Consider the following 55802-nt stretch of genomic DNA (forward strand, 5'->3'; position numbering starts at 1 on the left):
CCCCGATCTTCGACCTGGTCGACTACGGCATCGTCGGCGACCTCTTCGACGTCGTCCCGCAGCTCACCGAGGAGGTCAAGTCCCGCAAGGGCTGACCGCACATCTTTCGGGCAGGGGCCGCGTGGTGATCTTCACTGCGCGGCCCCTGCCCGTTGTGGCGGACCATTGACGCAGATCACGGGCTCCCGTTAACTTCATTCAACAGAATGTTGATTCCGTGAAGCGGAAAACACGGACACAGGGATCTGCGGAGGGTGTGGGAATGGGTCAGCAGGAGAAGGTGGCGACGAGCCTCGCCGGCGCGGTCAGCGAGGGCATCAGCGCCTCCCTGGCGACGGTGGACGCGGAGCTCGCCCGCCGGTACCCGGGAGACCCTGGCACCCGCCAGCCCGTCCACACCGTCTACGTCCCCGGCGACGTCTTCGCCGCCGACACCGTCCGCACCTGGGGTGACGCCGCCTTGGCGGCGCTCGACGAGCACGCCCCCGACGCCGCCGGCTTCGCCCGCGTCCTCGGCCTGAGCGACGAACTGGCCGAGCCGGTGTACACGCGTGTACGGGCCAAGCTGGAGCGCGAGCCGATCGAGGACCTGCGCGTCGACTTCGAGGACGGCTACGGGGGCCGGGACGAGGACGCCGACGCCGCACGCGCCGCCCGGCTGATCTCGGAGGCGTACGCGAAGGGCGCCGCCGCGCCGTACATGGGCATCCGCATGAAGTGCATGGAGGCCGCCGTGCGCGACCGGGGCATCCGCACCCTCGACATCTTCCTCACCGGCCTGATGGAGGCCGGCGGCCTGCCCGACGGGCTCGTCCTCACCCTGCCCAAGGTCACGTACACCGAGCAGGTGTCCGCGATGGTGCGGCTCGTCGAGGAGTTCGAGAAGGCCCGCGGCCTGGAGAGCGGCCGCATCGGCTTCGAGATCCAGATCGAGACCAGCCAGTCCATCCTCGGCCCCGACGGCACCGCCACCGTCGCGCGCATGATCGACGCCGCCGAGGGACGGGCCACCGGCCTGCACTACGGCACCTTCGACTACAGCGCCTGTCTCGGCGTCAGCGCCGCCCACCAGGCCAGCGACCACCCCGCGGCCGACCACGCCAAGGCCGTCATGCAGGTCGCCGCGGCCGGGACCGGCGTACGGGTGTCCGACGGCTCCACCAACGTCCTGCCCGTCGGCTCCACCGAAAAGGTCCACGACGCCTGGCGCCTGCACTACGGCCTCACCCGCCGCGCCCTCGCCCGCGCGTACTACCAGGGCTGGGACATGCACCCCGGCCACCTGCCCACCCGCTACGCCGCCGTCTTCGCCTTCTACCGCGAGGGCTTCGAGCAGGCCGCGGCGCGACTGTCCGCCTACGCCACCCACGCGGGCGGCGACGTCATGGACGAGCCCGCCACCGCCAAGGCCCTCAGCTCCTACCTGCTGCGCGGCATCGACTGCGGCGCCCTCGACACCGCGGAAGTCGCCCGGCTGACCGGTCTCACGCGCGCCGACCTCGACGGCTTCGCGGCGCCCCGGCGCGGGGAGTTGACGGCCACAGCCGAGTAACACCCTGCACCGGGCCCACCGCTGCCCCCTCGGGCTGTGTGCCGTCACTGTCGCATCTCCCGGGCCCCCCCGAGCCGTGACGCTGGATCAGGCCGGGGGGAATCTCCCCGGAGCCGCGCGGGATCAGGACGGTGTCCAGCGTCACGTGCGCCGGCTCCTCATTCACTCCGTCCAGCCTGCGGAACAGCCGCTCCGCCGCCGTACGGCCCAGGGCGGCCGCGTCCTGGGCTATGACCGTGATGCCGAGCAGGTCGGCGAGTTCGATGTCGTCGAAGCCGACCAGCGCGACCGGCTCCTCGCGTCCGGCGAGGAGCCGGACGACCGTCACCGTGACCCGGTTGTTGCCCGCGAAGATGGCGGTGACCGGCTCGGGGTCCTCCAGAATCGACGTCACCGCGTCCCGGACCCGCTCCGGCGCCGTGGAGCCCAGCGAGACCCAGGAGTCGTCGACCTCCAGACCCGCGTCCTCCATCGCCGCGCGATAGCCGCGCAGTCGCTCCACCGCGGTGTGGATGCGCGGCTGGTCGCCGATGAAGGCGATACGCCGGTGGCCGTGTGCTATCAGATGCGCCACGCCCGCGCGTGCTCCGCCGAAGCTGTCGGACATCACCGTGTCCGCCTTGATCCGGCCGGCCGGACGGTCGACGAACACCGTGGCCACGCCCGCCTTGATCTCCGGCTCCAGGTAGCGGTGGTCGTGACCCGCGGGGATCACGATGAGCCCGTCCACCCGGCGCGCGCACAGTGCGAGCGCCAACTCCTGCTCGCGGTCGGGGTCCTCGGCGCTGGAGCCGTTGATCAGCAGGGCGCCGTGCGCCCGGGCCACCTCCTCCACGGCCCGGCTGAGCGGCCCGTAGAACGGGTCGGCGAGGTCCTCCAGCACCAGGCCGATGGACGCGGTGCGGCCCTTCCGCAGCACCCGCGCACTGTCGTTGCGGCGGAAGCCCAGCGACTCGATGGCCTCCTGCACCCGCCGCTCGGTGTCGGGCGTGACGCCCGGTTCGCCGTTGACCACCCGCGAGACGGTCTTGAGACCCACTCCCGCGCGCGCTGCGACGTCCTTCATCGTCGGCCGATTTCCGTAGCGGGGCTCGGGGCCTCGAGGGCTTCCCGGCGGCTGCGGGGGACGAGTCGTATCGGCCACGGTGAGCTTTCTGTCCGACGGCAGGCGGTCGCGTTCGATGGTATGGGATGGTGTGGCGTCGGGCATAGGCCCTGGACAACGTTGTCAGGGCAATGGAGACTGTTGTCGAATCCGCAGGTCCGACAGTCTCCCCGGGGGATCGCACACCGATGCATACCAGCCTCGTCGCCGCTCTCGACATCGGCGGTACCAAGATCGCCGGCGCATTGGTCGACGGGGGTGGCGCTCTCCTGCTGCGTACGCAGCGCCCCACGCCGGCCCGGGAGAGCGGTGACGCGGTGATGCGCGCGGTGGAGGGCGTCCTCGCCGAGCTGACGGCGTCGCCGCTGTGGGCGGACGTACGGGCGGTCGGCATCGGCAGCGCGGGGCCGGTGGACCGCTCGGCCGGTACGGTCAGCCCGGTCAACGTCCCCGGCTGGCGCGACTTCCCGCTGGTCGAGCGGGTGTCACGGGCCGTCGGCGGTCTGCCCGTCGAGCTCGTCGGCGACGGCGTCGCGATGACGGCGGCCGAGCACTGGCTGGGCGCGGCCCGGGGATACGACAACGCGCTGTGCATGGTCGTCTCGACCGGCGTCGGCGGCGGTCTGGTGCTCAACGGCCGTCTGCACGCGGGTCCCACGGGCAACGCCGGACACATCGGCCACATCAGTGTCGATCTGGACGGCGACGCCTGCCCGTGCGGGGCGCGCGGCTGTGTGGAGCGGATAGCCAGCGGCCCCAACATCGCGCGCCGGGCCGTGGCGAACGGCTGGCGTCCCGGTGCCGACGGCGAGGCGACGGCCGCCGCCGTGGCCGAGGCGGCGCGCGCCGGCGACCCGGTCGCGACCGCCTCGTTCGAGCGCGCCGCCCAGGCACTCGCCGCCGGTATCGCCGCCACCGCGACGCTGGTGGAGATCGACATCGCCGTGATCGGCGGCGGTGTCGCGGGCGCGGGGGACGTGCTCTTCACGCCGCTGCGCCGTGCCCTGCGCGGCTACGCGACGCTCTCGTTCGTGCAGTGCCTGACGGTGGCGCCGGCGCGGATGGGCACGGACGCCGGTCTCGTGGGCGCGGCGGCGGCGGCGCTCACCCTCGGGCGGGCGGCGGACTGGGTGACGCACTCGGGCGCGGCCGGCCCCGTGTAGCTGGGCGCCCCTGTCCGGCACGACTTCTCGGGCGTGCCGACCGCCGGGCCCCGGACGACCCAAAGCCGTCACTGCCGTCGGCCCCCGGCACCCCCCGGCCGGGGGCCCCGGGGGTGCAACGCCCCCCGGGACGCTCACCAGGCGCGGTCTCCGTGCTGCTGCTGGGGGACGACCACAAGGAACGCGTCCGACTCCAGGTCCATCACCACCTCGGCCGCCAGCCCCTCGTCCCGGCGGTGCCGGGCATACTCCTCGGCGGCCCAGCTGCCCCGCGGATCTCCTGCGGGGAACTTCTCCAAAACAGTGCGGCGCATCGCGCACCCCCTTGTCTCTTCCGCTCCAACGACGGTCCTCGACAGGTGTCACGGGCAACGGCCCGGCCACAGTTCCGTCCTCGATCAGCCAACCCGTTCCGGCCGGGGGTTTCCGTGGCAGGGTGATGCGGGCAAGCCACTGTGGGCAACGGAAGAGGGGGACCCGTGATCGTCTGGATCAACGGTGCGTTCGGAGCGGGCAAGAGGACTGCCGCACGCGAACTGATCGATCTGATCCCCAACAGCACCCTGTTCGACCCCGAGCTCGTCGGCGCCGGCCTGCGGTACGTGCTGCCGCAGAAGCGTCTCGACGATGTCGCCGACTTCCAGGACCTTCCCATCTGTCGGCGGCTCGTCGTGGACACCGCGGCCGCGCTCCTCGCCGAGCTGGGCGGGGTGCTGGTCGTGCCGATGACCCTGCTGCGTCAGGAGTACCGCGACGAGGTGTTCGGCGGGCTCGCCGCCCGGCGCATCCCCGTCCACCATGTGCTGCTGAGCCCGGATGAAACGATCCTGCGCGCACGGACAGCGGGCCGGCCCGCGCCCGACGCCCCGGACGGCGACCAGCGGGTCAGGCAGTGGGCGTACGACCGCATCGAGCCCTATCGCGCAGCGCTCGGCTGGATCACCGCCGACGCGCACGTGATCGACACCAGCCGTATCGACCCGCACGAAACGGCCCGCCGCATCGCCGCGGCCGTACGTTCCGGAGCCGCGGCCGCCTGCGAGATCGTCCAGACGCCCGAACCCACCGCGGAGACCGTCGCCGCGGGCGTGCTCCTCTTCGACGACGAGGACCGGGTGCTGCTCGTCGACCCGACCTACAAGCCCGGATGGGAGTTCCCCGGCGGAGTCGTCGAGCGGGGAGAGCCGCCGGCACGGGCGGGGATGCGGGAGGTCGCCGAGGAACTCGGCCTCGAACTGGCCGATGTCCCACGGCTGCTCGTCGTCGACTGGGAGGCCCCGCGGGCGCCGCGCTTCGGCGGCCTGCGGCTCCTGTTCGACGGCGGCCGGCTCCCGGACGGCGACGCGCGACGCATACGCCTGCCCGGACCGGAGCTGCGCGACTGGCGGTTCGTGGGCGAACAGGAGGCCGCACACCTGCTGCCGCCCGCGCGCTACGAACGGCTGCGCTGGGCGCTGCGCGCCCGTGAACGCGGCACCGTGCTCAATCTAGAGGCCGGCATCCCCGTCGGCTGACGCCCCCGCCGCGTCCAGCAGCGCCGCGGTGGCGTTCTCGGTCAGCGGGTCGCCATGGCCGAAGCAGACCGTCGACGGCGCGAGCGAGGCCAGCCGGCGCATCGACACCTGTGCCGTCGCCCGGTCCACGTTGAACACCCCGAGCATCACCTGCCCGACCCCCGCCACGCAGTCACCCGTGAACAGCACCCCGTGATGCGGCAGATGGATGCCGATCGAGCCGTCGGTGTGACCGGGGGAGTGGACCACGCGCGCACCGCCGCCGAAGTCCAGTACGTCGCCGTCCTCCAGCTCCCGGTCCACCCGGGTCGGCGGCGCGGGCGGTACCGTGAGCCCGTGCTCGTACAGCGGGACCTCCCAGTCCAGCAGTACGGGCTCGGGCACGGGCGCCTCGCCCCGTACGACCGGGGCGTCGAGGCGGTGCGCCAGCACCTCGGCCCCGTACCGCGCGGCCAGTTCGCCGGCCGCCCCCACGTGGTCGCGGTGGCAGTGCGTCAGAACGATCCGCCGCAGGGCCGCCGGATCGAGCCCCGCCGCCCGTATCGCCTCCTCGATCAGCGGCGCGGCGTCCCGGTGGCCCGCGTCGACGAGCGTCAGCTCGTCGCCGTCGCGCCACAGGTAGGCCTGGCCGATCGGGAAGCGGAACATGTGCAGCTGCGGCAGTACCGGGATGAAGTCCATACGGCGAACGTACGCACAGGAGCACGCCCGCCGCCCGGAACTACGCTGCCGGCGATCTTCGCCGAGCGCGGAATCGCCTCCCCGCCCGGCAGGCGGTCAACCCAGCTTCGACTCGGCGTAGTTCACCAGGAACAGCGCCTCGGCGACCGACAGCCGCTCCAGTTCCTCGGGGGACACGCTCTCGTTCACCGCGTGGATCTGCGCCTCCGGCTCGCTGAGCCCGATCAGCAGGATCTCCGCCTTCGGATACAGCGCGGCGAGCGTGTTGCACAGCGGGATGGAGCCGCCCATCCCGGACGCCTGCATCTCCTCGCCCGGGTACGCCACGCGCATCGCCTCGGCCATCGACGTGTACGCGGGGCTGGTCACGTCCGCCTGGAACGGCTGGCCCTGGCCCACCTGCTCCAGCGTCACGCGCGCGTTCCACGGAGTGTGCTTCTCGATGTGCGCGAACAGCAGCTGCGTCGCCTCCGCGGCGTCCTGGCCGGGCGGCACCCGCAGGCTGATCTGCGCCCGCGCGCTCGCCGGGATGGACGGCGTGGCGCCCGCGACGGGGTGGCAGTCGATGCCGATCACGGTGACGGCGGGGCGGGCCCAGATCCGGTCCGCGACCGTGCCGTTGCCGGGCAGGCCGACACCGTCGAGGACCTTCGCGTCCTTGCGGAACTCCTCCTCCGGGTACTGCAGTCCCTCCCACTCGGCCTGCGCGGGAAGGCCGTCGATCACCGTCGACCCGTCCTCGGCGCGCAGCGAGTCCAGGACGCGGATCAGCGCGGCCAGTGCGTCGGGCGCGGCCCCGCCGAACTGGCCCGAGTGCAGGTTGCCTTCAAGTGTGTCGACCTGGACGCGGACCATGGTCATTCCGCGCAGCGTCGCCGTCACGGTCGGCAGGCCCACCCGGAAGTTCCCGGTGTCGCCGATCACGATCGCGTCGGCCGCGAGCAGGTCCGGGTGCTCCTCCGCGTACCGCTCGAGGCCGCCCGTGCCCTGTTCCTCCGAACCCTCCACGACGACCTTCACCGAGACCGGGACGCCGCCGTTCGCCTTGAGGGCGCGCAGCGCGAGCAGGTGCATGATGAATCCGCCCTTGCAGTCGGCCGCACCGCGCCCGTACCAGCGGCCGTTGCGCTCGGTCAGCTCGAACGGCGGGCTCATCCAGGCGGCTTCGTCCAGCTTCGGCTGCACGTCGTAGTGCGCGTACAGGAGGACGGTCGGCGCACCCTCCGGGCCGGGCAGCAGCCCGTACACCGACTGCGATCCGTCCGGGGTGTCGAGGAGTGCGACGTCCTGAAACCCCTCCGCGCGCAACGCGTCCGCCACCCAGCCCGCCGCCGCCTCGCACTCGCTGCGCGGCGCCACCGCCTCGTCCGCCACCGACTGGAAGGCCACCAGCTCGGTGAGCTCCGCCTTGGCACGGGGCATCAGCGAGGCGACGGTCTCGGCGATCGGATTCGCGGTCATGGGCACGCTCCTTGTGGGTGCGACGTTGTGCGCTGTGTGTACGGCGAATGTGTGGTCGATCCTCCCACAGGGGGCGGAAGCGGTCTGCGCCGTAGGATGCGGTCGAGAGCACGGGCCATGGGTCGGATCGGGAGCAGAAGTACATCGTGAGCAGCGAGAACGATGCCACCGGAGCAGAGGCGGCACAGGAGCTTGGCCAGGGTCCCGCGTGGGACGTCGTCGTGGTCGGCGCAGGACCCGCCGGAGCCTCGGCGGCGCACGCGGCGGCGGTGAGCGGTCGCAGGGTGCTGCTCCTGGAGAAGGCCGAACTGCCCCGCTACAAGACCTGCGGCGGCGGCATCATCGGCCCCTCGCGCGACAGCCTCCCACCCGGCTTCGAACTGCCCCTGCGCGACAAGGTGCACGCCGTCACCTTCTCGCTGAACGGGAAGCTGGCCCGCACGCGCCGCTCCAAGCGGATGCTCTTCGGTCTGATCAACCGTCCGGAGTTCGACGCCGGTCTGGTCGAGCAGGCGGAGAAGGCGGGCGCGGTCGTGCGCACGGGCGTCACCGTCTCCCGTGTGGAGCAGCACGGTCCCGCCGTCCCCGACCGGCGCACGGTCGCCGTCGTGCTGTCGGACGGCGAGACGGTGCTGGCCCGCGCGGTCGTCGGGGCCGACGGCAGTGCCAGCCGGATAGGCGCTCACGTGGGTGTGAAGCTCGACCAGGTGGACCTCGGCCTGGAGGCGGAGATCCCGGTGCCGGACACGGTCGCGGAGGACTGGGCGGGCCGGGTGCTCATCGACTGGGGCCCGATGCCCGGCAGTTACGGCTGGGTGTTCCCGAAGGGCCGGACGCTGACGGTCGGCGTGATCTCGGCGCGCGGCGAGGGCGCCGCGACCAAGCGGTATCTGGAGGACTTCATCGCACGGCTGGGGCTGGCGGGCTTCGAGCCCGCCGTCTCCTCCGGGCACTTGACGCGCTGCCGCAGCGACGACTCGCCGCTGTCGCGCGGCCGGGTGCTCGTGTGCGGGGACGCGGCGGGACTCCTGGAGCCGTGGACCAGGGAGGGCATCTCCTTCGCCCTCCGGTCCGGGCGGCTCGCGGGGGAGTGGGCGGTGCGGATCGCCGAGGCGCACGACGCCGTGGACGCCCGCAGGCAGGCGCTCAACTACGCGTTCGCCATCAAGGCGGGGCTGGGTGTGGAGATGGCGGTCGGCCGGCGGATGCTCGCCGTCTTCGAACGCAGGCCCGGTCTGCTGCACGCGGCGATCACCGGGTTCCGGCCCGCCTGGACCGCCTTCACCGACATCACGCGCGGGGCGACGACGCTCGCGGGGCTGGTGCGGACGCACTCGCTGGCGCGGCGCGCGCTGGACGTGCTGGACAAGCGCGCGTAGGTGGCATCCGGTCCGGTCGCGCGGCTTCGCGCGGCCGGGTTCGCGTGCGGCGGGGGGAGCCGGGTTTCGCGCGCGGCGGGGGCGGGGCGGCCGGCCGGCGCGGGTGCGGGCTCTCGGCTCGGCGACCAGGCGCCGCGCGCCCGTGAGACGCCGCCGCGTCGGCGGTCACTTCGTGACCGTGATGCGGAAGACGGGGTGCTTGGGGGCGGCGGCGAGGAGTTCCTCGTCCGTGGAGTCCGCGTCGACGTCCCCGAAGAAGCGGCCGACCTCCCAGCCCCAGCGCTTGAGGTACGAGCGGAGCAGGGCGGGCTTCTCCGCGTCGGGGAGTTCCACGGCGGTGAACTGCTGGGTTCTGCGGCCGACCTGGAGGCGGCCGCCGCCGGCCGCGCGCAGGTTGCGGACCCACTGCGAGTGGCCACGGGCGGAGATCAGGTACGGGCCGCCGTCGTAGGGGAGCGGGTTGACCGGTATGCGCCGCCATTCACCGGTGGTGCGGCCGCGCACGGAGAGCTCCGCGGTGCCCAGGAGGCTGATGCCGCGGCGGGCGAGCCATCCGACGGCGTTGTTGAGGACCGTGTCGAAGCGGTTGGGCTTGATGTAGTGGGCCGGGGTGTGGTGCGGCATGGCCGTGGTCTCGCTCTCTGTCCTGGTCGTTCGCCTTTTCGAGAGCACTGCTCTCGCTTGAGAGCAGTGTGCACGGACTCATACTCCGAAGCAAGAGCAGTGCTCTCTCTTGTGATGAGTGATCTCGTTCATGGTCAGTGCTCCGAAGCGTGACAGACTGTCTCGTATGACGACCGTCCGAGGGGCCAGGGAACGGGCCCGCAGCGAGATCACCGCGGCGATCAAGGAAGAGGCACGCAGGCAGCTCGCGGCGGAGGGAGCGGCGAAGCTCTCCCTGCGCGCCGTCGCCCGCGAGCTGGGCATGGTGTCCTCCGCGCTCTACCGCTATTTCCCGAGCCGGGACGACCTGCTGACCGCGCTCATCGTCGATGCGTACGACGCGGTGGGGGCGGCCGCGGAGGCCGCGGCCGCGGCGCGCGGTCCGGCGCCCGCCGCACACGCCGGGCGGGCGGGCGCCGTGGCCGGGCCCCCCGACGGACCGGGCCCTGACACCGCCACAGCCGCCGGGCACGCGCCCGCCGCCGCTGCCCGCACCGGCGCGTCGGGCCCCGAGGCCACCGCGGTCGCAGGTGTGCTCAGCGGCGGCGACGGCGTCGCCGCCGGGGCGGCCGGTGGCAACGCCGGCGTACGCGATCGCGCCACCGTGGCGCCGGGGCGGGAGTTCGCGCGGTGGGGCGACGTGTGCCGGGGCGTGCGGGACTGGGCGCTCGCGCATCCGCACGAGTACGCCCTGATCTACGGCTCGCCCGTCCCGGGCTACACCGCGCCCCCGGACACGATCGCCCCGGCCTCGCGCGTCGGCGCCCTGTTCATCTCGATCGTCCGCGAAGCCCATCGCACCGAGGGGCTGGCGGTCCCGCCGCTCGGCGGAGGGGTGGGCACCGAGGCCGAACGCATCGCCGCCGCCTTTGCCCCCGACCTGCCGCCGTCCGTCGTCGCCGCGCTCATCGCCGCCTGGGCGCAGCTGTTCGGGCTGATCTCCTTCGAGCTGTTCGGGCAGTTCGAGCGGGTCGTCGAGGACCGCGACGTGTTCTTCGCGCACGCCGCCGCGCGGCTCGCCGCCGAGGTCGGCCTGCGCCCGGGGCCGGCCGCCGGCACACCGTGACCGCCCGGCGGCAGGGCCGGGACTGAAGCGCCACCCGCCCCGTTCGGGATGCGCGGCGCCGTCCCGCGGGGTGTCGATGGAGATGCGGCTCGGAAAAAGGACCGGGTCCTGACACGCCACCCGCCCCGGTTCGCGGGCGCGCGGCGCCGGTCCCACGAGTGCCGATGGCGATGCGGCTCTCCGCAGCGCCACCTGGTGGACGCCCGAGCCGCTGCGCCGGCTGCCGCGCGCCGCGGCTCGCGGACGACCCGCACCCGGTCCGTACTGCACAGGGAGTACGCGTGACCGCCACGCCGGGGTGACGTCCCCGTCCCGTGCCCGGGTCTAGCGTGGCCGGTATGGACGAGCAGCGCGCCCGCGGGTGCGGTGGTCCGCCCTGGGCACGGGGCGGACCACCGCTGATGCGTCAGTGGGAGGAACGACGGCGCCGGGCCCGTGTTCCCTGGGTGTCGACCGTGGCGCTGGCCGTCTTCGTCATGGCCGGCACCGGCTTCGCCGCCGAGGGACAGCCCGAGCGGGAACCGGTCGACGCCTTCGCACGCGTCCTGCTCCTGCTCGGCCCCGCGCTGCTCCTGCTGCGCATCCGGTACCCGGTCGTCGCGGTCTCCGGCGTGTGCGCGGCCGCCTTCGTGTACTTCGCGGCTGGCTACCCCTACGGCCCGGTCTTCCTCACCATCGCCGTCGGCTGCTTCTCCGCGATCGTCGCCGGGCACCGCCGCGCCGCCTGGTGGTCCATCGGTCTGCTGTGGGCCGGCCACCTGCTGATTGCGCACTGGCTCTACCGCTATCTGCCCCCGGGAGGCGACGACGCCGCCCCCTGGGGCCAGGAGGTCTTCGTCACCGCCTGGGTCGTGGCCGTCGTCGCCGCGTCCGAACTGGTCCGCGTACGGCGCGAGGTCTGGGCCCGGGAGCGCGCCGAACGGGCGGCCGCAGAGAAGCGCCGCGCCGACGAGGAGCGGCTGCGCATCGCCCGCGAACTCCACGACGTCCTCGCGCACTCCCTCTCCGTCATCAACGTCCAGGCGGGCGTGGGCCTGGCCCTCCTCGACTCCGACCCCGAGCAGGCGCGGACCGCGCTGACCACCATCAAGGCCGCGAGCAAGGAGGCCCTCGGCGAGGTGCGCCAGGTGCTGGACACCCTGCGCACCCCCGGCGACGCCCCCCGCGCGCCGGCCCCGGGCCTGGCTCGCCTGCCCGAACTCGTCGAGCAGGCGGCGAGCGCCGGACTCACCGTCGACGTCGACACGGCGGGCACCCTGCCCGCGCTCCCGCCCGGCGCGGAGCTTGCCGCCTTCCGGATCGTGCAGGAAGCGCTGACGAACGTCGTCCGGCACTCGGGTTCGCGTACCGCCCGGGTGCGCATCGCCTACGCCGCGGGCCGGCTCGACCTGCGGATCGACGACGACGGGCCCGCCACCGGCTCCGACGCCGGGGGCAGCGGCAACGGACTGGCGGGCATGCGGGAGCGGGCCGCCGCCCTGGGGGGCACCATCGAGGCGGGTCCGCGGCCGGACGGCGGCTTCCGGGTCCGCGCCGAACTGCCCGCGCAGCCCAAGGAGACGACGTGATCCGCGTACTGCTCGCCGACGACCAGATGCTGGTGCGGGCCGGATTCCGGGCGCTGCTCGACGCCCAGCGGGACATCGAGGTCGCCGGGGAGGCGTCGGACGGCGAGGAGGCCGTGCGCCTGGTGGGCGAACTGCTCCCGGACGTGGTCCTGATGGACATCCGTATGCCGTTGCTCGACGGTCTCGCCGCGACGCGCCGGATCACCGATGACGAGCGCCTGAGGGACGTCAGGGTGGTCATGCTCACCACCTTCGAGCTGGACGAGTACGTCTTCGAGGCGATCCGTTCCGGGGCCTCCGGTTTCCTCGTGAAGGACACGGAACCGGAGGAACTGCTGCGCGCCGTAAGGGCGGTGGTGGAGGGCGACGCGCTGCTGTCGCCGGGCGTCACCCGGCGGCTGATCGCGGAGTTCGCCGCCCGGTCCAGGGCTCCGGCGAAGGCCGAGGGACTCGACGAGCTCACGGAGCGCGAGCGGGAGGTGATGGCGCTGGTCGGCATGGGGCTGTCCAACGAGGAGATCGCGCGCCGCCTGGTCGTCAGCCCGCTCACCGCCAAGACGCATGTGAGCCGGACGATGGTGAAGCTGGGCGCCCGTGATCGGGCCCAACTGGTCGTGTTCGCCTACGAGTCGGGCCTCGTGCGGCCCGGCTGGCTGGGCTGAACCGGGAGCCGTGAAGCGGCCGGCGGCCAGGTGCCCGCCGGCCGCGTCCCCCGTGGCGGTGTAGCTGTCAGTCGCCCACCTTCACCGGCTCCGGCTCCACAGCCGGAACGGACGTGGCGACGAGAACCGACTCCCCGGTGGCGCGTCGCGCACGCAGTCCGGTGAGGGTGATCAGCAGTCCGACGGCCGCGATCGCCGTGACGACCACCAGGCCAGGCCGGAAGCTGTCCAGCACCTCCTGCGCGGAGCGGCCGGTCTCGCCGCCCGCGGTGATCACGGCGGTGACGACGGCCAGGAAAATGGCGCCGCCGACCTGGATCGAGGTGTTCAGCAGACCGGACACCATGCCCTGCTCGTGGTCCTCGACACCGTTGGTGGCCTGGATGTTGAGCGACGGGAAGACCAGTGCGCACGCCGCGCCGAGCAGCAGCATCGACGGCAGGATCACGGAGGCGTACGTGGGCGTCAGGTCGATCTGGAGGAAGAGCGCGTACGCGACGACCAGCAGCGAGAACCCGGTGGCGATCACGCGAGGCGTCCCGAAGCGGTCCACGACCGAGCCGATCTTCGTCGCGGACAGCGCGACCAGCGCGCCCGCGGGCAGGAACGCGAGGGCGGTCTGCAGGGCCGACCAGCCGAGCAGCGACTGCATGTACTGGGTCACCAGGAACTGGAAGCCCACGTAGGAACCGAAGAAGAACGCCGCGCCGAGGTTCGCCCGGATCTGGTTGCCGGAGCGCAGCACGCCCAGCCGGATGAGCGGGTGCGCGCTGCGGCGCTCGATGGTGACGAACGCGGCGAGCAGGACGGCGGTGGCGGTGAAGGAGAGCAGCGTCTGCGCGGAGGCCCAGCCCACTTCGGGCGCCTGGACGACGGTGAAGACGAGCAGCAGCATCGACAGCGTGCCGGTGACCGCGCCGGGCAGGTCGTAGCCCTTGCCGGAGTGCTCGCGGCTGCTGCGCGGGATCAGCCTGATCCCGGCGACGAGCGCGATCAGCGCGATGGGCGCGGGCAGCAGCATGGTCAGCCGCCAGCTCACCTCGGTCAGCAGTCCGGAGAGCACGAGGCCCATGGAGAAGCCGGTGGCGGCGCAGGTGGTGTAGATCGACAGCGCGCGGTTGCGCTGCGGGCCTTCCTTGAAGGTCGTGGTGATGATCGACAGGCCGGCCGGAGCAGTGAAGGCGGCGCTGAGGCCCTTGATGAAGCGGCTGGCGATCAGCAGCGGGCCGGAGTCGACGAGGCCGCCGAGCAGGGACGCCAGCGCGAAGACGGCGAGGGCGACGAGGAAGACGCGGCGGCGTCCGAGGAGGTCGGCGGCGCGGCCGCCGAGGAGCAGCAGTCCGCCGTAGCCGAGGATGTAGCCGCTGACGATCCACTGCAGGGTCGAGGTGGACAGGTGGAGATCGGTGGCGATCGAGGGCAGCGCGACACCGACCATCGAGACATCGAGGGCGTCGAGGAACATCGCGGCGCAGAGCACGAGCAGGGTGCCCCACAGGCGCGGGCTCCAGCGGTCCTGCGATGGGGGGACGTTGATCGGAGAGGTCATGCGCAGCACGCTACATGCACATGCATTGACTGCAAGTGCATTTAATTCCGGTGCAACAAAGTGCGTCATTTCTGCTAACGTGCGGTCATGGCTGCGACGAAATCCGAGCGCGTGCTCGTGAAGGAGTGGCGGGACGTCCTCGCGCTGCACGCGCGCACGATGTGCGAGCTCGATCGTGAGCTGCACAGGTTCGGGCTGGGCGCCAGCGATTTCGAAGTGCTGGACGTGCTGGCCGAGTTGGGCGGCGATGACGGGGCGCCGGGCGAGTGCTCGTCCCGTGTCCAGGAGCTGGCCGGCCGCGTGCACCTCAGCCAGAGCGCGCTCTCGCGCCTGATCGCCCGTCTGGAGAAGGACGGACTGGTGACCCGGGGCATGTGCCCCGAGGACCGCCGCGGGGTGCGGGTGGCGCTCACCCAGGAGGGCCGCGCGCGCCATGCCGAGGTGAAGCCGCTGCAGCGCGCGGTGCTGTCGCGCATGCTGCCGGACGCGACGGACTGAGTTCTGTCGCGCCCTGGCTCCGAGGCACGGTGACCGCGGTTTCCCCGCCGGCGCAGGCGCGTGTGACAGGGCGGAGGGCACGTGTCCCCGCCGACGGACCGGCGTTAACCCAACGGGACGGGGCTCCGGGGTGGTCGGGGGACGGGCCCCGACCGGCGGTCGCGCCTACTGTCAGGTGATACCCGAGGTCTCGCGTCACAGGCGGGCGAGTGCCGCATCGCCGGTGACGGACACGGCGTCCAGGGGCAGCCTGTTCCAGAGCGTCAGGTAGAGCCGCTCCGCCGACCCGCTCAGCTCGCAGTCGCACGGACCCTCGCCGCCGCGTGCGCGCCGGCTCCTGCGACAGCCGCACGGTCCACACGTCGCCCGTGTCCGTGGCCGCGACGCGCAGCACCTTGGGGGTCGCGGTACGCACCCCGCTCTTGCGCCGTGCGTGGAACGCCGCCAGCAGCTCGTCGATCCCGTCCACCGCGAACTCCGCGGCGACCGGCCCGGGTTTCCCGTCCGACGCCGACTCGGCATCCGCCCGGTGCACCGCCGTCTCATGGGCCTGGCGCCGCGCCCAGAAGGCCGGCGGCGAGGGCGCGGGCAGGAACGACCAGCACGCGAGGTCGGCCGGTGCCTCGCTCAGCGCCGCCACCAGCAGCCCGTGCCCCTCGCGGAACCATGCGAGCAGTGCGTCGCCGCCGAGATCGGGCTCCCCGGCGTCCGGGCGGTACGCGGTGTGTCCCTCGGTGACGAACGACATCGCCCAGCGGTGCACCGTGCCCGTGTGCCGCAGCAGGTCCCGCATCCGCCAGCCCGGGCACGTCGGCACGAGCGCCCCGGGGCCGGCCGCATCGGCGGCCGCCGCGAGCAACTGCCCCTCACGCACCAGGGACTTGATCAGCGCCGAGGTCTCCATGGCGCAGATTCTGCCGGCGCGACGGGACCCGCTCCAGGGCGCCCAGCCTCGGAACGCCGAGCGCCGCCACCGGGCGTCAGGCCCCGTGTGGGCGCGCGGTCTGCGGCCCGTCGCGCAGCAGTCGGACGAACAGGCCCAGCGCGCAGGCCTGTACGAGCACCGCGACGACCAGCGCCGGGTAGAGGAACGCGGCGGACTCCGCCACGCCCTCCCCGAACACAGTGCCCAGCGCCATGAGCGCGAAAATCGTCGGCGCGGTCAGCAGGAACAGCCATATGCCGGCCATCGACGCGTCCTCGTGGTGCACGAACAACGTGTCGACGGCCACGAAGAGGGCCGCTGCGGCGACCAGCGCCAGATAGATCCTGGACGCGAGGTTGCCGAAGGTCAGTTGTGCGAGCGAGGTCAGTCGAGCGTGCATGGCCGTCTCCCCTGGTGGTCGTCGTCCTTCCATGCTGCGCCGGACCGGGTGCCCGCACCTGAGTACGGCTACTCAGCCGCCGTGGGGGAGACGGCCCGATCCTGTGAGCGCCCGGCGGCCCGACCGCGCCGCGCGACCTCCGTACCCGGCGCCGAGGCGTGACGTGCGCCGTACGCGATCAGCGCGGCTCCTGCGGCCAGTGCCGCCACCGTCGTCAGCGCGACGGGCAGCGAGAACCAGTCGGCGAGGAAGCCGATCACGGGCGGGCCCAGCAGCATGCCGCCGTAACCGAGCGTGGACGCGGCCGCGACCCCGCTGGGCCCGGCCAGCGCGCCCGCCCTGCCGACGGCCACGGGGAAGATGTTCGCCAGGCCCAGACCGGCGACGGTGAAGCCCAGCAGCGCGAGCCACACGTTCGGCGCGAGCGCGCCGAGCAGCATCCCGGCCGCGGCGGTTGCGCCGCCGGCGACGAGCGTACGGGTCTGGCCGAGCCGCTCCAGCAGCAGCGTGCCGGTGAGGCGGCCTGCGGTCATGGCGAGGGCGAACAGCGAGTAACCGGCGGCGGCCACGCCCGGATGCGCGTGCAGATCCTGCTCCAGGTGCAGCGCGCTCCAGTCGGCCATCGCACCCTCGCCGTACGCGGTGCACAGCGCGATCACGCCGAAGAGGACCACCAGGTTGCGGGTGCGCCCCGTCAGGCGCGCAGGTGCGGTCCCGGGCGCGGGGCCGTCGGAGTTCGGCGCCGGGTGCGTCAGGAGCACGGGTCCGGCGGCGGCGGTGACCAGCAGGCCGAGCCCGGTGAGCGCGAGCAGGTGCGCGGTCGGGGACAGGCCGCCGGCGACGAGACCGCCGAGTCCCGCGCCGAGCATGCCGCCGAGGCTGAACGCCGCGTGGAAGCCGGGCATGACGGGCCGGCGCAGGGCCGTGACCAGATCGACGGCCGCGCTGTTCATGGCGACGTTGATCCCGCCGTACGCGGCGCCGAAGACGAGCAGCACCAGACCGAGGGTGAGCGCGGAGTGCGTCAGCGGAGGCAGCGCCATGCTCAGCGAGAGCAGCACGGCGCTGCCCACGGTCACGGCGTGGCTGCCGAAGCGGCGGCACAGCCGGCCGGTGAGCGTCATGGTGACCACGGCGCCGGCGGAGACGCCGAGGAGGGCGAGGCCGAGATCGCTCGCGGAGGAACCGGTCTGTTCCTTGATCGCGGGAATACGGACGACCCAGCCGGCGAAGAGGAAGCCGTCGAGGGCGAAGAAGACGGTGAGGGCGGTGCGGAGGCGGGACAGGGAGAGCGGGGCGGTGTTTCCGCCGGGTCCCCCTGAAGCGGCCGTCCGGAGTTTGTTTAGAAGCGGCACAAACTCAGGATAGGGCCTGGGGCCCGTTGCGTACAAGGCGGCTGCTGCCCGTCCGGATCATGGGACACTCACCTGCATGAACGGCAAGGCGACGAGCAACCGGACGAGAATCGAAAGAGGCCGCAGCGCCCTCGGCCCGGCACTGGAACTGGTGCACACCGGGCGGGCGCCCACGCGTGCCGTACTCACCGCCGAGCTCGGCGTCACCCGCGCCACCGCCGGAGCCGTCGCCGCCGAACTCGAAGCGCTCGGCCTCATCCGGGTCGACTCGCGGCCCGGAGCCGCCGCCGGATCCCAGGGCCGCCCCTCGCACCGCCTCGCCGTCGACGACACCGGCCCGGTCGTCCTCGCCGCCCAGGTCCACGCCGACGGATTCCGTGCCGCGCTCGTCGGCCTCGGCGGCCGCACGGTCGCCACAGCGCCCGGCTGCGTCACCGTCCAGGCGGATCCGGCGCAGGTGCTCGGTGAGGTCGTCGAGGCGGGCGCGGCGCTGCTGCGCGAGAGCGGCCGACGCTGTGTCGGCGCGGGGCTCGCCGTGCCCTCCGCGGTCGCCGAACCCGAGGGCACCGCCCTCAACCCCCTGCACCTGGCCTGGCCGGCCGGTGCTCCCGTACGCGACATCTTCGCCGAACGCGTCGCCGCGGCGGGCATCCGGGGGCCCGCCTTCACCGGCAACGATGTCAACCTCGCGGCACTCGCCGAGCACCGCCACGGCGCCGGCCGCGGCGCCCAGCACCTGCTGTGCGTCGCCACCGGACACCGCGGAGTCGGAGGCGCGCTGGTGCTCGACGGCCGCCTGCACACGGGCAGTTCGGGGCTCGCTCTGGAGGTCGGTCACCTCACCGTCAACCCGGAGGGCCGCCCCTGCCACTGCGGCAGCCGTGGCTGCCTCGACGTCGAGGCCGACCCCCTCGCCTTCCTGACCGCCACGGGCCGCGACCTGGGCCCCGAGGTCTCGCTGCTCCAGCAGTCCAGGGACCTGCTGCGCGGGGAGTACGACGACCCGGCCGTCCGCAGGGCGGCGGAGGAACTCATCGACCGCCTCGGCCTCGGCCTCGCCGGACTGGTCAACATCCTCAATCCGGACCGGATCATCCTCGGCGGCCTCCACCGCGAACTCCTGGAGGCGGACCCGGAGCGCCTGCGCGCGGTCGTGGCGGACCGCAGCCTGTGGGGCCGCAGCGGGGGCGTCCCGATCCTGCCGTGCACCCTCGACCACAACTCTCTGGTGGGCGCCGCGGAGCTGGCCTGGCAGCCCGTCCTCGACGACCCGCTGGCGGCGCTCGCCTGACGCACCGACGGGCGGGACGGCGGCCACCCGTCCGGAGGACGGCCCGGCGATCCGCGCCGTGCTTGCGGGTAGTCGACGACACATGACCCACAAGCCCTCCGGGCCGCACCGCGCGCACCGGTTCGAGCACCTGCACCGCAGAGTGCTCGAATCACCCGTCGGGCTCGGCTGGAACCGCGGCCGGGAGATGGAGCTCATGCACCGCGCCATGGGCTTCGCCGCACTCGGTTTCGTCACCCTCGTGCCGCTGCTCGTCGTCGTCGCGGCCGCCGACCCCGTCAGCGCCGAGGGCTTCGCCCGGTGGCTCGGCGAGGGGCTCGGCGTCTCGCCGGGGTCCCAGCGGCAGGTCGAGCAGCTCTTCGGTATGCCCGGACAGGCGCTCCAGCGCACCACCGCGTTCGGTCTCGCCGCGCTCGCCGTCTTCGGGCTCACCTTCGGGTCCGCCGTACAGACGGGCTACGAGAAGGTGTGGGACCTGCCCACAGCCCGCTGGCACACCATGTGGCGCCACGTGGTGTGGCTGGCGCTGCTGATCCTCTTCCTCGTGGTGTTCATCAATCTCCCGGAGCCGGACTCGGTCATGGCCACCGTGTTCACCATGATCGCCGACCTGCTGGGCACGGTCGTGTTCTTCTGGGTGTCCCAGCGCCTCCTGCTCGGCGGCCGGGTCCGCTGGCGCGCCCTGCTGCCCGGTGCGGTGGCCACCGCCGTGTCCATGCTCGGGCTGCGGGTCTTCTCGCAGCTCGTCTTCTCGCCGCTGATCGCCTCGAACGCCGTCACCTACGGCCCGTTCGGCACCGTCCTCGTGATCCAGTCGTGGCTCGTCGGCGTCGGTGTGGTGGTCTACGGCGGGGCGCTCGCGGGTCGCCTGGTCCACGAGGAGCTGACCCGGCGCAGGCTGCTCCGCGCGGTCGAGCACGACGACTTGTAGCCCACCGTCCCGCTACCGGGCCGGCCGCGCACGAGAGTCACCAGTGGCGTCCCCGGCCCAGGGAGCCGCGCTCGGGCGACGAGACGTGCAGGACCTCGTAACGGTCGCCGGGCGCCGCGGGCGAGTCGTGGTCCCACAGGGTCACGTACATCAGCTCCCATCGGTACGGGTCGACGCCGAGCGCCGCGCAGACGGCGCCCTCGCGCCGCGCGAGCCGTTGCGTCTCGGCAGCGGCCTCCTCGACGAGCGGGCCGGGCCGGATCCCCAGCGGAAGCCGCTGCCTGCGCCGGACGGCGGTGCGCGCCCCGGCCGCCGCCGAGGGCCCGTCGTGGTACGCGGCCCCCGTCCAGTGCTGCACCTCCGGGCGGCCGAAGTCGTCGACGATGCCCTGGAAACCGGGCCCCCACAGAAAGCCGTTCATGCCCTCGGGCGCGGTCCACAGGTACAGCGGCGCGTACTGGTTCACGGGCGAGCCGGCGGCGCGTTCGCGCATCAGGTACGCCTTGAGGCCGAGGCCGGGGAAGCCGTCCAGCAGATGGCCGCGGCGCGCCACGCGGTCGCGGATGATCCCCATGTCGTAGTCGGCGGGCAGGGTGATCTCGTACTGCATCGCATGCACGGTCGGGTCAACTCCTATGGGCGGACGAGGGCGCGAGGAGGGCGAGCAGGCCGCGGACACCCGCGTCGAATGCGGCCGTCGAGCCGGAGGCGCGAGCCAGCACGTAGCCGCCCTGCACGGTCGCGACGATCGTCGCCGCGACCTCGGACGGGGCCGGCGCGGCACTCAGCTCTCCGCTCTCCCGGCCCTCGTCGACGACGGCGGCGAGCCTGCCCCGCAGCCATGCGAGCGTCTCGTCCACCGGTGCCCGCAACGCGTCGCTGGCGACGACGTCCGGATCCATCGTCAGCCGGCCGACCGGGCATCCGCGCAACACGTCGCGCTCGCGCAGCAGGTACGCGGCGATGCGCTCGTGCGCGGTGCCGGGACCGCCGAGCACCGCCTCGGCCGCGGCCCGCATGTCGTCGGCCGTGCGCCGGATCGCGGCCAGCGCCAGGTCGGGCTTGCCGGAGAAGTGGTGGTACATGCTGCCCTGGCCCGCGCCGGCCTGCTGCTGGATCGCCTTCGGGCTGGTGCCCACATAGCCGCGCTCCCACAGCAGTTCGCGGGTCGCCTCGATCAATCGTTCCGAGGTGCTCATGGAGGCAGTGTACATACCAGTAGGTACAGAACGTCGTCCCCAGTCCCGAGCTGCCCCGAGCAGCCGCCCTCGCCAGACGTACTCCCCGGGAGGTACGCGCGGAGCCGCCGGCCGTACGACGATTCGGCCCCCGTCCGGCGGGAGCCTCGGAAGCGTCACGGAACCACCGAACGAGCGTCACCGAGGAGCTGAACCGAGATGAACACTCTCGCCTACGACGGGCCCGGCCCGTGGGTCCTCTTCTTCCCGCTGATCTGGGCGGCCGTCATCCTCGGGGTCGTCACCGTCCTGCGCCGCACCGGCGTCTGGCGCCCCCGGCGCGCCCCCTGGCAGGGCAGCCGGCCCCCGATCGCAGAGAGCTCCCCCATCGCCGTGCTCGGCCGCCGCTTCGCTGCGGGCGAGATGGACGAGGAGGAGTACTGGCGACGGCTGTCCGTCCTGGACGAGCAGTTCGGCCGCACCACCGAGGACGGTGCGGCATGACCCCGCACCAGAACGGGGCCCTGACCACCGGGCCCCGCCCCGCCGCCCGGTCGTCGACACCGTGAAGGTCTACGGCAGCGGGGGCACCGACGTCGCCCGCCCCGCCCGGTCAGCCCGCCCCGCCCGGTCAACCGGCAACGGCCGACCGGGCGGTGGCAGTTGCGGCATCGGCCTTCGCCTCGGGCACCTCGGAGAACGGGCCGGTGGTCGTGGCCCCGTACACCGCCGGGTACTCGGGCAGCGTGATCGCGGGGCAGGTCGCGGGCAGGGTGAACCAGACGACCTTGCCCGCCTCGCCGCGCGGCCGTACGCCCCAGCTCTCACTGACGGCGGCCACCAGCGCGAGGCCGCGGCCGTGGGTCTCGGAGAAGTCCGCGTCGTGGACGGTCGGCAGACGCGGATCGTGGTCGTGGACGGAGACCGTGAGCCGGTCGAGCAGCAGCTCGACGTCCACGGTGCACGTCTTGTCCGGCTGGGCGTGCCGGTGCACATTGGTCAGCAACTCGGTGACGCCGAGCGCTGCCTGGTCGATCAGGGGATCGAGATGCCAGTAGCGCAGTTGCGCCGAGATGATTCTGCGGACCTGACCGATCCGCGACGGCAGGGCCTGGAGCTCCACCGTGCAGTGCCTGCTGGGCTGGCTGATCACGGCTGCGACTCCCCGAAATAGGTCCGGAAGAAGACGAGACAAGAGATCCAGCAGTCGGCCGCCTGCTGAACATACCGGCGGGGCTGGATCTCAGCGTGACCGCCAGTTAACCCTCAGTGATGTGGAACCAGCGTGAACCATGACCTGGGGGGCCGCAACTCGCGGCACTCCCGTGCCTGTTCTCAACTCCTGTTGCCGCCCGCCCCGCGCAACGCCTCCAGGAAGCGCCCGGCGAGAGCCTTTCCGTCGGGCCGCCGACTGCGCTGACCCATGGTCAGGCGATACCGCTTCCCGTTCAGCGTCGCCACCGTGCTGTCGTCACCGGCGAACCAGGGCCGGCCCGCGGTGACGGCGCGTACGGGCGCGCTCTCGATCACGCGGCCGTAGCTCGTCATCAGCGCCAGCCGGCCGTCCTTGATCAGCACTTGCCCGGCCCGCGTCAGTGAACGCGGCCAGCGCTCGATCCGCACGCCAGTCGCGCTGAAATCCGGCTCCGCGGTTGCCATCGTGTCCGCCCCCTTCGCAGCTACTCCTGTGGGAAGTCTGCACACTTGGGCCGCCGTGCACCAGTGCGCCTGGTCCAAGCCTTGCACAAGTGCCTCCTATGGATCCCCAAAGCGAATATTTGCCCAGGTGAGGGGCTTACTGTTGCGGGTGGGCACACATCGTGGACCAGTGGCGGGCGAGGCGAGGACGGCACTCATGAGCACGCGTGAGAATCCAGTGGCGGGCGAGGCGGGCGACGTACCCGCCGAACGGGTGAGACCGGATGCGGACCCGGCTCCGCCCACGGCCGGGGCGGTCGCGACCGTCGACGTGGACCGCACCGACCCCGCGTACCGGACCTGGCTGAAAGAGGCCGTGCGCAAGGTGCAGGCCGACGCCAACCGCTCCGCCGACACCCACCTGCTGCGCTTCCCGCTGCCCGAGAAATGGGGCATCGACCTCTACCTCAAGGACGAGTCCACGCACCCGACGGGCAGCCTCAAGCACCGCCTGGCCCGCTCGCTGTTCCTGTACGGCCTGTGCAACGGCTGGATCCGGCCCGGCAAGCCCGTCATCGAGGCGTCCAGCGGCTCGACCGCCGTCTCGGAGGCGTACTTCTCGAAGCTGATCGGCGTCCCCTTCATCGCCGTGATGCCGCGCACCACGAGCCCCGAGAAGATCCGGCTGATCGAGTTCCACGGCGGGCAGTGCCACTTCGTCGACGACTCGCGCCGGATGTACGAGGAGTCCGCCGCGCTCGCGGAGCGGACCGGCGGCCACTACATGGACCAGTTCACCTACGCGGAACGGGCCACCGACTGGCGGGGCAACAACAACATCGCCGAGTCGATCTACCAGCAGCTGCGGCTCGAACGCTATCCGGAGCCCGCCTGGATCGTGGCCACCGCCGGCACGGGAGGCACGTCGGCGACCATCGCCCGCTACGTGCACTACATGCAGTACGACACCCGCATCTGCGTCCCCGACCCGGAGAACTCCTGCTTCTTCGACGGCTGGACCCACGGCGACCCGGAGGCGAGCAGCGACTGCGGCTCGCGCATCGAGGGCATCGGAAGGCCCCGCATGGAGCCGAGCTTCGTCCCCGGCGCCATCGACCGCATGATGAAGGTGCCCGACGCGGCGAGTGTCGCCGCCGTACGCGCCCTGGAGACGGCCATCGGCCGCAAGGCGGGCGGATCGACGGGTACCGGCCTGTGGAGCGCGCTCAAGATCGTCGCCGAGATGGTGGGCAGGGGCGAGAAGGGCAGCGTCGTCACCCTGATCTGCGACCCGGGCGATCGCTACCTCGACAAGTACTACTCCGACGAATGGCTGGCCGGGCAGGGCCTGGACATCCGGCCGTACGCGGTCGCGATCGAGTCGTTCCTGAGCACCGGCGCCTGGCCCTGCTGAACGCCGCTCGGAGCTGGTCCTCCGGGGTACGGGCGCGGCCGCGCCCGTCAGGGCGTGCCGGGTCCGGCCAGCCGGCGGTCCAGATTGCGCACCGCGTCCCTGAAGGCACGCCCCAGCCCTGCTCTGCCCAGCAGCAGCGCGAGGCGCAGCGGAGCCGGTCCGTCGGCGGCGAAGGTCCACTGGATGCGTGATCCCGTCGCCGTCGGTGTGATCCGCCACTCCTCCAAAAGGGCGCGCAGGCCCGGGGCGTTGGTCTGCTCGACGCGGTACGCGTAGCGGGTGTCCGGTTCCTTGGCCAGGATGCGCTCGGTGAACACCGTGCCGCCCTTGAGCCTGACCTCGCGGCCCGCGCCGCCCTCCGTCGACCGGGCCGCTGTCACGGCCGTGAACCACTCGGGCAGGTGCTCCACGTCCTCGGCCAGCGTGGCGTACACGGCGGACGGCACGGCCGACACGGGGGCCGAGAACACCAGGCGTATCGGTGCGTTCTCCACGAACTCCAGCTCGACCGGGCGCAGTTGGCGTGCCATGGTGCGGACCTCCAGTGGCGGCGAAGGGTGTGGGGACCGCACACCCTAGCGGCGGGGGCGAAGGATGTCCGCCCCTACGGCTTTCGCCGCGAGCACCCGTCCCGCCCTGCGCCTCGCGTGCGGTCGACGCGCCCCGCTTGCACCGCGAGCACCCGTCCCGCCCTGCGCCTCGCGACCCCGACCAGGGCACGACGCAACGCGACATCGATCCGCCCTGGTTCAGCCCGCCGTACAAAGCCCCGTGACCACGAGGGTGAAGACCGCCTTCACGTCCGCTGGACTGCGAAAACGCCGAGCGAGTTCGACGTGCGGTCGACGCCGGAACGCGGATTCGCCCGAAGCCCGGGCAGACCGCTACCCGACCGTTGCTCCACATGACAGCCACCGCGATGGACATCACCGCGCAGCTGATCCGGGATCTGCTGCGCGAGCAGCACCCCGACCTGGCGGATCGCCCCTTGAAGCTCGGAGCGCGTGGCCGGGACAACCAAGTGTGGCGGCTCGGCGACGACCTCACCGTCCGGTTGCCCTGGGCGACGCAGTCTGCGGACGCGCTGCAGACGCCGCCGCCGCACCCGACTGGGCAGGCCCAAGACTCTGGCTCCATGGCGACCTGCACCCGGCCGACATCCTGACCACGAACGGCACCTTCTGCGGTGTGATCGACTTCGGCGACCTCTTCGCCGGCGGCCCGGCCTTCGACCTCGCCGCCGCCTGGATCCTGCTGCCGGACGGCGCCGCCGACCTCTTCCACGAGACCTACCGGCCAAGCCCGGACGCCGCGACCCTGCGCCGCGCTCGCGGCTGGGCGGTGCTGCGTGCCCTCAGCGGCATCCACATCGGAGACGCCGGCGTCCACGGCCGCCCCGGAGGCAAGTCCACCTGGGGCCGACCCGCCCACGCCGCACTGCAACGCCTCACCGCATCGGTCCACCAGTGATCAAGCACCCCGGCGCGGGGCACGGTGAACCACGGGCCGGACAGGCGCGCGGGGCACGTGACTCGCACCGTGACTGCGAACGTTCTGCGGCCGTTGGCAGAAGGACCACCGGGCAGTCCGAGACCCGCGCTGGACAACGCGGGTGACTACCGCAGCCTCGGCGGCGTGCCGATCGCTCGTAGCACGCTTCGTCCACCTCTTCCCGTTACCGTCCCACGTGTTCCCTACTCTCTCGGGGTGTGTGATGCGCCGACTCGCTGTGGGTGTGGCCTTGCTGTCCTCCCTGGTCTCCGGGCCCTGGCTCGCGGGACAGGCCGACTCCGCCCTGGGCGCACCGGAAGCCCGGGCCACCGGCCGCGGCACGAACATCCTGATCGTGGGGACAGACAGCCGTGCCGGCCTGTCTGCTGCCGAGAAGCGGCGCCTCCACGTCGGCGGCGAGGGCTGCGACTGCACTGACGTGATGATGCTCGTGCACCTTTCCGAGGACCGTCGTCGCGCAAGCATCGTCTCCATCCCCAGGGACAGTTACGTCGAGTACGCCACACCGGAAGGTGCCACCACTCCGGCCCACCGGGGCAAGATCAACGGCGCCTTCAAGATCGGCCGGGGTCCCCTCGCCGTACGCACCGTCGAGAAGGCCACCGGGCTGCGCATCGACCACTACCTCGAGACCGGCTTCACCGGCTTCGAACAGGCCGTCAACAACCTGGGCGGAGCGACCGTCTGCACGGACAAGCCGCTCAAGGACGAGAACTCCGGCCTCGACATCACCGCGGGAGGCCATCTCATCGACGGAAACGGAGCACTGCGCTACGCCCGGGCCCGGCACATCGACCGACCAGGAGACCTCGGCCGGGTCCGCCGCCAGCAGCGACTGCTCGCCGGCATGCTGGCGGACCTGACGGCCAAAGGGGCGCTGACCGGCCCCGCGAGCGCCGCGAGCACGGCTCACACGCTGCTCAAGTCCGTACGCACGGACGAGCGCACGAGTCTGGACGATCTTGTCCGCATCGGCTGGTCCCTGGGGCGGCTGTCGGCGGACCGGACGGAGTTCGCCACCGTGCCGATCTCCCACTTCGACCACCGGGTGCCCGGCGTCGGCTCCACGCTCCTCTGGCACGACGTCCGCTCCGAGGCCCTGTGGGACGCCCTGCGCGCCGACCGCCCCATCACCGGCGACACCCGCATCCTGCCCGTGCCGGAAACACGCGCCGAGACCGATCCCGCCCGAATCGCGGTACGTGTCGACGACGCCACCGTGGCCAAGGCTCTTCGGCGCAGCAAGTTCGTCGTGACGGACACCTCGGCGTCGGCTCCGGCGGTACGACCCGCAGGCCCCGCCGTCATCACCTACCCCGTCCGGCGTGAAGCGGACGCGGCCACACTGGCCGCGGCCCTGCCCGGGGCGCACCTGCGGGCAACCTCGCGGGCCGATGCCTTCTTCGACGTCGCCGTCGGTTCCGAGCCCGTCGCGGTCAGAACCGTCACCTACGACCGCAACGTCGCGGACGGCGCCCCCGTCACAGCGGACCGTCTACGCTGCTCCAACGTGACCAGGGCGTATCGACCCCACCGCTGAGGGCCGACGCCGAGGAACCGCTGGGCCTGTCGAACAGACCCCGGCCTCATCCTCAGGTGGGGTTCCGCACCATGAGGCAGCGGTTGCGGCGCCGCGATCGTGCGGCGGTTCGCGTCAGCCGGCGCACGAGGCCCCGCCGACCCGCGCCGGCGTCGGGCCGCTCACCGGAACAGGCAGCGGCTGCCGGATCGGCCCTGAAGTGGTACGAAAGAGACCGTCGGAAGCACACGTGGTGCCCTGCGGTCGAATGTCGGAGGTGCCGTCCGTGGAACCCATCGACTGGCTGCTGACGGCCAGGGAGCGCGGCAATCCCGCAACCCGCTTGGATCGTAGGCGCCCCGACGGGACGGCGTGGTCGGTCGGCAATGAAGTTCGCCCCTTGGTCCACGGTGCGACGTACTTCGCCGAGCTGCTCGCCGCCGTCCGCGCTCTGCGGGCCGGAGACCTGCTGCTGTTCACCGACTGGCGCGGCGACCCCGACGAGCGGCTGGCCGGCCCCGGGACCGAGATCGGTGCCGTGCTGCGCGAGGCGGCCGGGCGCAAAGTGGTCGTCAAGGGTCTGGTGTGGCGCTCCCACCTGGACAGTCTCCAGTTCAGCGAGGAGGAGAACCGCCACCTCGGCGAGGAGGTACGGGCGGGAGGCGGCGAGTATCTGCTGGACATGCGAGTCCGTCCCGGCGGCACACACCACCAGAAGTGCGTCGTCCTGCGCCATCCCGGGCGCCCCGAACTGGACGTCGCGTACATCGGTGGCATCGACCTGTCGCACAACCGCAACGACGACATCGACCACGGCGGCGACGACCGCTCCCAGCCCATCGCCGCAGCGTACGGACCGCATCCGCCCTGGCACGACATCCAGCTCGCGATCCGGGGCCCCGCGGTCGGCGACATCGAGACCGTCTTCCGGGAACGCTGGACGGATCCGGCGCCCCTCACCCGCAGCCCGCTGTCCCGGCTGCGCGAAATGCTGCACCGGGAGGACATCCACGCGAACCCACTGCCCCCTCAGCTGCCCGATCCCGCGCCGTGCGGCACACACTCGGTGCAGGTGCTGCGCACGTACCCCAACCGGCTGCTGCGAGGCTACGACTTCGCCCCCGACGGCGAGCGCAGCGTCGCGCGTGCCTATCTGAAGGCACTGCGGCGGGCCCGGGCACTCATCTATCTGGAGGACCAGTACCTGTGGTCCCCGCAGGTGGTGGAGCACTTCGCCCGGGCGCTCCGAGCGAATCCAGGACTACGCCTCATCGCCGTCATCCCCTCCGTCCCCGAACAGGACGGCCCGCTCACGCTGCCGATGAACCTGATCGGCCGCATCACCGCCCTGGAGACACTGCGACGGGCGGGCGAGGGGCGGGTCGCGGTATACGGGCTGGAGAACCATGCCGGGACACCGGTGTACGTGCACGCCAAGGTGTGCGTGGTCGACGACGTGTGGGCCGCGGTGGGCTCCGACAACATCAACCTGCGCTCTTGGACGCACGATTCCGAACTCAGCTGCGCCGTTCTGGACGAGACGACGGACCCCCGGGAACCGCAGGACCCCGCCGGCCTCGGCGACGGCGCGCGCCCCTTCGCCAGGAACCTCCGGCTGACGCTCGCGCGCGAGCACCTGGACCAGGAGGCGCCAGGAGACCCGCAGGCCCCCGACGTCCTGTGCGATCCGGTGGGTGCCTTCGACGCCTTCGCGTCGGCGGCGGCCGCGCTGGACTCCTGGCACGAAAGGGGCCGGTCCGGTCCGAGGCCGCCCGGACGTCTGCGCACCTACCGGCCACCGGAGCTTTCGCGGGTGAAGCGGCTTCTCGCGATGCCGCTGTACCGCGTGATCATCGATCCGGACGGCCGCCCGCTTCGGCTGCGGCTGCGCAAGACGTTCTGAGAAGCCGGTGGCGCCGCCTTTCCCCTTCTCGCTGTAGTCCAAGAAGGGCTTCCGGCTGGCCGAGTTGAAGCCGCATGTCCTCACGCAGGTGCCGGACGGACGCCGGTGATTCTCCTGGGCTCACCCACGTCCGGGAAGGACAGACTCCACGCTGTTCGCCCGCACCCTCTCGTTCCCCTGATGCCTGTGCGTCCCGGGATGCCGCAGCGGGGCCCAGCGCTGGACGTCTCCCGTTGCGCTCGCCCAGGGCGTGGGACGCTCACGTGGCGGGTTCACCACCAAGCTGCACGTGGCTGTCGGGCAGGGCCAAAAGCCCATGTCGATCGTGGTGACGGCCGGGCAGCGCGGCGACTCGCCGCAATTCGAGCCCGTGCTGGAGAATGCCCGCCCACCCCGCATCGGACTGGGCCGGCCACGCGTCCGCCCCGATCGAGTACGCGCCGATCGGGCGTACTCCTCCCGCAAGAACCGCGCCTACCTGCGCCGCCGTGGAATCCGCTGCACCATCCCATACAAGGCTGACCAGGCCCGCAACCGCAGGAAGCTCGGCTCCCGTGGCGGCCGACCGCCGCGTTTCGATGCGGTGGATTACCGCGAGCGCCATGCGGTCGAGTGCGGGATCAACCGCCTTAAAAGGCACAGGGCAGTGGCAACGAGGTCCGCCAAGCTCTCCGTGCGCTACGAGGCGACGGTGCTGGTCGCAGCCGTGAACGAGTGGCTGTGACCAGCACCGTCGCAACGGCCCTCAGACGACGTCGAATTCGTTGCCCTCGGGGTCCTGCATGGCGGCGGCGTAGAACCCCATGTTCGGCTCATCCTTGATCCGCAGCACGGTGGCACCAGCTTTGACCAGCCGTTCCACCGTAGCCTTGACCCGCTGTGTGCGGACGCCCAGTGGGACGTCACGGCCCCCACCGACCTTCAGGTCGAAGTGCCACCGGTTCTTGGCGACCTTCGGCTCCGGAACCTGCTGGAACCACACCCTCGGTCCCCGTCCAGCGGGATCGATGATCGACTCCGGAATATCCCCGGCACCGGCCGGCAACTCTGCCTCGGGCACCCCCACCGCCGCCCAGTAAGCACGCCACGTGGCGTGCCCGCCAGGCGGAGGCTCAGGCACGTAGCCCAGGGCCTCGGCCCAGAAAGTCACCATTCTCTGCGGATCGGAGCAGTCGATCGTCAGCTGCGCTGTCATCTCCATGCTCGGAGCATCCCAGGCAGGTCTGACAGACGATCCACTTTCGCAACACGCCGCTTTGTCAGGTGGCGTGGGGTGGCGTCAGGTGGCGTGGTAGGGCTGCCATGGCAAGTGTTCGGCGTGGGTCCCGCGGCTCAGAGTCACCTCGTGGTCGACTTTGTGTCGCTATGGGTGACGGCCCCATCGAAGTGGTTCGAGCGGGCGCACTGAGCGATCAGAAGGGACCCCATGTTCAGAACAGTGTTCATCGGTGGCGCCACGGCGGCACTTGTCGCCGCCTTCACCCCGCCCTCGGGGGCCACGGCGGTCATGAAATCCCCCGCCCCGCCCGACAAGGTCACGATCGACCTCGTCTCCGTCAACGGCTCGGGCTGCCGACCCGGCAGCGCAACCGTGGCCGTCGCGCCGGACAACACGGCCTTCACCGTCACCTACAGCGAGTACCTCGCCCAGGTCGGCAAGGGCGCCAAGCCGACGGACTTCCGCAAGAACTGCCAGCTCGGTTTGAACGTGTACGCCCCGCAGGGCTTCACCTATGCCATCGCCAAGGCCGACTATCGCGGCTTCGCCAGCCTGCAGAACGGCGCGAGCGCCACGCAGCGGGCCAGCTACTACTTCCAGGGCATGTCCCGGACGTCGTACCGCAGCCACCGGTTCCACGGCCCGCTCCAGGACAACTGGCAGGTCTCCGACACAGCTGCCATCCACGCCCTCGTCCACAAGCCCTGCGGTGAGGAGCGGAACTTCAACATCAACACCGAGCTGCTCGTGGACGGAGGACGCTCCGACACGGCCAACACCACCAGCTTCATGGCGATGGACTCGACAGACGGCAGCTTCACGACCAAGTACCACTTCGCCTGGAAGAAGTGCCCGGTGCGCTGACGCCTGCGTAGCCGGCCCGGCGCCCGACGTGTCGGCCGCCGGGCCGGTTGGCCAGACACATGTGAAGTGCCCGGCCGCTACCCTGCGGGCCACATGTAGCGCTCACCCAGGCCAACCAGAACGCTCAGGGGCCGACTGCAACCCTCGACTCCAGACGGACGCGGACATGGCGTCGAGGGTGCCGGCACCTACCGCGCACTCGGCGGCACTCCTGGCCGTGGGGCCGCTGGCCCTCCTCGCCAGGTCAAATGTCACTGGTCGCCGGAGCGGCGGGGTGCTGTCATGGGTAGGGAAGACGCGTTGACGAGCCGGCAGGGCCGCGGAGGCCGGCGCGCCGCGCGTGGTCCGCTCAGGCGGTCCGACCGCGACCACCCCGTCGCACAGCGGAGGAGGCAGATGCCATGCTGTACCGCCGCACGGTCGGTGACGTGATGACCGAGGAGGTCGTCACCCTCCGTCCCGACACACCGTTCCAGGAGGTCGCCGCCCTGCTGGACGCGAACGACATCGTCGCGGCCCCGGTCGTCGACGACGACGGTGCCCCCGTCGGCGTCGTGTCCGCGTCCGACGTGCTGCGGCACGAGACCGGCTTGCCCGATCCGCAGGGGCAGGACGGGAACGACGAGCATGCCTGGGGCAAGGCGCGCGCCCGGACCGCGGGCGCGCTCATGAGCAGCCCCGTCTTCACCGCCCGCGCCGACTGGACGATCACCCGGGCCGCGCGGGAACTTCGCAGGCGGCACGTCAAGCAGCTGCCGGTGGTCGGCGACGACGGGCTCCTCACCGGCATCGTCAGCCGCAGCGACCTGCTCGACGCCTTCATCCGCTCCGACGCCGAGATCCGCGGCGAGGTCGAGCAGGACGTCCTGGGGCGAATCCTCGGCCTGGACGAGGGCACCGTCGCGGTCGAGGTCCGGGACGGTGCCGTCACTCTCCGGGGTCACGTCCCGGAACCGCGTCTGGTCCCGGTGGTCGTGGGCCTCTGCCAGGGCGTCGACGGTGTCGTCACCGTGGAGGCCCACCTCGCCGCCGCCGGGGAGGGCTAGGGCGTTTTGCGAAAGTGGATCTTGGTCAGAAGGAGCCGCCCGGCGGAGTCTTTCGTCGAGTCGGCGGACGGACGGCAGTAAGAAGCACAGGCGATCATCAACAAACCCGCCTCTTGCTATTCAAGTTTGACTAGTCTGGATGGCATGAGTGAGACGACCATTCCGATGCTGCCGTGCCGGACCATCCAGCCTGTTCTCGACTTCTACACCGTCCTCGGATTCGAGGTGACCTTCCAGCAGAAGAGCCCTAATCCGTACGCGGTCGTGGAGCGCGGCGGCATTCAGCTCCACTTCTTCGGGATGAAGCGGTACGAACCGGCCGATTCATACAGCACGTGCTACATCCGAACCGATGACGTCGATGGGCTGCACGAGGTCTTCCGGACCAGGCTCAAGGCAGCGTACGGAAGAATCCCGACCCGCGGGCTGCCGCGCATAGGGCCGCTGAAGGACACGTCGCACGGCGTACGGCAGTTCCTCGTGACCGACCCGGGCGGCAACTGCCTGCGCATCGGGCAGCAGACAAGTCAGGACCACCACCACCGGCCCGCACCCAAGGAGATCTTTTCCCGAGCCCTGCATCACGCGTCCCTCCTCGCGGACTCGAGGGACGACCCGGCGGGCGCCGCGAAAATCATCGACCGGGTGCTGCGCATCGAGGACGAGCGGCCCACGCCCGTGCAGTTGCTTCGCCTCCTCGTGCTGCGTGCGGATGTCGCCGGGCGCCTCGGTGACGAAGGGACCGCGTCGTCCGCGCTCACCAGGGCCGCCGCAGTCCACCTCACCGCGCAGGAGCGGGAGTCGGTGCACGACGACCTCGAGCGTCTCGAGGAGCTGCGGGGCTAGGGTCTGCTGCGAAAGTGCTGGTCACAGCCACTCGTTGATGGTTGCGATCAGCACGGTCGCTTCGTAGCGGACGGCGAGTCGTCGTACCTCGTGGCGACGGCCCGGTGGTGCGACGGCAAGCCGCTGCTTGTCGTCGGTCTTGCCGAACTTCGGCGGCCGCCCGCCGTGGGAGCCGCGCTTCACCCGGTTGCGGACGCGGTCGGTCGGGACGGGAATCGTGGGCCTTGACCCGCGTCTGCGCAGCGTCCGAGAAGTCCGCGCGGGACCCGGAGCCACCGGCCGCCATCGGCGAGGCCGGTGGCATCGGGGGCATGGACAAGGCGCGATGCGACAGTGCGGTCAGGCTCCGTACCGGGCCTGCTCGTCGCTGGGGGCGACGACCTCGTGCGCTGCAGCCGGGCCTTCGGGCCCGGACGGGCTCACTGGGACTCGTCGCCTTCTGCGGCCGCCGCGCGGCGGAACTCCGCGTTGATGCGCTGGGCTTCCTCGAGTTGGTCCTCGAGGATGACGATGCGGCAGGCGGCCTCGACCGGCATGCCTTCGTCGACGAGCTCGCGGGCGCGGGCGGCGATCCGAAGCTGGTAGCGGGAGTAGCGGCGGTGTCCGCCCTCCGAGCGGAGCGGGGTGATGAGCCGGGCCTCACCGATGGCGCGGAGAAAGCCGGGAGTCGTGCCGAGCATCTCGGCGGCACGTCCCATGGTGTATGCGGGGTAGTCGTCGTCGTCCAGGCGACCACTGAGCGGAGTGTCTGCTGTCATTCTCACCTCGTTGTGCAACGCGTCGAGGGGCCCTGGTGCTGTACGGCACCAGGGCCCCGAAGGAAATTCAACACCATCTATCGGCTCTACTTGCTGTGCCGATCTGCTGTGTCCGTCACTTCGCCCGGGAGAGGGCGAGAGTACGGGGATCGCGGATGCGTGACCGGGGACCACCTTCCATTCCGGGGTCTTGCGGTACCCGGGCGGAATCCTCCGTGCCCGGGCGATCCTGATGGCGTCTGCTTCCTCCATTTCTCCGTCGAGCCGATCACCGGCAACTGACTGGTGGTGCGAACTGCTGGTGTTGCTGTCGGCAGCCCCTCGGCCTGCGGGCCGCCCGGTGCGCCTGCCAGTCCCGTCGCCGTCCTGCGAACAACGTGGCTTCGGAACTCCGCAGTCGCACCGTCCTGCGAACCTTCTTGTACCGCTACCCGGCAGTTCGTCTCTGCCGGGTCTCATTCGACTTCTCCTGCGAAAGAAACGTTAGCTGGGTGGCAGTCCAATGTCTACTGTGGCGAGCATAGATTTTGAGTGCTCATGGCCGGGGTAATCCGCGCGCGGCAGCGGCAGACTGCCCCGCTCTTCCGGTCCGGGCCATCGCACGCGGCGGGAGGCGCCGCCACGTGCGATGGCCAGTGGGCCCGCCCGACGGGTCTGCCGATCTCCGACGCACCTCCCGCCCGGTCGGCTGTCGTCCGACCGGACGCCGAACGCGACAAGGGCCCGACCGGCGAGTGCCGGTCGAGCCCTTGTCACGTCGTGTGTCCCGCCTTTCGCCTCTTGCGCCTGCTACACGGCGGAGGAGCTGCCGAGCAGGGCCGCCGCTTCCTCGAACGGAGTGAGGTCACGCGCGGGCGTGGCGACGGGCTGGGTCCGGCACGTGAAGCCGAGGCGGGTCACGGCCCTGGTGACCTCGCCGGCGGTGAAGTCGCGACGGTCCTGCCGGGTGATGACCTCGCCCACTTGCATCACGGGGTAGTGGCGGCGGCCGATGATCACGAAGTCACCCTTGATCGGCTCGGGCCTGACGCCCTTCATCGACGCCAGCACCCCGCTCTTGGACAGGTCGAACGGGAAACGGGCGATGACGCAGCGCATGGTGCCTCACAGTTGGGGGAGAAGGGTTTGGCCAGGGGAGCGCCGGCAGGTCAGCGCGGGAGGGTGAGAACGCCCACGGCGCAACCGTGCTCGTCGACGACGGGCAAGGATCCGAGCTGCCGGTACCGCATCGCGTGCTCCGCTTCGACCATCGTGGTCACGGGCGAGGGGAACGGTCCTGCGTCGCCGAGGATGTCCCGCAGACGGACCCGGTCCGTGTAGGCGGAGCTGTCGCGGACGCCGGTGAGCTGGGCCTGAGTGATCAGGCCCGTGCACCGGCCGTCCTCGTCGTTGACGAGCAGGTGCCGCGCATGGGCACCGGCCATGACGGACAGGGCCACCTCCACCGTCATGTCGTCCCAGACCTGCGGTCCGGGCGCGTCCATGGCGGAGACCACAGTCCTGGTGGCGGAACCCGCCGGGTGCGGCTGCATCTGGACCAGCGTCAAAAGTGCCTCCTGCGGAAGTGGGTCAGGGGTCTGGTCGCGGAAGTCCTAGGCCGCCGCGTCGAAGACGGACTGGCGCTGAGCCGTGCGGCGCGCCGTCTGGCCGGTCCGGCTGCGGCGACCACGGAAGGCGGAGGCGCTGCGCCTGGGGCGCTCGGCCACCGGTGCCGTGATGACGACGGGGACGCCCGACGGAGTCCGCGCGCCGGTGATGCGGCTCAGTTCGGCCTCACCTGAACGGACCTGGGTGGTGTGCGGGCGGATCCCGGCATCGGACATGAGACGGGTCATGCCGCGGCGCTGATCGGGCGTCACCAGGGTGACGACGAGACCGGACTCGCCGGCGCGCGCCGTGCGGCCCCCGCGATGGATGTAGTCCTTGTGATCGCTGGGCGGGTCCACGTTGACCACGAGGTCGAGGTTGTCGACGTGGATCCCGCGTGCCGCGACATTCGTCGCCACCAGGACCGTCACATGCCCCGTCTTGAACTGGGCCAGGGTCCGGTTGCGCTGCGGCTGCGACTTTCCGCCGTGGAGGGCGGCGGCCCGTACACCGCTGCTCAGCAGATGGCGGGTGAGCTGGTCGACGGCATGCTTGGTGTCCAGAAACATGATCACCCGGCCCTCTCGGGCGGCGATCTCGGTCGTCGCCCGATGCTTGTCCGTACCGTGGACATGGAGCACGTGGTGCTCCATCGTGGTGACCGCACCGGCGGACGGGTCGACGGAGTGGACCACCGGGTCGGTCAGGTACCGGCGGACCAGAAGGTCGACGTTGCGGTCCAGGGTGGCCGAGAACAGCATCCGCTGCCCCCCGGGACGCACCTGGTCCAGCAGCGCCGTGACCTGCGGCATGAAACCCATGTCCGCCATCTGGTCGGCCTCGTCCAGGACCGTGATGTCGACCTGGTCCAGGCGGCAGTCGCCCCGCTCGATGAGGTCCTTCAGCCTGCCCGGCGTCGCGATGACGACCTCTGCCCCACTACGCAGCGCACCGGCCTGCCTGCCGATCGACATCCCACCGACCACCGTGGCCAGCCGCAACCGCACGGAGCGGGCGTAGGGAGTGAGCGCGTCGGTGACCTGCTGCGCCAGCTCCCGGGTAGGCACCAGCACCAGGGCCAGCGGCTGCCGGGGCTCGGCCCGCCGGCCGGCCGTTCGGGCCAGCAGCGCCAGGCCGAAGGCGAGGGTCTTGCCGGATCCGGTGCGCCCGCGGCCGAGTACGTCACGGTCCGCGAGGGAGTTGGGCAGGGTCGCCGCCTGGATCGGGAACGGGACGGTCACGCCTTCGGTGACGAGCGCGGCCAGCAACGGCCGGGGCATGTCGAGATCGGCGAACGCCTCGACGGCGGGCAGCGCCGGGGTGACCGTCACCGGCAGGGCGAACTCGCCCTGGGGCGCGGCGGGACGGCGCCCGTAGCCACCGGAACGGCCCGGAGTGCGGGAGCGGTTGGAGGCCGGGGCGCCCGAGCGGCTGCCGCCCTTTCCGGAGTAGGAACCGGCGGTACGGGTGCGGGTGGAACGGTCGTTCGTACGTGTGCGGTTCATGCAGAACCTTCCTCGAAGCGGCACGTACCAAGGAATTTCTGCGGAATGAACGGCGCAGAGAATCGCAGGAACGGGCCATCATGCGAAAGCGGACCGACCGGCGAGGGAATTCTCGGGTCGAGGCGCTGAAAATGGGTGGCGCCATCCGGTGCGGGGAGACCGGGCGCCGAGTACGGGGAGCTCTGGACGGACTGGGGGTCCGGAGCCTCGAGTGGAGCATCCGCCGTACTGAGGGGCTGCGGAGCTCTCACAATCATGCCGCCGGTGAAATCGCCACGGCGTGACAAAGGGGCTGTGCCCTGAAGTGGAACGAGCTGGGGCCCGCACCCAAGGTGCGGGCCCCAGCTACGAACTGTGCGCGTCAGCGTCAGGCGGGAACGATGTTCTCCGCCGTCGGGCCCTTCTGGCCCTGCGCGATGTCGAAGCTCACCTTCTGGCCTTCGAGCAGCTCGCGGAAGCCCTGGGCGGCGATGTTCGAGTAGTGGGCGAACACGTCAGCGCCGCCACCGTCCTGCTCGATGAAGCCGAAACCCTTTTCCGCGTTGAACCACTTCACGGTGCCAGTAGCCATTTTTGAATCTCCTTCGGGGCAGTGCATCGGACTCCGCACTGTGCGGAGTCCGTGTCGCCGTGATGATTGCCCTGCCCGCGAAATGACGGGAAATACAAAAGAACTCTCGTTGGCTTGTGAAGCCGGTGAGGGCGCTTGAAGCTCTGGGAACCACAACTGCAACTGATGTCGACAGTAGCACGCCCGCGATCGGCCGTGCGCGGCGAGTAATTTAGCTCCGCCTGTGATGTCAGAAACCTCATCAGGTGCTGCGTCGATTTCTCATTTCGCGGGCACAGATATTGGTTGGTCCGGAACACAGCGTCGGCTCGAGGGGCGGTCATTCAGCATCTCGATGAGACTCGTCGGCAGGCCCCGCTGCGGGACATGATCACCGGGTCGGTGCTGAAACTTGCCGGTTGAATGTGTCGCTCAGCCGCCCTGCCCGTGAGCCACCTCGTCCTCACCGGCCACGACCAGACCAGGCAGGTACTCGGCCATCTCCTCGCGCGCCTCGGCCGTGAGCCCCGTGTCCGTCACCAGCGTGTCCACGTCCGACAGCCGGGCGAACGAACTCAGGCCCACCGTGCCCCACTTGGTGTGGTCCGCGACCACCACGACGCGCCGCGCGGCCTCCACGAGCCGGCGGTTCGTCTCCGCCTCCGCGAGATTGGGCGTCGACAGACCCGCCTCCACCGAGATGCCGTGCACGCCGATGAACAGCACGTCGAAGTGGAGCGACCGGATCGCCTGATCCGCGACCGGCCCGACCAGCGAGTCCGACGGCGTGCGCACGCCGCCGGTGAGCACCACCGTCGCGGCCCCCGGCCGCGGGCCGCCCGCCGGGCCCGTGCCACGGGCCGAGTGGAAGACGTCCGCGACGCGCACCGAGTTGGTCACCACGGTCAGGTCGGGCACGTCCAGCAGATGGTGCGCGAGCGCGTACGTCGTGGTGCCGCCCGACATGGCGATCGCACTGCCCGGGACCGCGAGCCGCGCCGCCGCCCGCGCGATGTCCTCCTTGGCGCTCAGCTCCAGCGCCGACTTGGCCTCGAACCCCGGCTCGTGCGTGCTCGCCTCGACGACCGGCACCGCTCCGCCGTGCACCTTCTCGACGACGCCCTGGCGGGCCAGGGCGTCCAGGTCGCGGCGCACCGTCATGTCGGAGACGTTCAGCCTGCGGGTGAGTTCGTTGACCCGCACGCCGCCGCGCCGTCGGACCTCGTCGAGGATCAGGGCACGCCGCTGCTCCGCGAGCAGGTTCTGGTTGTCGCTCACCGCCGGGGGACCGGTCCTTCCGTGTCGTCGCCGCATCGGGTCACAGCGCCTGTCGGCCAGGGTTCCTCATCCTCGCACGCGTCCCTTGGGCCCGGCTCGGGGAGATTCCGTAAGTGCCGTGCGGCGCACGGTCATGATCCGGGATTCTGGTCACGAAACGCAGCACGGCCGCGCACCCGCCGTTCCCTTCACCCACCCCGCGACGAGAGAGCGAGTCACCTCAGTGTCCCCTGCCACCCCGGCATCGCACGGTGAAGGGCCCGCGCTGGAGCTGCTGGTCCACGGCGTCGGCGGAGCCACTCCGCAGGACATGCTCAAGGACCCGCGCACCGTCCGGATCACCGGCGACGACAAGGCCGCCGTGCACCGGCGCGCCGACGACGCCGAGGCCGAGCAGCACCCCGAGGAGTACCTCGACCGGCCCGTTCCCGAGGCGTACTGCTGGTCCAACCTCACCTCCGGCAACGGTGCGCGGGCCCTGTGGCTGCTGTTGCTCCCGTTCATGGTCGCCAACCTCGCCCACTGGATGCGTCCCAAGGCGAAGGACAGCCGGCGCACGACCCGCCTGTACGGCGCCCTGGTGCGGCTCGTCGCGCTGAGTCTCACGATCCTTCTGACGGCCGCGGCCTGCGAGGTCGCGCTGGACCTGCTGGCGTGGCAGTGCGCGGGCTCGGCCGCGTGCAGCGGGGAACGGGCCTGGCTCGGATTCCTGTCGGCCGAGCGGGGCGGCTGGTGGTCCCAGCCCGGTCGGCGGCTGGCGCTCGCGGCCGTGGTGCCCGCCGCGCTCGTGGTGCTGCTGTGGTACCTGTCCAACCGCACCTGGAGCGCGTACGAGTCCCAGCGGCCGCCGACCGCCGCCGACGGGTGCGTCGCCGGCGTCGACTCCGATCACGGTGACGGTGTCGGCTCCCACGACGGTGACGACTTCGACGGCGATGAAGACGCCGAGGACGGCGACGAGTCCGACGAGGTGTCCCACCACGAAGGGGGCGGCGCGCAGGCCCCCGGGCCGCGCAGGCCCTTCGTGCGGCCCGCGCTCGGCAGGCCCGGTTTCTGGTACGGCCGCAGGCTCGTCGCCCGGCTGCGCGCCGCGCACACCGCGGCCGGATTCCTGACCGTCGCCGCCGCGGTGGCCGGCGCCGCGGCCCGCCACGACCGCTCGGCGGACGACACCCTGCTGAAGGCCTGCGGCGTACTGCTGGAAACCGCACTGGCCCTCGCCGGCGCCGCGGTGCTGTGGGTGGTGCTGCGCAGGGGGCGCAGCGAGAGGCGGGTCGACGCACGGATCGACGGGGCCGTCGTACGGTATCTCCCGGGCGCCGCCCTGGCGTTGCTCGCCCTCGCGCTCCTCTACGCCGCCTGGTCCCGGCCCTCCTGGGAGTCGGCGGCGACACTCCCCGGCGACGTCACCTTCCGTGTGATCGCCCTCGCCCAGGGCGCGCTCGTCGTCGCCCTCGCCGTGGTCGCCCTGCGGCTGCACCGCCGGGCACGCCACCCCCGCGCTGTGCTCCACGGCTTCGGCGGGCCGGCCGTCGCCATGCTCGCCTGCGCGCTCGGCGGCGTGATGACCGGCGGCGTGGCCCAGCGCGTCGCCGACTGGCTCGACGGGCCGGGCACGCCCGGCATGGACGAGCACGGCGCCATTCCCGGCCCGCCCGTCCTGCTCAGCTGGCAGGCCGCCGTGATACCGGTGCTGCTGACCGTGCTGCTGCTGCCCACGCTCGCCCTCGCCGTACGGACCTGGGTCCTCGGGCGCCGCCTCGGCCCCGTCGTCGAGGCCGAGTACCGCGAGGACCAGCCTGATCCCGTCCGCACCCGGCGCATTGCCGGCACCCGCGCCCGGGCCCGACTGACCGACGACGCACCCCTGTTGGTCGGCCTCCTGGCCGGGGCCACACTCCTGCTCGGCATCGGTGCCGTCGTCGGCGCGTGGGTGAGCGGAGAGGTGCCGGGCCGCGCGTTCGGTGACAGCGACGGCTTGACCGAGTCCACGGCCGAGGCCGCCCAGGCGCTCGGCTCCTGGCTCGTCGGGTTCGGTTTCCTCCTGTTCGTCACCATGGGGCGGCGCGCCTACCGCGACGCGTCCGCCCGGCGCACCATCGGCATCCTGTGGGACGTCGGCACGTTCTGGCCGCGCGCCGCCCACCCGTTCGCGCCGCCCTGCTACGCCGAGCGGGCCGTACCCGACCTCACCTGGCGCATGTGCACCTGGACGGAGCGCACCGGCGGGCGGCTCGTGATCTCCGGACACTCCCAGGGCAGTGTGCTCGCCGCGGCGGCCGTGTGGCAGCTGCCGGAGGCCACCCGCCGCCGCGTCGCCCTGCTGACGTACGGATCACCGCTGGAACGCCTCTACGGCCGCTGGTTCCCCGCCTACTTCGGGCCGGAGGCGCTGCGGGAGCTCAACAGCCAGATGGACTGCTGGCGCAACCTGTGGCGGACCACCGACCCCATCGGCGGGCCGGTGCTGGTGCCCGCTGCCAACGGCCACCCCGACGTCGACCGGGACGCGCTCAAGGACCCGCTGGTCCACGGCCGTTCGGGCCGCTACCCGCTGCCCGAGCCGATCCTCGGGCACTCCGACTACCAGGCCGACCCGTCGTTCGCCAAGGAACGCGCGCATCTGCTCGACCGGCTCACCCCCGCCGTGCCCGCTCAGGCCAGGATCGAGCCCTGACCTGGCCGCGAGGGCTGTCCGGCCCGATCCGCCGGACAGCCCCTCAGGGCAGGTCCGGCAGATCCTCGGAGTAGAGCAGGCTCAGATCGTCGGTGCTCATCTCGACGAGCTCCGCCACCCGCACCGCGTGCCGCTCCACCATGGACTCGAACGTCTGCCGTGCGGTACGGCCGTTGCCGAAGGCCGGTCCCTTCGGCAACGCCGTGAAGTACTTCAGCAGGGCCTCCGCCGCTCCCTCGCCCAGCCGGTACTCGTGCTCCTCGGCCTGCTGCTCGACGATCCGCAGCAGCTCCTCCGGCGCGTAGTCCGGGAACCTGATGGTCCGTGAGAAGCGCGACGCCACCCCGGGGTTGACGTTCAGGAACCGCTCCATCTCGGCGGTGTACCCCGCGACGATCACCACGACCGCGTCCCGGTGGTCCTCCATCAGCTTCACCAGGGTGTCGATCGCCTCCTTGCCGAAGTCGCGGCCGGAGTCCTCGGGCGACAGCGCGTACGCCTCGTCGATGAACAGCACACCACCGCGCGCCCGTTCGAACGCCTCCTGGGTGCGGATCGCCGTCGAGCCGATGTGCTCGCCGACCAGGTCCACCCGGGACACCTCGACGAGATGGCCGCGCTCCAGGACCCCGAGCGAGGCCAGGATCTCGCCGTACAACCGGGCGACCGTCGTCTTGCCGGTGCCGGGGGAACCGGTGAAGACCAGATGGCGGCGTACGGAGGCGGCCTTGAGCCCTGCCTCCTGGCGGCGCCTGCCCACCTCGATCATGTTCGTCAGCGTGCGTACCTCGCGCTTGACGCTGTCCAGGCCGACCAGCGCGTCCAGTTCACCGAGGACGGCTCCGGAGCTGCGCGCCGGCTCGGCGGCGGGCGCGGCCGGCCCCGCGCCTTCGCCGGCGGCCGGGGGAGCGGCGCTCCGGGCGGCGGGGAGGGCCGAGAGCAGGCCGGGGGACTGCGGGGCGGCGGGCAGCACGGCCATGGCGCGCTCGGCGCCGGGCCGCACCGTGCCGCTCTCGTCGCTCGTGCAGTCCTCCACGATCGGTCCGTCGTCCTCGCCGAACTCGTAACCGCCGCGCGCACAGCGCTCGGTGCGGCAGCGGCTCAGCATCGTGCGGCAGCCGTCCATGATGTGGAAGCCGTAACCGCCGCTGCCCGTCACCCGGCAGTCGCGGAAGGTGCCCCGGCCCTCTGCCGACACGTAGAAACCGGCCTCGGCGGGCGAGGTGACCGTGCAGCGCTCGATCAGCGGGTCCGCTCCCTTGGTCACGATCACGCCGGTCTGCGCCGCGTCGATCGTGCATCCGTTCAGCGTGCCGCCGCTGCCGTGGTCACGGAACCAGGCGCCGGTGGACACCTCGCGGATCCGGCAGTCGTCGAGCTGGGCGGTGGCGCCGTCGCTCACGGAGACCGCCGTGTTGCGCACCTGGGAGAGATCGCTGTCGACGACGTCGGCGCGCGAGCCGCGGTCCAGGACGAACAGGGCGTCCGGGACGTCGTGCACACGGCAGGAGTCGAGCACGGCGGTCGCGCCGTCACTGACCCAGACCGCCGGGTAGTCGCCCGTACTGTCGTGGATCTCGCACTGGTTGGCGTCCACCCGCGTGCCCGGGTCCCACACGGACAGGCCGTTGCGCCCGAAGCGGCGCACCGTCGAGCGGGTGAGCGTGAGCACGGAACGGGACCGCAGGTCGATCGCGTTCTCCGGGATGTCGTGGATGTCGCAGTCGGAGAGGGTGAGCACCGCATCCGTGTCGAGCGTGACACCGTCCGCGGTGGTGCGGTGCACGGAGGAGTCGGTCAGATGCGCGGTGGCTCGCGACGCGATCTGCACCCCGCTGCCCTTGACCTCGTAGATCTCGCAGCCGACGGCCTCCAGGCCGGTGCCCTCACCGGTCACGGTCACGCCCGCGCCGGAGGCGTGGTGAACCCGGCACCGGTCCAGACGGGGATGGGCCCCGCCGCGCACCGACACCCCCGACTGACCGGCGGCGACCACCTCGCACTCCTCGAACACGCCGCTCGCGCCGTCGAGTACGGCGATGCCGACACCGGCCGGGTTGTCCACGGTGCAGCGGCGCACCGTGGGGCGTGCGGCACCGCGCACCTCGAGACCCGCCGCCGAACGGGTCACGATCCGCAGGTCCGTGAGCTCCGGTGCGCCGTCCTCCACGAGCAGCGCGGGGGCCGCCGAGTCCTGGCCCTCCACATGAAGGTCCTGGACGGTGGCGGACGCGCGCACGATCAGCGGAACTCCGTCCACCGGCGCGATCCGCACCGAGCCCACCGCGCCCTCCGGCCCGCGCAGCGTCACCGCCCGCTGGACCACGAGATTCTCGCGGTACGTTCCCGGGGCCACGGTGAGGACGTCGCCGTCGCCGGCCGCCTCCAGAGCAGCGGCGAGGGACGCGTACTCACCTGTGCGGCGCCGCCACCGCGATGTGCCGGTGTGCGTCACCTGGACCGAGCCCTGTGCCATGGCGCTGCCTAGCCCCCACCTCGTGTTTTCGTGCATCGCCGCGCCGCTCACGGGGACGCGTCCCGCCCCCCGCGTGGGGGTCGCACCACCGTAGCGCGCGCGGCGGACGGGAGTTGACGGGACCGGGAGTCAGCTGCCGGCACCGGCCCGTCCCCAGTCCGGACCCACCGCGGCCCAGGCCCGGTCCAGGTCGGCGAATCTGCGCCGCACCAGCCGCCAGAGCACGATCCGTCTGGCACATTCGACGAGCAGGCCGAGGGCCAGGGCGGCACCGACCCCGGCGAGCGTCGCGTGCACGCGGGCCGTGCCGGGCTCCATGGGGCGGGGGACCATGCGGCCGGAACCGTCGGTCCAGACCGTGAACGTGGCACCCGTGCGTGAGGACCGCAGACCGGTCGTCAGGCTCCCCGTGCGCCGGGTGCCGTCGGGGGCCGTCCATTCGGCCGCCACCGCTCGGCGCTGCTCGCTCGCCGCGGTGGACTCAGTGTCGAAGGCCGCGGGGCCCGCCACGGTGGCCGGTCCCAGGACCGTGGCCGTCGTGGCGTGGCGCTGCTGGCGCTGGATCCGCACGGACTGCCGCAGCGACTCGTCCGTCAGCGTGCCGGTGATCCAGCCGACGACCGGGGCGGCCGTGACGAGGAGAAGCGCCGCGACGAGGGCCACCCACGCCTCGGCGAGGTCCGTTGCACGGCGCAGGGGATTGTGCCGCCAGCGCCAGATTCCCGCGGCTGCTCGCACTGCTCGCCACCCCCTTCTGTGTCCGTGACAGTCCGATACGACACGGAACAAGGGCGGGTCGCGCGAAGAGAGAGCAACGTCACCCCCTCCCGTCGGCCCCCGTGTCCGTCGCGAGGATGTCCTCGCGACGGGTCCAACGCAGGGCGCGCCGCGAACGGTTCCCGCCGGACGGCGATTTCCACGGAACGGGTACCGGAGGGCTCTGCGGGGTGCCCAAGGCTGGGCGGACCGAGGGCGGTGCGGCGACGTGCGCCCCCGGCGCGCGGGCGCACCCGGGCGCCGGGGGCCGCTCCGGCAGACTGCCCCGGCGGCGATCCGGCGCACGGCCAACACCGTTCGTGGAGCGCCCCGTTGCACGGGAACCCCGGCCGACGAGTCGGCCGGGGTTCCACCGGTGGTCTCCCCGCATTCCCCCGCGGCTACGCCACCGTGCGCCGGGTGCGGTGCGCTCCCTGCCGTGGCGTGCCGCGTGGCGGCCGACCGGAGGGGGCGCCGTCACCGGCCGCCGTCACTGTGCCGTCAGTACCCCCGTCCCTGGTACGGGCGGTTGTACGGGTCGTCGTACGGCGCGGGAGAAGGTGCGGGCCGCGGCGCGGCCGGGCGCATCGCCTCGTACCCGGTGGCGACCGGCCGCGGCGGCTGCGGCTGGCCCTGGTACTGCGGGCCGGGGTACCCGCGGGGTGCCGACACCTGCTGCGGGATGTACGGCGCGGGCGCGTGCTGCAGCGGTACAGGCTGCGGCGCTTGCTGCGGGTAGCCGTAGGCAGGGGCCGGTGACGGTGCCGCCGGGAGGGCGGGCAGGGCCGCGGGGAGCGCCGGCAGGTAGCTGCTGCCGGTGTCGTACGCGGCGGGCACTCGGATCGGCGCGATCTGAGGCGTGCCCCGCTCCGCGACCAGAGAGTCGTAGATCGGGGTGTCGGGGAACGACGGCGCGGAGTAGTAACCGCCGCCGTAGGTGGCGCGGGGGGAGGTCATGGCACATAAGTTAAGCCCACGATGTGCTGGTTGGGGAGCCCGATAAGCGGGTTGTTTCGACAGCTCTGAGTGACCACGGATCCCCAATTCGAGCGAATCAGGCAAAAACGGTCGCTCCGACGTCTCGCTTTCGTGTAAAGGGCAAGCGTAGAGAGGGTTACCGGCGGGTCGGGCTCGATCGGGTGGATGTATGCGGAATAGGTTGACGATGAATGAACTTCCGGGCGCAGGAACCGAAGCGGTGAGGGGGCGGTCATGTCGATGCTCAAGGGAGCCAACACCGCGGTGCAGGCGCAGCGCGTCCGCGTCGAACTGGGGTGGCGGCCGGGGCCTGGCGTTCCGGACATCGACGCCTCGGCGCTTCTCCTGGCCGGCGGGAAGGTCCGCTCCGACGCCGACTTCGTCTTCTACAACCAGCCCGCGCACGCCTCGGGAGCCGTGCGCCACGAGGGGAAGCGGACCGGCCAGGGCGCCGCCACCGACGTGGTCGCCGTCGACCTCGACCGTGTCGAGGCCGGAATCGACCGGATCGTGCTGGCCGCGTCGGCCGACGGCGGCGCGTTCGGCCAGGTGCCCGGGCTGCACATCCGCGTCCTGGACGCGGCGTCCGGCGCCGAGGTGGCCCGTTACGACAGCAAGGACGCCACCGTCGAGACGGCGTTCGTGCTCGGCGAGCTCTACCGGCGACAGGGCGCGTGGAAGTTCCGCGCGGTCGGCCAGGGGTACGGCACCGGAGTCGAGGGTCTCGCCACGGACTTCGGCATCACTGTGGACGAGCCCCAGCGCCCGGCGGCGCCCGCTGCGGCCGTGCCGCCGGCGACGGCCGCCCCGGCGACTGTCGCCGCCTCGCCCGTCGCGGCTCCGCCGCCGCCTCCCGCCCCACCCGCAGCGCCTCCCGCCCCGGTACGGCTCACCAAGATCACCCTGACCAAGGAGGCCCCGTCCGTCTCGCTGACGAAGCAGGGCGGCACCTCGGGCGCGATGCGCGTGAACCTGAGCTGGCAGGTGCGCAAGCAGTTCCAGGGCTGGGGCGCCAAGCTCGGCCGCGCCGTCGCCATGCACGGCGACCTCGACCTCGACCTGTGCGCCCTGTACGAACTCACCGACGGACGCAAGGGCGTTGTCCAGGCCCTGGGCAACGCCTTCGGCGCACTGCACCAGCCGCCGTACATCCACCTCGACGGCGACGACCGCACCGGCGGCACACCCGGCGAGAACCTCACCATCAACCTCGACCACAAGAGCGCCCTGCGCCGGGTCGTGATCTTCGTGACGATCTACGAGGGCGCGCGGAGCTTCGCCGACCTCGACGCGACGGTGACGCTGCAACCCCAGCACGGCGCCGCCATCGACTTCTCCCTCGGCGAGTGCACCGTGCCCTCCACGGTCTGCGCCCTCGCCCTCATCACGAACACCGGATCGGACCTCGTCGTCCAGCGCGAGGCCCGCTTCCTCGTGCCCGACCGGGGCGTCAGCCCCCAGCGCACCGTCGATCACGCCTACGGCTGGGGCATGAACTGGACGCCGGGCAGGAAGTGACGCCCGCCCGACGGGTGTTCAGCGGTCGGGCGCGGCCTCGGGCCGGGCGTAGGTACGCCCCTTCCAGGCCGCGCCCCTGCCCCGGTGGTGCTGCACCGCCGACTCGACGGTCATCAGCAGGTAGAGCAGCGCGGTGAACGGCAGCGTGGGCGCGAGCAGCAGCGGCTGGCGGTAGTAGCGAAGCATCGGCGCGTACGTCCCCGCCATCACCGCCCAGGCGAGTCCGGCCGCCCACGCGGCCACCGGGTCGCCCGCCGCCGTCGCCGCCGCCAGCACGACGGGCGGCGCGAGATACACCAGGGCGAGCCCCGCCACCGTGGCCGCCAGCACCAGCGGGTTGTGCCGCAGCTGCGCGTACGCGCTGCGGGACACCATCCGCCACAGGTCCGCGAGCCGCGGATACGGGCGCACGCTGTCCACCCGCTCCGCGAGCCCCAGCCAGACCCGGCCGCCCGCGCGCCGCACCGCGCGCGCCAGGGAGACGTCGTCGATCACCGCGTGCCGGATCGACGACGGGACGTTCGCCCGCACCGCGGTGGCGGTGCGCAGCAGGACGCACCCGCCGGCCGCGGCGACGGTCCGCGCGCCGGCCGAGTTGATCCAGCGGAAGGGATAGAGCTGGGCGAAGAAGTAGACGAACGCCGGGACCACCAGGCGCTCCCACCCGCTCTCGACGCGCAGCCGCGCCATCTGGGACACCAGGTCGTACCCGCCCGCGCCCGCGTCGCCGCTCCCGTGGGCCGCCGCCACCAGCTCGCGCAGGCTGTCCGGCTCGTGGGCGATGTCCGCGTCCGTCAGCAGCAGGAACTCCGGATCGTTCGCCCGGGCCAGGGCGATCCCGTGCCGCAGCGCCCACAGCTTCCCCGTCCAGCCCGGCTCCGGCTCGCCCGGGGTCACGACCCGCAGCGGCAGCCCGCCGTGCCGCTCGGCGAGCGAGCGCGCGACCTCGCCGGTGCCGTCGCCGCTGTTGTCGTCCACGAGCACGATCTCCGCGCGGCCCGGGTACCGCTGGCCGAGCAGGGACGGCAGGCTGTCCGGCAGGACGGCGGCCTCGTCCCGCGCGGGCACCACGACGGCGACATCCGGCCACACGGCGGGGGCCTGCCGCCCGGGCAGGCGCTGATCGGTGCGCCAGAAGAAGCCCTGACCGAGCAGCAGCCAGCACCACGCGGCCAGCGATCCGAGGGCGGTCCACGCAAGGGCGCTCATGCGCCGCAGTCTGCCCCACGCCGGCGGGCCCGCGGCGGCGGTCGACTATGGTGACCGGGTGAAGATCGCGCTCATGGACTCCGGACTCGGCCTCCTCGCGGCGGCCGCCGCCGTACGCCGACTGCGGCCCGACGCGGATCTGGTCCTCTCCTCGGCTCCCGACAGCATGCCCTGGGGGCCCCATACGCCCGACGAGATCACCGAGCGCGCGCTCGCCGTGGCCCGCGCGGCGGCAGCCCACCGTCCGGACGCCCTGATCATCGCCTGCAACACCGCCTCGGTGCACGCTCTGCCCGCGATCCGTGCGGAGCTGGAGCCGGACCTCCCCGTCGTGGGGACCGTGCCCGCGATCAAGCCCGCAGCGGCAGGCGGCGGCCCCGTGGCCATCTGGGCCACCCCGGCGACCACGGGCAGCCCGTACCAGCGCGGACTCATCGCGGAATTCGCCCACGCCGTCGACGTCACCGAGGTCCCCTGCCCCGGTCTCGCCGACGCCGTCGAGAGCGCCGACGAGGCGGCGATCGACCGGGCGATCGCCGCAGCGGCGGCCATCACGCCGCCTCACGTCGGCGCCGTCGTCCTCGGCTGCACCCACTACGAACTCGTCGGTGGACGCATCCGCGCGGCCGTGGCGGCCGACGGTGACGGGGGCGCCCTCGCCCTCCACGGCTCCGCGGACGCGGTCGCCGCCCAGGCCCTGCGCCGCAGCGGTGCCGCCCCCGCGCCCGATGCGGCGCCGAGCGGCCGGATCACGGTCCTGCTCAGCGGCCGGGAGTCCGAGCTGCCCCCCGCCGCCCTCGCCTACGCCGAGGGGCGCCTGCTCCAGGCGGTCACCCCCGCGGTCTGACGCCGCCCGCACCGGCCGACCGGCGCACCGGCCGACCGGCGCGCCGGCCCGCCGGTGATCATTACCCTCCGTCACGTCCGGACCGTGCTGTGTACGCCGATGCTGGGTACGCTCCAGACATGAGGCACCATCTCCGCCACATGGGGCCCGGCATCGAGCCCCTTCCCGAAGTCTGGACCGGCCGAGCGACCAATCGCCTGCAGTGGGTGCTCGCGGCCGCGGGTGCGGCCTGCCTCGCGCTCGGTATCAAGCTCGCCGTCTCGGCCGACTGGGAGACGGGCATCACAGCCCTGTTGATGGCGGTGATCGGCTGCGTCGCGGCGGGCCTCCTGGTGCTCTACGGGACGCTTGCCTTCGTCCGCCTGGAAGTGACCATCGACCGGGAGGCCCTCGAAGTGCGCTGCGGCCACGTGGGCCTGCCGCGCAAGCGCATCCTCCTCAGCGAAGTCGTCAAGGCGGACTACGACCCGAAGGTCACCCCGCATCAATGGGGCGGCTGGGGCTGCCGCTGGCGCCCGGAGAAGGGGACGGCGTGGGTCGTGCGGCGCGGCGAGGGTGTGGTCGTCACGCTGGCGGGCGGCGATACGTTCACGGTGACCGTCGACAACGCCGCGATGGCCGTGCGCGTCATCCGGGACCGCCTCAGCCGGTCGAACAGCGGCCCCGTGCCGCACGTCTGAGCCGGGCCGCCCCACGCCGGGCACGGTCGTGCCGTCCCCGTCGCGCGCGGTGACCGCTCTGCCGGGCACGCAGGGCACCGCCGTAGACTCCGGCAGGTGAGCGTCACCATCACCCCAGTCGACATCCCGCAGCCCGCCCGCGCGGCCGGCCGCCCGCTGATCCGGCGGTTCGTACGGCCCGGAGCCGCGGCCCTGGCAGGGGTGCTGCTCTACCTGAGCTTCCCGCCGAGGCCCCTGTGGTGGCTGGCGCTCCCCGCGTTCGCGCTGCTCGGGTGGGCCTTGCGTGGGCGGCGGCCGCGGGTGGCGCTGGGCCTCGGCCACCTGACCGGCCTGGGCTTTCTGCTCCCCCTGCTCGTCTGGACCGGCGAGGAGGTCGGCGCGGTCCCGTGGCTGGCGCTCGCCGCTGTCGAGGCCGTGTTCGTCGCGGTCACCTGCGTGGGCATGGCGGCCGTCTCGCGCCTGCCCGCGTGGCCGGTGTGGGGCGCGGCGGTGTGGATCGCCGGAGAGGCGGCCCGTGCCAGGGTGCCGTTCGGCGGCTTCCCCTGGGGGAAGATCGCGTTCGGACAGGCGGACAGCCTCTTCCTGCCGCTGGCCGCCGTCGGCGGCACGCCCGTGCTGAGCTTCGCCGTCGTGCTGTGCGGACTGGGCCTGTACGAAACGGTGCGACAGGTGACGGCGCGCCGCCGCACCGGCAGCGTGCGGCGCGCGGCGGCGGCCGCCGCGCTGCTGGCTCTCGTGCTGCCGCTCGTGGGGGCCCTGTGCGCCCGGCCGCTCGTCGACGACGCCGCCGAGGACGGCACCGCGACCGTCGCCGCCATCCAGGGCAACGTGCCCCGCCTCGGTCTCGACTTCAACGCCCAGCGCCGGGCGGTCCTCGACAACCACGCGCAGCGCACCGAGCAGCTGGCCGACGACGTGGCGGCGGGCAGGGCGCCGAAGCCCGACTTCGTGCTGTGGCCGGAGAACTCCTCCGACCTCGACCCCTACCGCAACGCCGACGCCCGCCTCGTCATCGACGAGGCCGTCCGGGCCATCGGCGTCCCGACCGTCGTCGGCGCCGTGGTCACCCCGGAGACGGGCACGCTCCGCAACACGCTGATCGAGTGGGACCCGCGCCGCGGGCCCGTCGACACCTACGACAAGCGCCACGTCCAGCCGTTCGGCGAGTACATCCCGCTGCGTCCGATCGTACGGATCTTCAACTCCGACGTGGACCGCGTCAGCCGCGACTTCGGTCCGGGGCACGAGGTCGGCGTCTTCGACCTGGCGGGGACGCGGGTCGGTCTCGTCACCTGCTTCGAGGCGGCGTTCGACGACGCGGCCCGCGACACGGTCACCCATGGCGCGCAGCTCATCTCCGTCCCCAGCAACAACGCCACCTTCGGCCGCAGCGAGATGACCTACCAGCAGCTGGCCATGTCGCGTGTGCGGGCCGTGGAGCACAGCCGGTCCGTCGTCGTCCCGGTGACCAGCGGCGTCAGTGCCGTGATCATGCCGGACGGCGAGATCGTCCAGGAGACGCGCATGTTCACGCCCGACGCGCTCGTCGCCGAGGTGCCGCTGCGCTCCTCTCTCACGCCCGCCACCCGGCTCGGCGTCTGGCCCGAGGTGGCCCTGCTGCTCCTCGCGGCCGCCGCAGTGGGCAAGGCCGTCACCGATGCCGTACGCGAACGGCGCGAGCGCGCGGCCGCCGCAGCGGAGCAGGGCGCCGGCGCCTGACCTCCCCGGTCGACGCCGGGGGCCGCCCGTTAGGGTCGCGGGCATGGGCACGCCTGACTTCATCCGCGAGATCCGGGCCACCGCAGGCCACCAGCTGCTGTTACTGCCGGGGGTGAGCGCCGTCGTCCTCGACGACGAGGGGCGCGTGCTGCTCGGCAGACGCGCGGACACCGGCAAGTGGTCGATCATCGGCGGCATCCCGGAGCCGGGGGAGGAGCCGGCCAGGACCGCGGAGCGCGAGGTGTTCGAGGAGACGGCCGTACAGTGCGTCGCCGAGCGGGTCGTCCTCGTGCAGGCGCTGTCCGATCCGGTCACCTACCCCAACGGGGATCGCTGCCAGTACATGGACATCACCATGCGCTGCCGGGCGGTCGGCGGAGACGCCCGGGTCAACGACGACGAATCGCTCGAGGTGGGCTGGTTTTCGATCGACTCGCTGCCGCAACTCCAGGAGTCCGACCTGTTCCGGATCAAGCAGGCGCTGACCGAAGGACCAGCATGGTTCCACCCCACCATTGAGCAGTGAAGTATGGGCGCTGACCACATCGGTGGGGTAGTGATCGCTGCCTAGGGTGCACACATGACCGCGCCCATCACCTCAGGTCCCGCAGAGCCCTCCGTCTCCCTCGACCTCGGCGGCCGCAGCGCCCTGGTCACCGGTGCCGCGGGCGGCATCGGCCACGCGTGCGCGCTGCGGCTCGCGGCCGCGGGCGCGAAGGTCAGAGCCGTCGACCGCGACGCCGAGGGGCTGGCCGCGCTGGTGGAGCGGGCCGACGGACTCGCCGGCACCGTCGAGGCGAGGGTGCTCGACCTCACCGACCTCGACGCCGCCGAGGCCGTCGCCGCGGGCGCGGACATCCTCGTCAACAACGCCGGACTGCAACTCGTCCGCCCCATCGAGGAGTTCCCGCCGGACGTCTTCCACACCGTGCTCACCGTCATGCTGGAAGCGCCGTTCCGCCTGATCAGGGGCGCGTTGCCGCACATGTACGCGCAGGGCTGGGGGCGGATCGTCAACATCTCCTCCGTACACGGGCTGCGGGCCTCAGCCTTCAAGTCCGCCTATGTGGCCGCCAAACACGGCCTCGAGGGCCTGTCCAAGACCGCGGCCCTCGAAGGCGCGCCCCACGGAGTGACGTCGGTGTGCGTCAATCCGGGCTATGTGCGCACGCCCCTGGTCGAGAAGCAGATCGCCGACCAGGCGGCCGCACACTCCCTGCCCGAGGAACGCGTCCTGACCGACGTCCTCCTCAAGGACTCGGCGATCAAGCGCCTCGTCGAACCCGACGAGGTCGCCGAGGCCGTGCTGTACCTGTGCTCGCCGCAGGCCGCGTTCATCACCGGCACCTCCCTGGCCCTCGACGGCGGATGGACCGCCCACTGACGGCGGGCGCGGCCGCCGAGGGCGGGCGCCCGGTTGTCCACAGGGCTGGCGCGACCCCGCCCGCGCCGGGTAATCCTGTGTCCATGTCCCTGGATCAAGCCGCCTACCTGGAGCTCCTCGCCCGCGGCGCCGCAGCCGAGGCCTACGACAGGCCCGTGCTCCTCGCGCGGGCACACGGCGCCGACGCCGAGTCGCTCGCCGCCGTCGAGCACGCCAAGCAACTCGCGCTGCGGGTCCGTGCCGAGCTGGAGGGCCGCAGGCGGCGGGAGGCGGAGCTGTCCGCGCTCTTCGAGACGGCGCACGACCTGGCCGGTCTGCGCGACCTCGACGCCGTGCTGCGCGCGATCGTGCAGCGCGCCCGTTCCCTCCTGGGTACCGAGGTCGCCTACCTCAGCCTCAACGACCCCGTCGCCGGCGACACCTACATGCGGGTCACCGAAGGGTCGGTCTCGGCGCGTTTCCAGCAGCTCCGGCTCGGCATGGGGGAGGGCCTCGGCGGCCTCGTCGCGCAGACGGCCCGCCCCTACGTGACCGACAGCTACTTCGGCGACGCCCGGTTCGAGCACACCGGGCCGATCGACGCGGCCGTCAGGGACGAGGGGCTGGTCGCCATCCTCGGCGTGCCGCTGACGCTCGGGAGCCAGGTCATCGGCGTGCTGTTCGCCGCGGACCGCCGCGCCCGCGTCTTCGAACGGGAACAGGTCGCGCTGCTGGCCTCGTTCGCCGCACACGCCGCCGTGGCCATCGACACGGCGAACCTGCTCGCCGAGACGCGCTCCGCCCTGTCCGAGCTGGAGCGGGCCCACGCGATCATCCAGGAGCACAGCGGCGTCATCGAGCGCGCGTCGGAGGTGCACGACCGGCTCACCGAACTGGTCCTGCGAGGCGGCGGTGTCGACGACGTGGCCGCCGCGCTCTCCGAAGTCCTGGACGGCACGGTCGAGTTCACCGATCACGGCCCACAGCTCACCGCGGCGGACGGCCGCGCGGGCCGCCACGGCGACGACTGGGTCGCCGAAGTCTCCGCGGGCGGCGAGGTGTTCGGCGCACTCGTGCTGCGGGGCCACCCCGACCTCGACCCCGTCGACCGGCGCACCCTGGAGCGGGCAGCCATGGTCACCTCGCTGCTCCTGCTCGCCCGGCGATCGGCGCACGACGCCGAACAGCGGGTACGGGGCGAGCTGCTGGACGACCTGCTGGACACGCCGGACCGCGACCCCCGCCTGCTGCGGGAGCGTGCGGCGCGGCTCCGCGCCGACCTGGACCTGCCCCACGTCGTGCTGGCGGCCCGGATCGACGGCCACCCGGACACCGGCTCCGCAGCCGGCCCCGAGTCGGCCGCGCGGGAGAGTGCGGACCGGCAGCGGCTGTGGTCGGCCGCCTCACACCTGGCCGCGACCCGTTCCGGCCTCGCCGCGGCCCGGGACGGCGGCACGGTCCTGCTCCTCCCGCTCGGCCCCGACGACACCCCGGCCTCCCTCGCCCGCCAGACCGCCCGCCAACTGGCGGGCACGCTGCGCGAGTCGGTGACCGTCGGGGCCTCGTCCCCGGTGGCCTCCCCGGCCGGCGACCCCGCTCCGATATCCGGCGCCTACGAGCAGGCGCGGCGCTGCCTGGACGCGCTGCGCCTGCTCGGCCGCTCCGGACAGGGCGCGGCCGCCGAGGACCTGGGCTTCCTCGGGCTGCTGCTGGCCGACCCCGGCGACATCGACGGGTTCGTGCACCGCACGATCGGCGAGGTCGTCGCGTACGACAGACGCCGCGGCACGGACCTGGTCGGCACCCTCGACGCGTACTTCGCCAGCGGCATGAGCCCGGCCCGTACGAAGGACGACCTCCACGTCCATGTGAACACCGTCGCCCAGCGGCTCGAGCGCATCGGCCGGCTCCTGGGCCCCGACTGGCAGACGCCCGCCCGCGCCTTGGAGATCCAACTGGCGCTGCGGCTGTACGGGATGTCCTCGGCGGTGGCGCACCGGGAATGACGCCGGCGGCTCCCTCCCGCCGCTCTTCCGGCTGCCGGAGCGCGCCCTGCCCATGAAGTCCCTCCCGGCGTGCCCTGCACACGAAGCCCGTCTGCCTGGAGCCCGCGCCGCACACGAAGCCGCGCGGGACCGATGTGGTCCCGCGCGGGTTCGTGTGCGGTGGGGAGGGGGCGCTGCTCAGGTGGTACGGGCGGCATCCGCCGATGGGGAGGACACGGAGTCCGCGGCGCCGTCGGAGCCGGGCTCCACGTCGTTGAGGTTCCGGTGCCTGGTCTCCTTGGCGCATGCGATGGCCACCACGGTGAGCAGGGCGGCGGCGATGACGTACAGGGCGATCGGCGTCGACGAGTGGTAGTCGGCGAGCAGGGCGGTCGCGATGAGCGGCGCGGGGGCTCCGGCGGCGACGGAGGAGAACTGCGCGCCGATGGACGCCCCGGAGTAACGCATGCGTGTCGCGAACATCTCGGAGAAGAACGCCGCCTGCGGCGCGTACATCGCCCCGTGCAGCACCAGACCGACGCTCACGGCCAGCAGCAGCGAACCGAAGCTGCCCCGGTCGATCAGCGCGAAGAAGGGGAACATCCACGCGCCGACGCCGATGGCGCCGATGAGGTAGACAGGCCGGCGGCCGATCCGGTCCGAGAGCGCGCCCCAGAGCGGGATCGTCGCGAAGTGGACGGCCGAGGCGATGAGTACGGCGTTGAGGGCGGTCTGCTTGCTCATCTCCACCGCGGTCGTCGCGTACACGAGGATGAACGCGGTGATCACGTAGTAGCTGATGTTCTCCGCCATGCGCGCGCCCATGGCGACCAGCACATCGCGCCAGTGGTGGCGCAGCACGGCCACGAGCGGCATCTTCTCGCCCTGTCCGGCGGCTGCCTTGCGCTGCTCGGCCTGGGCCAGGGCGGCCTTGAAGACAGGCGATTCATCGACGGAGAGACGAATCCACAGGCCGACGATCACGAGGACACCGGAGAGCAGGAACGGGATCCG

At 72.3% G+C, this 55802-nt stretch carries 53 protein-coding genes and 2 pseudogenes (1 of these 55 running past the window's edge); 27 read left to right on the plus strand and 28 right to left on the minus strand.

The window, feature by feature from the left end; all coding sequences use genetic code 11:
* The first annotated feature begins 262 nt into the window (after window positions 1–262).
* Window positions 263–1552 carry a DUF6986 family protein gene (locus tag ACWD0A_RS17370; RefSeq protein ID WP_451298919.1) on the plus strand — a complete coding sequence of 430 codons (1290 nt, stop codon included), beginning with the start codon at window positions 263–265 and terminating at the stop codon, window positions 1550–1552.
* On the opposite strand, the gene ACWD0A_RS17375 is transcribed toward ACWD0A_RS17370, so the two are convergent.
* Complete coding sequence (locus tag ACWD0A_RS17375; protein WP_451298921.1) at window positions 1485–2618, minus strand: LacI family DNA-binding transcriptional regulator; 1134 nt, start codon at window positions 2616–2618, stop codon at window positions 1485–1487. The two genes, ACWD0A_RS17370 and ACWD0A_RS17375, sit on opposite strands and share 68 nt — an antisense overlap.
* 227 nt (window positions 2619–2845) lie before the next feature.
* Here ACWD0A_RS17375 and ACWD0A_RS17380 point away from each other — a divergent pair, with 227 nt between their 5' ends.
* Complete coding sequence (locus tag ACWD0A_RS17380; RefSeq protein WP_451298923.1) at window positions 2846–3820, plus strand: ROK family protein; 975 nt, start codon at window positions 2846–2848, stop codon at window positions 3818–3820.
* Between the two features lie 134 nt (window positions 3821–3954).
* On the opposite strand, the gene ACWD0A_RS17385 is transcribed toward ACWD0A_RS17380, so the two are convergent.
* Window positions 3955–4134 carry a hypothetical protein gene (locus tag ACWD0A_RS17385; RefSeq protein WP_451298925.1) on the minus strand — a complete coding sequence of 60 codons (180 nt, stop codon included), beginning with the start codon at window positions 4132–4134 and terminating at the stop codon, window positions 3955–3957.
* 165 nt (window positions 4135–4299) lie between these two features.
* Between ACWD0A_RS17385 and ACWD0A_RS17390 the strand changes: the two genes are divergently transcribed.
* Window positions 4300–5334: an NUDIX domain-containing protein gene (locus ACWD0A_RS17390; protein WP_451298927.1), complete on the plus strand. Its 1035-nt coding sequence runs from the start codon at window positions 4300–4302 to the stop codon at window positions 5332–5334.
* Here the strand turns inward: ACWD0A_RS17390 and ACWD0A_RS17395 are convergent.
* Window positions 5308–6015: an MBL fold metallo-hydrolase gene (locus ACWD0A_RS17395; RefSeq protein ID WP_451298929.1), complete on the minus strand. Its 708-nt coding sequence runs from the start codon at window positions 6013–6015 to the stop codon at window positions 5308–5310. The two genes, ACWD0A_RS17390 and ACWD0A_RS17395, sit on opposite strands and share 27 nt — an antisense overlap.
* A gap of 96 nt (window positions 6016–6111) precedes the next feature.
* The gene (locus tag ACWD0A_RS17400; protein ID WP_451298931.1) at window positions 6112–7476 is read right to left on the minus strand and encodes a M20/M25/M40 family metallo-hydrolase; all 1365 of its coding nucleotides are present in this window, start codon (window positions 7474–7476) and stop codon (window positions 6112–6114) included.
* Between the two features lie 146 nt (window positions 7477–7622).
* Between ACWD0A_RS17400 and ACWD0A_RS17405 the strand changes: the two genes are divergently transcribed.
* Window positions 7623–8855, plus strand: coding sequence for a geranylgeranyl reductase family protein (locus tag ACWD0A_RS17405; protein ID WP_451298933.1), 1233 nt, complete (start codon window positions 7623–7625; stop codon window positions 8853–8855).
* 165 nt (window positions 8856–9020) lie between these two features.
* Here ACWD0A_RS17405 and ACWD0A_RS17410 read toward each other — a convergent pair whose 3' ends face one another.
* Window positions 9021–9479, minus strand: coding sequence for a nitroreductase family deazaflavin-dependent oxidoreductase (locus tag ACWD0A_RS17410; RefSeq protein WP_451298935.1), 459 nt, complete (start codon window positions 9477–9479; stop codon window positions 9021–9023).
* Between the two features lie 166 nt (window positions 9480–9645).
* On the opposite strand from ACWD0A_RS17410, the gene ACWD0A_RS17415 reads away from it, so the two are divergent.
* The 3 genes from ACWD0A_RS17415 (at window position 9646) to ACWD0A_RS17425 (ending at window position 12814) form a co-directional block, all read left to right on the plus strand.
* Entirely contained in the window at window positions 9646–10584 is a 939-nt protein-coding gene (locus ACWD0A_RS17415) for a TetR/AcrR family transcriptional regulator (RefSeq protein ID WP_451298937.1), read from the plus strand.
* Window positions 10585–10922: 338 nt separating this feature from the next.
* Window positions 10923–12152 carry a sensor histidine kinase gene (locus ACWD0A_RS17420; RefSeq protein WP_451298939.1) on the plus strand — a complete coding sequence of 410 codons (1230 nt, stop codon included), beginning with the start codon at window positions 10923–10925 and terminating at the stop codon, window positions 12150–12152.
* On the plus strand, window positions 12149–12814 hold the full coding sequence (locus ACWD0A_RS17425; protein WP_451298941.1) for a response regulator transcription factor: 666 nt from the start codon (window positions 12149–12151) through the stop codon (window positions 12812–12814). The genes ACWD0A_RS17420 and ACWD0A_RS17425 overlap by 4 nt, the downstream gene beginning before the upstream one ends.
* 67 nt (window positions 12815–12881) lie before the next feature.
* Here ACWD0A_RS17425 and ACWD0A_RS17430 read toward each other — a convergent pair whose 3' ends face one another.
* On the minus strand, window positions 12882–14363 hold the full coding sequence (locus ACWD0A_RS17430) for an MFS transporter (RefSeq protein WP_451298943.1): 1482 nt from the start codon (window positions 14361–14363) through the stop codon (window positions 12882–12884).
* Window positions 14364–14450: 87 nt separating this feature from the next.
* On the opposite strand from ACWD0A_RS17430, the gene ACWD0A_RS17435 reads away from it, so the two are divergent.
* Window positions 14451–14861, plus strand: coding sequence for a MarR family winged helix-turn-helix transcriptional regulator (locus ACWD0A_RS17435; protein ID WP_451298945.1), 411 nt, complete (start codon window positions 14451–14453; stop codon window positions 14859–14861).
* Between the two features lie 195 nt (window positions 14862–15056).
* Here the strand turns inward: ACWD0A_RS17435 and ACWD0A_RS17440 are convergent.
* From ACWD0A_RS17440 to ACWD0A_RS17455, 4 genes and pseudogenes are all read right to left on the minus strand, one after another.
* Window positions 15057–15347: pseudogene (locus ACWD0A_RS17440) on the minus strand (hypothetical protein); the annotation flags it as partial.
* Window positions 15247–15765: pseudogene (locus tag ACWD0A_RS17445) on the minus strand (maleylpyruvate isomerase family mycothiol-dependent enzyme); the annotation flags it as partial. The pseudogenes ACWD0A_RS17445 and ACWD0A_RS17440, both read right to left, overlap by 101 nt.
* A gap of 76 nt (window positions 15766–15841) precedes the next feature.
* Window positions 15842–16186 (minus strand): SCO4225 family membrane protein, encoded by a 345-nt coding sequence (locus ACWD0A_RS17450; protein WP_451298947.1) that lies wholly within the window; start codon window positions 16184–16186, stop codon window positions 15842–15844.
* 68 nt (window positions 16187–16254) lie between these two features.
* The gene (locus tag ACWD0A_RS17455; protein WP_451298949.1) at window positions 16255–17541 is read right to left on the minus strand and encodes an MFS transporter; all 1287 of its coding nucleotides are present in this window, start codon (window positions 17539–17541) and stop codon (window positions 16255–16257) included.
* Between the two features lie 76 nt (window positions 17542–17617).
* Here ACWD0A_RS17455 and ACWD0A_RS17460 point away from each other — a divergent pair, with 76 nt between their 5' ends.
* Together ACWD0A_RS17460 and ACWD0A_RS17465 are read left to right on the plus strand one after the other, a co-directional pair.
* The gene (locus ACWD0A_RS17460) at window positions 17618–18832 is read left to right on the plus strand and encodes an ROK family protein (protein WP_177148246.1); all 1215 of its coding nucleotides are present in this window, start codon (window positions 17618–17620) and stop codon (window positions 18830–18832) included.
* Between the two features lie 82 nt (window positions 18833–18914).
* Entirely contained in the window at window positions 18915–19763 is an 849-nt protein-coding gene (locus tag ACWD0A_RS17465) for a YhjD/YihY/BrkB family envelope integrity protein (RefSeq protein ID WP_451298951.1), read from the plus strand.
* A 37-nt stretch (window positions 19764–19800) separates the two neighbouring features.
* On the opposite strand, the gene ACWD0A_RS17470 is transcribed toward ACWD0A_RS17465, so the two are convergent.
* Together ACWD0A_RS17470 and ACWD0A_RS17475 are read right to left on the minus strand one after the other, a co-directional pair.
* A complete protein-coding gene (locus ACWD0A_RS17470; protein ID WP_451298953.1) occupies window positions 19801–20382 on the minus strand; it encodes a DUF4865 family protein in 582 nt (193 codons plus the stop codon).
* A 7-nt stretch (window positions 20383–20389) separates the two neighbouring features.
* The gene (locus ACWD0A_RS17475; RefSeq protein ID WP_451298955.1) at window positions 20390–20977 is read right to left on the minus strand and encodes a TetR/AcrR family transcriptional regulator; all 588 of its coding nucleotides are present in this window, start codon (window positions 20975–20977) and stop codon (window positions 20390–20392) included.
* Window positions 20978–21160: 183 nt separating this feature from the next.
* On the opposite strand from ACWD0A_RS17475, the gene ACWD0A_RS17480 reads away from it, so the two are divergent.
* On the plus strand, window positions 21161–21445 hold the full coding sequence (locus ACWD0A_RS17480; protein ID WP_451298957.1) for an SHOCT domain-containing protein: 285 nt from the start codon (window positions 21161–21163) through the stop codon (window positions 21443–21445).
* A 127-nt stretch (window positions 21446–21572) separates the two neighbouring features.
* On the opposite strand, the gene ACWD0A_RS17485 is transcribed toward ACWD0A_RS17480, so the two are convergent.
* Window positions 21573–22094, minus strand: a complete 522-nt coding sequence (locus ACWD0A_RS17485; RefSeq protein WP_451298958.1) for an ATP-binding protein — start codon at window positions 22092–22094, stop codon at window positions 21573–21575.
* A gap of 182 nt (window positions 22095–22276) precedes the next feature.
* Window positions 22277–22600 carry a hypothetical protein gene (locus ACWD0A_RS17490; RefSeq protein WP_307716811.1) on the minus strand — a complete coding sequence of 108 codons (324 nt, stop codon included), beginning with the start codon at window positions 22598–22600 and terminating at the stop codon, window positions 22277–22279.
* 196 nt (window positions 22601–22796) lie between these two features.
* Between ACWD0A_RS17490 and ACWD0A_RS17495 the strand changes: the two genes are divergently transcribed.
* Window positions 22797–23993, plus strand: coding sequence for a PLP-dependent cysteine synthase family protein (locus ACWD0A_RS17495; RefSeq protein ID WP_451298961.1), 1197 nt, complete (start codon window positions 22797–22799; stop codon window positions 23991–23993).
* Window positions 23994–24040: 47 nt separating this feature from the next.
* Here ACWD0A_RS17495 and ACWD0A_RS17500 read toward each other — a convergent pair whose 3' ends face one another.
* Window positions 24041–24523 carry an SRPBCC family protein gene (locus ACWD0A_RS17500; RefSeq protein ID WP_451298963.1) on the minus strand — a complete coding sequence of 161 codons (483 nt, stop codon included), beginning with the start codon at window positions 24521–24523 and terminating at the stop codon, window positions 24041–24043.
* A 64-nt stretch (window positions 24524–24587) separates the two neighbouring features.
* Here ACWD0A_RS17500 and ACWD0A_RS17505 point away from each other — a divergent pair, with 64 nt between their 5' ends.
* From ACWD0A_RS17505 to ACWD0A_RS17520, 4 genes are all read left to right on the plus strand, one after another.
* Window positions 24588–25463 (plus strand): phosphotransferase, encoded by an 876-nt coding sequence (locus ACWD0A_RS17505; protein ID WP_451298965.1) that lies wholly within the window; start codon window positions 24588–24590, stop codon window positions 25461–25463.
* 265 nt (window positions 25464–25728) lie between these two features.
* Window positions 25729–27045: an LCP family protein gene (locus ACWD0A_RS17510; RefSeq protein ID WP_451298967.1), complete on the plus strand. Its 1317-nt coding sequence runs from the start codon at window positions 25729–25731 to the stop codon at window positions 27043–27045.
* A 265-nt stretch (window positions 27046–27310) separates the two neighbouring features.
* Window positions 27311–28927 (plus strand): phospholipase D family protein, encoded by a 1617-nt coding sequence (locus tag ACWD0A_RS17515; protein WP_451298969.1) that lies wholly within the window; start codon window positions 27311–27313, stop codon window positions 28925–28927.
* Between the two features lie 184 nt (window positions 28928–29111).
* Window positions 29112–29651 (plus strand): IS5 family transposase, encoded by a 540-nt coding sequence (locus ACWD0A_RS17520; protein WP_451299171.1) that lies wholly within the window; start codon window positions 29112–29114, stop codon window positions 29649–29651.
* A 21-nt stretch (window positions 29652–29672) separates the two neighbouring features.
* Here ACWD0A_RS17520 and ACWD0A_RS17525 read toward each other — a convergent pair whose 3' ends face one another.
* Entirely contained in the window at window positions 29673–30128 is a 456-nt protein-coding gene (locus ACWD0A_RS17525) for a VOC family protein (protein WP_451298971.1), read from the minus strand.
* Between the two features lie 225 nt (window positions 30129–30353).
* Here ACWD0A_RS17525 and ACWD0A_RS17530 point away from each other — a divergent pair, with 225 nt between their 5' ends.
* From ACWD0A_RS17530 to ACWD0A_RS17540, 3 genes are all read left to right on the plus strand, one after another.
* Window positions 30354–31010: a DUF4360 domain-containing protein gene (locus tag ACWD0A_RS17530; RefSeq protein ID WP_451298973.1), complete on the plus strand. Its 657-nt coding sequence runs from the start codon at window positions 30354–30356 to the stop codon at window positions 31008–31010.
* Between the two features lie 401 nt (window positions 31011–31411).
* Window positions 31412–32056, plus strand: coding sequence for a CBS domain-containing protein (locus ACWD0A_RS17535; protein WP_451298975.1), 645 nt, complete (start codon window positions 31412–31414; stop codon window positions 32054–32056).
* Window positions 32057–32200: 144 nt separating this feature from the next.
* Window positions 32201–32902, plus strand: coding sequence for a bleomycin resistance protein (locus ACWD0A_RS17540; protein WP_451298977.1), 702 nt, complete (start codon window positions 32201–32203; stop codon window positions 32900–32902).
* 21 nt (window positions 32903–32923) lie between these two features.
* On the opposite strand, the gene ACWD0A_RS17545 is transcribed toward ACWD0A_RS17540, so the two are convergent.
* The 7 genes from ACWD0A_RS17545 to ACWD0A_RS17575 all read right to left on the minus strand — a co-directional run bounded on the left by ACWD0A_RS17545 (window position 32924) and on the right by ACWD0A_RS17575 (window position 38580).
* Window positions 32924–33085 carry a hypothetical protein gene (locus ACWD0A_RS17545; protein WP_451298979.1) on the minus strand — a complete coding sequence of 54 codons (162 nt, stop codon included), beginning with the start codon at window positions 33083–33085 and terminating at the stop codon, window positions 32924–32926.
* Between the two features lie 236 nt (window positions 33086–33321).
* On the minus strand, window positions 33322–33660 hold the full coding sequence (locus ACWD0A_RS17550) for a helix-turn-helix domain-containing protein (RefSeq protein ID WP_307716819.1): 339 nt from the start codon (window positions 33658–33660) through the stop codon (window positions 33322–33324).
* A 789-nt stretch (window positions 33661–34449) separates the two neighbouring features.
* Entirely contained in the window at window positions 34450–34758 is a 309-nt protein-coding gene (locus ACWD0A_RS17555; protein ID WP_451298981.1) for an SCO5918 family protein, read from the minus strand.
* 50 nt (window positions 34759–34808) lie between these two features.
* Window positions 34809–35207, minus strand: coding sequence for a CBS domain-containing protein (locus ACWD0A_RS17560; RefSeq protein ID WP_451298983.1), 399 nt, complete (start codon window positions 35205–35207; stop codon window positions 34809–34811).
* Between the two features lie 45 nt (window positions 35208–35252).
* Window positions 35253–36752: a DEAD/DEAH box helicase gene (locus tag ACWD0A_RS17565; protein ID WP_451298985.1), complete on the minus strand. Its 1500-nt coding sequence runs from the start codon at window positions 36750–36752 to the stop codon at window positions 35253–35255.
* Window positions 36753–37119: 367 nt separating this feature from the next.
* Complete coding sequence (locus tag ACWD0A_RS17570; protein ID WP_004986771.1) at window positions 37120–37323, minus strand: cold-shock protein; 204 nt, start codon at window positions 37321–37323, stop codon at window positions 37120–37122.
* A 411-nt stretch (window positions 37324–37734) separates the two neighbouring features.
* Window positions 37735–38580, minus strand: coding sequence for a DeoR/GlpR family DNA-binding transcription regulator (locus ACWD0A_RS17575; protein WP_451298987.1), 846 nt, complete (start codon window positions 38578–38580; stop codon window positions 37735–37737).
* Window positions 38581–38803: 223 nt separating this feature from the next.
* On the opposite strand from ACWD0A_RS17575, the gene ACWD0A_RS17580 reads away from it, so the two are divergent.
* The gene (locus ACWD0A_RS17580) at window positions 38804–41257 is read left to right on the plus strand and encodes a hypothetical protein (RefSeq protein ID WP_451298989.1); all 2454 of its coding nucleotides are present in this window, start codon (window positions 38804–38806) and stop codon (window positions 41255–41257) included.
* A gap of 43 nt (window positions 41258–41300) precedes the next feature.
* On the opposite strand, the gene ACWD0A_RS17585 is transcribed toward ACWD0A_RS17580, so the two are convergent.
* The 3 genes from ACWD0A_RS17585 to ACWD0A_RS17595 all read right to left on the minus strand — a co-directional run bounded on the left by ACWD0A_RS17585 (window position 41301) and on the right by ACWD0A_RS17595 (window position 45446).
* The gene (locus ACWD0A_RS17585; RefSeq protein WP_451298991.1) at window positions 41301–43733 is read right to left on the minus strand and encodes a right-handed parallel beta-helix repeat-containing protein; all 2433 of its coding nucleotides are present in this window, start codon (window positions 43731–43733) and stop codon (window positions 41301–41303) included.
* Window positions 43734–43862: 129 nt separating this feature from the next.
* Entirely contained in the window at window positions 43863–44471 is a 609-nt protein-coding gene (locus ACWD0A_RS17590) for an Rv1733c family protein (protein ID WP_451298993.1), read from the minus strand.
* Between the two features lie 519 nt (window positions 44472–44990).
* Window positions 44991–45446 carry a DUF6643 family protein gene (locus ACWD0A_RS17595; RefSeq protein WP_451298995.1) on the minus strand — a complete coding sequence of 152 codons (456 nt, stop codon included), beginning with the start codon at window positions 45444–45446 and terminating at the stop codon, window positions 44991–44993.
* A 255-nt stretch (window positions 45447–45701) separates the two neighbouring features.
* On the opposite strand from ACWD0A_RS17595, the gene ACWD0A_RS17600 reads away from it, so the two are divergent.
* Window positions 45702–46985: a TerD family protein gene (locus tag ACWD0A_RS17600; RefSeq protein WP_451298997.1), complete on the plus strand. Its 1284-nt coding sequence runs from the start codon at window positions 45702–45704 to the stop codon at window positions 46983–46985.
* An 18-nt stretch (window positions 46986–47003) separates the two neighbouring features.
* Here the strand turns inward: ACWD0A_RS17600 and ACWD0A_RS17605 are convergent, their stop codons facing one another.
* Window positions 47004–48194: a glycosyltransferase gene (locus tag ACWD0A_RS17605; RefSeq protein ID WP_451298999.1), complete on the minus strand. Its 1191-nt coding sequence runs from the start codon at window positions 48192–48194 to the stop codon at window positions 47004–47006.
* A 58-nt stretch (window positions 48195–48252) separates the two neighbouring features.
* On the opposite strand from ACWD0A_RS17605, the gene ACWD0A_RS17610 reads away from it, so the two are divergent.
* The 6 genes from ACWD0A_RS17610 to ACWD0A_RS17635 all read left to right on the plus strand — a co-directional run bounded on the left by ACWD0A_RS17610 (window position 48253) and on the right by ACWD0A_RS17635 (window position 54809).
* A complete protein-coding gene (locus tag ACWD0A_RS17610) occupies window positions 48253–49041 on the plus strand; it encodes a glutamate racemase (protein ID WP_451299001.1) in 789 nt (262 codons plus the stop codon).
* Window positions 49042–49160: 119 nt separating this feature from the next.
* A complete protein-coding gene (locus tag ACWD0A_RS17615) occupies window positions 49161–49721 on the plus strand; it encodes a hypothetical protein (protein ID WP_451299003.1) in 561 nt (186 codons plus the stop codon).
* Window positions 49722–49817: 96 nt separating this feature from the next.
* The gene (lnt, locus tag ACWD0A_RS17620; protein WP_451299005.1) at window positions 49818–51440 is read left to right on the plus strand and encodes an apolipoprotein N-acyltransferase; all 1623 of its coding nucleotides are present in this window, start codon (window positions 49818–49820) and stop codon (window positions 51438–51440) included.
* Between the two features lie 43 nt (window positions 51441–51483).
* Entirely contained in the window at window positions 51484–51966 is a 483-nt protein-coding gene (locus tag ACWD0A_RS17625; RefSeq protein WP_451299007.1) for an NUDIX hydrolase, read from the plus strand.
* Between the two features lie 54 nt (window positions 51967–52020).
* Window positions 52021–52824 carry a 3-hydroxybutyrate dehydrogenase gene (locus tag ACWD0A_RS17630; RefSeq protein ID WP_451299009.1) on the plus strand — a complete coding sequence of 268 codons (804 nt, stop codon included), beginning with the start codon at window positions 52021–52023 and terminating at the stop codon, window positions 52822–52824.
* Window positions 52825–52907: 83 nt separating this feature from the next.
* Window positions 52908–54809: a helix-turn-helix domain-containing protein gene (locus ACWD0A_RS17635; protein WP_451299011.1), complete on the plus strand. Its 1902-nt coding sequence runs from the start codon at window positions 52908–52910 to the stop codon at window positions 54807–54809.
* 177 nt (window positions 54810–54986) lie between these two features.
* Here the strand turns inward: ACWD0A_RS17635 and ACWD0A_RS17640 are convergent, their stop codons facing one another.
* On the minus strand, window positions 54987–55802 hold the 3' portion of the coding sequence (locus ACWD0A_RS17640) for an MFS transporter (RefSeq protein ID WP_451299013.1). Its footprint extends 576 nt past the window's final position; 816 of the gene's 1392 nt are visible here — the last part of the coding sequence; its start codon lies off the right edge, out of view — the gene reads right to left on this strand; the stop codon is at window positions 54987–54989.

The sequence above is a fragment of the Streptomyces sp. NPDC002867 genome, from assembly GCF_053591895.1.

Excerpts from the sequence above, each read along its gene's own strand:
- ACWD0A_RS17370 (WP_451298919.1), top strand. The coding sequence starts at position 263 with ATGGGTCAGCAGGAGAAGGTGGCGACGAGCCTCGCCGGCGCGGTCAGC.
- ACWD0A_RS17375 (WP_451298921.1), bottom strand. The coding sequence starts at position 2,618 with ATGAAGGACGTCGCAGCGCGCGCGGGAGTGGGTCTCAAGACCGTCTCG.
- ACWD0A_RS17380 (WP_451298923.1), top strand. The coding sequence starts at position 2,846 with ATGCATACCAGCCTCGTCGCCGCTCTCGACATCGGCGGTACCAAGATC.
- ACWD0A_RS17385 (WP_451298925.1), bottom strand. The coding sequence starts at position 4,134 with ATGCGCCGCACTGTTTTGGAGAAGTTCCCCGCAGGAGATCCGCGGGGC.
- ACWD0A_RS17395 (WP_451298929.1), bottom strand. The coding sequence starts at position 6,015 with ATGGACTTCATCCCGGTACTGCCGCAGCTGCACATGTTCCGCTTCCCG.
- ACWD0A_RS17400 (WP_451298931.1), bottom strand. The coding sequence starts at position 7,476 with ATGACCGCGAATCCGATCGCCGAGACCGTCGCCTCGCTGATGCCCCGT.
- ACWD0A_RS17410 (WP_451298935.1), bottom strand. The coding sequence starts at position 9,479 with ATGCCGCACCACACCCCGGCCCACTACATCAAGCCCAACCGCTTCGAC.
- ACWD0A_RS17415 (WP_451298937.1), top strand. The coding sequence starts at position 9,646 with ATGACGACCGTCCGAGGGGCCAGGGAACGGGCCCGCAGCGAGATCACC.
- ACWD0A_RS17420 (WP_451298939.1), top strand. The coding sequence starts at position 10,923 with ATGGACGAGCAGCGCGCCCGCGGGTGCGGTGGTCCGCCCTGGGCACGG.
- ACWD0A_RS17430 (WP_451298943.1), bottom strand. The coding sequence starts at position 14,363 with ATGACCTCTCCGATCAACGTCCCCCCATCGCAGGACCGCTGGAGCCCG.
- ACWD0A_RS17435 (WP_451298945.1), top strand. The coding sequence starts at position 14,451 with ATGGCTGCGACGAAATCCGAGCGCGTGCTCGTGAAGGAGTGGCGGGAC.
- ACWD0A_RS17450 (WP_451298947.1), bottom strand. The coding sequence starts at position 16,186 with ATGCACGCTCGACTGACCTCGCTCGCACAACTGACCTTCGGCAACCTC.
- ACWD0A_RS17460 (WP_177148246.1), top strand. The coding sequence starts at position 17,618 with ATGAACGGCAAGGCGACGAGCAACCGGACGAGAATCGAAAGAGGCCGC.
- ACWD0A_RS17465 (WP_451298951.1), top strand. The coding sequence starts at position 18,915 with ATGACCCACAAGCCCTCCGGGCCGCACCGCGCGCACCGGTTCGAGCAC.
- ACWD0A_RS17475 (WP_451298955.1), bottom strand. The coding sequence starts at position 20,977 with ATGTACACTGCCTCCATGAGCACCTCGGAACGATTGATCGAGGCGACC.
- ACWD0A_RS17480 (WP_451298957.1), top strand. The coding sequence starts at position 21,161 with ATGAACACTCTCGCCTACGACGGGCCCGGCCCGTGGGTCCTCTTCTTC.
- ACWD0A_RS17490 (WP_307716811.1), bottom strand. The coding sequence starts at position 22,600 with ATGGCAACCGCGGAGCCGGATTTCAGCGCGACTGGCGTGCGGATCGAG.
- ACWD0A_RS17495 (WP_451298961.1), top strand. The coding sequence starts at position 22,797 with ATGAGCACGCGTGAGAATCCAGTGGCGGGCGAGGCGGGCGACGTACCC.
- ACWD0A_RS17500 (WP_451298963.1), bottom strand. The coding sequence starts at position 24,523 with ATGGCACGCCAACTGCGCCCGGTCGAGCTGGAGTTCGTGGAGAACGCA.
- ACWD0A_RS17505 (WP_451298965.1), top strand. The coding sequence starts at position 24,588 with ATGTCCGCCCCTACGGCTTTCGCCGCGAGCACCCGTCCCGCCCTGCGC.
- ACWD0A_RS17525 (WP_451298971.1), bottom strand. The coding sequence starts at position 30,128 with ATGGAGATGACAGCGCAGCTGACGATCGACTGCTCCGATCCGCAGAGA.
- ACWD0A_RS17530 (WP_451298973.1), top strand. The coding sequence starts at position 30,354 with ATGTTCAGAACAGTGTTCATCGGTGGCGCCACGGCGGCACTTGTCGCC.
- ACWD0A_RS17535 (WP_451298975.1), top strand. The coding sequence starts at position 31,412 with ATGCTGTACCGCCGCACGGTCGGTGACGTGATGACCGAGGAGGTCGTC.
- ACWD0A_RS17540 (WP_451298977.1), top strand. The coding sequence starts at position 32,201 with ATGAGTGAGACGACCATTCCGATGCTGCCGTGCCGGACCATCCAGCCT.
- ACWD0A_RS17550 (WP_307716819.1), bottom strand. The coding sequence starts at position 33,660 with ATGACAGCAGACACTCCGCTCAGTGGTCGCCTGGACGACGACGACTAC.
- ACWD0A_RS17555 (WP_451298981.1), bottom strand. The coding sequence starts at position 34,758 with ATGCGCTGCGTCATCGCCCGTTTCCCGTTCGACCTGTCCAAGAGCGGG.
- ACWD0A_RS17565 (WP_451298985.1), bottom strand. The coding sequence starts at position 36,752 with ATGAACCGCACACGTACGAACGACCGTTCCACCCGCACCCGTACCGCC.
- ACWD0A_RS17570 (WP_004986771.1), bottom strand. The coding sequence starts at position 37,323 with ATGGCTACTGGCACCGTGAAGTGGTTCAACGCGGAAAAGGGTTTCGGC.
- ACWD0A_RS17585 (WP_451298991.1), bottom strand. The coding sequence starts at position 43,733 with ATGGCACAGGGCTCGGTCCAGGTGACGCACACCGGCACATCGCGGTGG.
- ACWD0A_RS17595 (WP_451298995.1), bottom strand. The coding sequence starts at position 45,446 with ATGACCTCCCCCCGCGCCACCTACGGCGGCGGTTACTACTCCGCGCCG.
- ACWD0A_RS17600 (WP_451298997.1), top strand. The coding sequence starts at position 45,702 with ATGTCGATGCTCAAGGGAGCCAACACCGCGGTGCAGGCGCAGCGCGTC.
- ACWD0A_RS17605 (WP_451298999.1), bottom strand. The coding sequence starts at position 48,194 with ATGAGCGCCCTTGCGTGGACCGCCCTCGGATCGCTGGCCGCGTGGTGC.
- ACWD0A_RS17615 (WP_451299003.1), top strand. The coding sequence starts at position 49,161 with ATGAGGCACCATCTCCGCCACATGGGGCCCGGCATCGAGCCCCTTCCC.
- ACWD0A_RS17625 (WP_451299007.1), top strand. The coding sequence starts at position 51,484 with ATGGGCACGCCTGACTTCATCCGCGAGATCCGGGCCACCGCAGGCCAC.
- ACWD0A_RS17630 (WP_451299009.1), top strand. The coding sequence starts at position 52,021 with ATGACCGCGCCCATCACCTCAGGTCCCGCAGAGCCCTCCGTCTCCCTC.
- ACWD0A_RS17635 (WP_451299011.1), top strand. The coding sequence starts at position 52,908 with ATGTCCCTGGATCAAGCCGCCTACCTGGAGCTCCTCGCCCGCGGCGCC.